The organism is Actinomadura sp. NAK00032 (genome assembly GCF_013364275.1).
Taxonomy (GTDB): domain Bacteria; phylum Actinomycetota; class Actinomycetes; order Streptosporangiales; family Streptosporangiaceae; genus Spirillospora.
This window is the reverse complement of sequence record NZ_CP054932.1, coordinates 5,529,354-5,585,162: the sequence shown is the minus strand read 5'-3', so window position 1 is coordinate 5,585,162 and position 55,809 is coordinate 5,529,354. Positions and strand designations below refer to the sequence as shown.

The window sequence follows — 55,809 nt, the reverse complement described above, 5'->3', positions numbered from 1 at the left end:
CGCGCGGACGGGGTGTGACCGTCCGATGATCGCCGACATCCTGGTCGCCGGGCTCGTCTTCGGCAGCCTGTACGGCCTCGTCGCGATGGGCTTCAACGTGCTGCACCGGCCGACGAACGTGGTGAACTTCGCGCAGGGCGAGCTCATCATGATCGGCGCGATGCTGATGGCCGCCACTCCGATCGGCGGGCTCCCCTGGGGGATCGCCGCGGTCTGCGCGATGGCAGTCGTCGCGGTCGTGGCGCTGGCCGAGGAGCGGGTGGCGGTCACCCCGGTGCTGCGCCGGTCGTCCCACGCCGCCGGCTGGGTGATCACCACGCTGGCGTTCTCGCTGCTGATCGCGGAGGCCGCCGGACGGCTCTGGACGGACCAGCCGAGCACCGTCGCGCCGCCGTGGCCGCTGTCCCTGGACGTCAATCACGTGGCGGGGGTCCGGTTCTCCAGCTACCAGGTCGCGGTGGTGGCGGTCGCCGTCGCCGTGGTGCTGCTGCTCGGCCTGCTGGACCGCTCCCGGCTCGGCACCGCGCTGCGCGCGGTGGCCGCCGACCGCGACGGCGCCCGGCTGCGCGGCATCGACCCGAGGGCGCTGACCCGGCGTTCCTTCCTGCTCGGCGGCGCCCTGGCGGGGCTCACCGGAGTGCTGGCGGCGCCGCTGCTGCTGGCCTCGGTGACGATGGGCCTCGGCCTGCTGATCAAGGGGTTCGCCGCCCTGGCGGTCGGCGGGATCGGCGACAATCGCGGTGTGCTGGTGGCCGGGTGGGTGCTCGGCACCGTCGAGGCCGCCGGCGCCGCCTACGCCTCGCCCGGTTCGCAGTCGGTCGTACTGTTCGCGGCGATGCTGCTCATCCTGCTGGTCCGGCCCAACGGCCTGCGCGGTCTGGCGGTGCAGCGTCATGTCTGAAATCCTCCGGACCCGGTCCGGCACCGTGCGGCGTGCCGCCCCCTGGCTCGTCCTCCTGGCGGCGGCCGCCGTGCTGCCGCTGGTGAGCGGCGACCCCACGATCACCTACCTCGCCACCACGGCCGCGATCTACGTGGTGGTGGGGACGGGGCTGAACATCATGTTCGGCTACACCGGCCAGGTCTCGCTCGGCCAGGGCGCGCTGGTCGCCGTCGGCGCCTACACGACCGGCGCCCTCATGGTCGACCACGGCTGGGCGTTCTGGGCGGCGGCCCCCGCGGCGGTGGTGGTCACCACGGCCGCCGGGACGCTGATGGCGCTTCCCGCGTTCCGGCTGTCGTCCTGGTACATCGCCCTGGTGACGCTCGGCGCGGCGATGGCGGTGCGCAGCCTGCTGGTCGAGTTCGAGGGGCTGACCGGGGGCTGGTCCGGGCTGGTCGGCATACCGCGGCCTGCGATCGGGTCGTGGGAGTTGGGGGAGCGGGACGTCCTCTGGCTGGTCATCGCCGTGAACGTCGTACTGTTCGTCATGGTCCGCAACATCGTCGACTCCCGCCTGGGCCGGGGCATGATGGCCGTCCGGGACGCGCCGGAGATGGCGCGGAGCGTCGGCGTCGGCCCCGCGCGGACGAAGCTGTTCGCGTTCGCCTGCGGCGGCGCCACCGCCGGGATGGGCGGGGCGCTGCTGGCCGTCCACCACGGGCTGGTCACGCCCGACGACTTCACGCTCGACTTCTCGATCCTCTTCCTGCTGGTGGTCATCATCGGCGGCGCGGCGCGCCTGGCGGGCCCGATCATCGGCACCCTGCTGTTCTTCGCGCTCCCGGAGTTGCTGACGGGCCTGGCGGAGTGGCGCGGCCTCATCTACGGCGCGGCGCTGCTCGTGCTGATGGTTTACGCGCCGCAGGGCATCGCGGGGGCGTGGGACAAGTTGCGGGCGCGTTACCGGAGCGGCCGCGTGCCTGCCTCCGGTTACGCCGCCGATGCCGTGGAGGACACCGCCGTCGAGGACGCCGCCGTGGAGGACGCCGCCGTGGAAGACATCGCCGTGGAGGACGCCGCGGAGGTGGGGCCGCCGCGCGGCGAACCGCTCGGCGTCGAACTGTCCGGCGTCCGCAAGTCCTTCGGCGGCGTGCACGCCCTGCGCGGCGTCGACCTCACCATCGAGCCCGGCAAGGTGCACGCGATCGTCGGGCCGAACGGGTCGGGGAAGACGACCCTGCTCAATGTGATCAGCCGCCTGCTGCGGCAGGATGAGGGACGGATCCTCCTCGGCGCCGAGGACGTCAGCGGGGCCACCGCCGAGCGGCTCGCCCGGCGCGGTGTCGCGCGCGTCTTCCAGACGCCGCGGCTGCTCGGGGCGTCGAGCCTGCGCGACAATGTCCTGCTCGGCGCCTACGCGCGCGAACGGGCGGGCGGGCCGGCGACCGTCCTGCGGCTGCCGCGGGCCCGCCGCGAGCGGGCCGCGCTGGTGGCGGAGGCCGACCGGCTCCTGGCCGGCCACGGCCTGGCCCGGCGGGCGGACGAGGAGGCCGCCGCGCTGCCGCACGGCGAGCAGCGGCTGCTGGAGGTGGCGCGGGCCCTGATGGCGCGGCCGCGCCTGCTGCTGATGGACGAGCCGGCGGCCGGGCTCACCCCGCGGGAGCTGGAGGCGCTGGGACGCCTGATCCGCGCGATCCGCGACGCCGGCACCACCGTCGTCCTGGTGGAACACCACATCGAACTCGTCGCGAACGTCGCGGACGTGGTGACGGTCCTGGACCGGGGCGAGCTGGTGACGTCGGGGGCGCCGCAGGAGGCCCTCGGCGACGCGCGGGTCGTCGAACTGTACTTGGGGGCACCCGCATGACGGCGCAGGGCGAGGAACTGATCAGCGTGTCCGGGCTGAGCTCCGGCTACGGGGCGGTGCCGGTCGTCCGCTCGGTGGACCTCACGGTCCGGACGGGCGAGATCTTCGCGGTGGTCGGCGGCAACGGAGCGGGGAAGACCACCCTGCTCAGCACCGTCTCAGGGCTGCTGCGCCCCACGTCCGGGTCGGTGCGGTTCGCCGGCGCCGACATCACCGGGTGGAGCCCCGAGCGGATCGTGGCGCACGGCCTCGTCCACATCCCCGAGGGGAGGCGCCTGTTCACCGGGCTCACGGTGGCCGAGCATCTGCGGCTCGGGCTCTGGAACGTCCCGAACCGGCGCGGGGTGGAGCGGGAGCGGACGGAACGGGTCGTCGACCTGTTCCCGGTGCTGGGCGAGCGGATGGACGCCTACGCGGAGGTGCTCAGCGGCGGGGAGCAGCAGATGCTCGCCATCGGCCAGGCGCTGATGCGCGAACCCCGGCTGCTGCTGCTGGACGAGCCGTCCATCGGCCTGGCGCCCGTGATCATCCAGCGGGTGTTCGCGGTGGTGGACCGGCTCCGCGAGCACGGCCTTACGGTGATCCTGGTCGAGCAGCGCGTCGGCCAGGCGCTGGCGCTCGCCGACCGGGGGCTCGTCATGCGGCACGGCAGGGTCGAGGCGTCCGGGGACGCCGCCGAGCTGGCGGCGGACCCCGCGCTGCGGGCCGCCTACCTGGGCGCGGCGGCGGCCGGCGGGCAGCGGAGCGAGGAGTGACATGAGCGATGAATGGTGGGGCCCGGCGGTGCCCGAGGCCGAGGGCTGCGTGGTCGGGGAGCTCCTCGTCCGCCGTGCCGCGGAGCACCCCGACCGGGTGTACGCGGTCTTCGAGGACGGGCCGCGGTGGACGTACGCCGAGACCCTGGCCGAGGCTGAGCGGGTCGCCGCCGGGCTGTACGCCCTGGGTGCGCGGCCGGGTGACATGGTCGTCTCCTGGCTGCCGAACGGGCCCGACGCGCTGCGCGTCTGGTTCGGCGCGAACCTGCTGGGCTGCACCCTCGTCCCGCTCAACACCGCCTATCGCGGGGGGCTGCTCGAACACGCGATCCGGCTGTCCGGAGCGCGGGCTGCGGTCGTGCACGCCGATCTGGCGAGTCGACTGGACGAGATCGACACCGGCGCGCTGGAACGCGTGGTGGTGCTCGGAGCGCGCGACGCCCGACCGGAGGCGCCGGGGCTGGAAGTGCTCGGCCCGGAGGCGCTGGCGGCGCCGGCCCCGGGATTCCGCCCGGAGGCGCCGTCCCGGCCGTGGGACCCGTACGCGGTGATCCTGACGTCCGGGACGACCGGGCCGTCGAAGGGCGTCCTGTGCTCGTACGTCCAGCTCGCGGCGTGCGCGCGCGCCGCGTTCGGGGGTTTCGGGGCGGCCGACCGCTACATGGTGAACCTGCCGCTCTTCCACGCGGGCGGCACCATCGGGACCTACGCCGCGCTGCTGTTCGGCGGCGGGATCAGCCTGGTGAGCGCGTTCGACACCGAGTCGTTCTGGCCGGCCGTCCGCGCGACGGGGACCACGCACGTCACGCTGCTCGGCGTGATGGCGACGTTCCTCGGCAAGCGCCCGCCGTCACCGGAGGACCGCGCGCACCCGCTCCGGCGCGTCTTCATGATCCCGCTCATCGAGGACAGCGCGGCGTTCGCCGAGCGCTTCGGCGTCGACGTCGTCGCCATGTTCAACATGACGGAGGTCTCGATCCCGATCATCTCCGGGCCCGATCCGGGGGTGCCGGGCACGTCCGGGCGGCTGCGGCCGGGTGTCGAGGCCCGGGTCGTCGACGAGCACGACCGGGCGGTCCCCGACGGGGAGGTCGGTGAGCTGGTGCTGCGCACCGCCCAGCCCTGGGCGATGAACTCCGGCTACCTCGGGATGCCCGAGGCGACGGCGCGGGCCTGGCGCAACGGCTGGTTCCACACCGGGGACGCCTTCCGCACGGTGGACGGCGAGTACTTCTTCGTGGACCGGATGGGCGACACGATCCGGCGCCGCGGCGAGAACATCTCCTCGGCCGAGGTGGAGGCCGAGCTGCTGGCGCATCCGTCGGTCCGGGAGGCCGCGGTGGTCGCGGTGCCGAGCCCGCACGGCGAGGACGACGTGCTCGCGGTCGTCGCGCCCGTGGACGGCGAGGCGGTCGACCCCGCCGAGCTGCTGCGCTTCCTGATCCCGCGCATGGCGCACTTCATGGTGCCGCGCTATGTCCGGGTGGTCGGCGCGCTGCCGCACACGCCGACGAACAAGGTCGAGAAGCACCGGCTGCGCTCGGAGGGAGTCACGGCGGACACGGCCGACCGCGAGTTGCTGGGCGTGGTCGTCCGGCGGGACCGCATCGGCGGGACGTCCGCCACCCGCTGAGCCGGCCCCGGAGCCGCCCCGACCGGAGGACCCGCCGGCCCCGACGCCCGGCGCGTCCTCCGGTCGTCGCGCGTGCGGGGCCGTCCGCCGGGCGTCAGGTCTGCTGCGGGTCGGCGCCGACGAGTTGCAGGGCGAGGAAGGCGTACTGGTCGGCGAGTTCCCGGGCCGACACCGCGCCCTCCGGCCGGAACCACTGCCCGGCGTTGATGCACATGTCGAGGATGGCCTTGGCGACCACGTCCACCTGGGCCGGGCGCGGCGACCGCGGGTCGCTCAGCCGGAAGCGGCCGGCGGCCAGGCCCCGTTCCAGGGTCCGCTCGAAGATCCGGCGGACGCGCCGCTGGGCGTCCAGGACCTCGCGGGCCTGCTCGGGCGGGAGGTGGCGCCATTCGGTCCGGGCGACGAGGCCCTCGACGCGCCGTTCGGTGTGGAAGAGCGTCAGCTCCTGCACCAGCTCGGCCAGTTGCCGGTCGGGCCGGTCGCCGCCGTGCAGGAGGCCCTCCTCCAGGAGCGCCTCGGAGTCCTCGTGCGCCCGCTTGAGGATGGCGTAGAGCACTTCCTCTTTGGACCCGTAGTGGTTGTAGAGCGAGCCCGCGGTGACACCGCACGCAGCGGTGATCTTGCGGACGCTGGTGGCGGGGAACCCGTCCTCGTAGAACAGGCGCGCCGCCTCGTCGAGGATCCGCCGGCTCATCGAGGCCGCGGCCGGTGTACCGCCGGCGGTCGTCCGGGAGCGTGTCGTAGCCACGCTTTGACGCTATCACCACATGAACGTTCATTGACCTGCCTTCGCGAAATCTGGTAAACAAACGTTTGTACACAAGGGAGGCCGTGATGCGTGAACCGGTGATCGACGTCTGCGAGGTCGCCTACGACACCGAATGCTGGACGGCCTATCTGCGTTCGCTGGCCACCGCCGCGCCGCGGTACCTCGTCCTGTTCGCCGGGCGGCTCGCCGCCCTCACCGGACGGACGCACGGCGAGGTCGCGGCGGAGGCGGCGCGCGATCCGGCCGCGGCGGCGGAGCGGCTGGCCGCCGCCCTCGGACGCGGTTTCGACATCGACCGCCATGTCGCCGCGCTCGCCGAGACGGGGGTGGCCCATCAGGTCCTGCACGGTGGGCCATGGCCCGTCAGGGACGGCACCGTCAACGACCGGGTCGCCGCATACGCCGCCCGGCACCCCGACCGGCTCAGCGCGTGGGCGGGCGTCAGCCTCGCCGATCCGCGGGCCGCGCTCGCCGAGGCGCGCCGCGCGCTCGGCGGGCTCGGCGCGACGGGCCTGTCGGTGATCCCGTTCCTCGACGGCGTCGACCCGTCCGGGCCCGAGCACGCGGAGTTCTGGCGGTTCGCCGCCGGCAGCGGCGTCCCGGTGTGGCTGCACTGCGGGCAGCACTTCCGCTCCGACGTCCCGATCGACGTCTCGGCACCGCGCGTGCTGGACCGGATCGCCGGCGCCCACCCCGGCCTCGTCCTGGTCGCCGGCCACGGAGGATGGCCCTGGGTCACCGAGATGCTGGCCGTGGCCCAGCGGCACGCCAACGTCCACCTGGAGTTCTCCTCGCACCGCCCGTCCAGGATGGCGGCCCGGGGATCGGGCTGGGAGGCGCTGCTGACGCTGGGCGCCGGGCCCGTCCGGGACCGGGTCATGTTCGGCTCGACCAGCTGGACCCAGGCCCGCCCGCCCGCCGCGCTCGCCGCCGAGGTCACCCGGCTCGGCCTGCCGGACGACACCGTCCGGGCCTGGCTGCACGGCAACGCCGAGCGGCTGCTGCACCGGGCGCGCTCCGGGGCGGCGGCGTGAAGGGCCGCCGAATCCTGGTCACCGGCGCCGCCGGGGGCATCGGCACGTCGCTGGTCGCCGAACTGCTCACGCACGGCGCGCGGGTGCTGGCGACCGACGTCGACGCGGCCGGGTGCCGCCGCCTGGAACGGCGGTTCGGCGACGAGGTCGTGGAGGGCCGGCTGCACACGATGCCGCTCGACCTGACCGGGGACGGCGCGCCGCGGCGGCTCGTCGCCCGCGCGGCCGAGCGGCTCGGCGGCCTCGACGGCCTGGTCAACAACGCGGGCGTGGAGCACCGCGCGGCGCTGGGCGAGCACCGCACCGCCGACTGGACGCGCGTCCTGGAGATCAATCTGTCGGCGCCGTTCCGGCTGGCCCGCGAGGCGGCCCCCGCCCTCGCCGGGCAGCCGGGCGCCGCCGTCGTCAACGTCTGCTCGATCGCGGTGACCGGGTTCGCCGGGCAGGCCGCCTACGACGCGAGCAAGGGCGGGCTGCTGAGCCTGACCCGGTCGCTCGCCGTCGAACTGGGCCCGCTCGGCGTCCGCGCGAACGCCGTGTGCCCCGGCTTCATCGACACCCCGATGCTCGATGAGAGCGGGCTCCGCGGGCTGGCGGAGAAGGTCGCCGCGCGGCTGCCGCTCGGCCGCTGCGGGTACCCGGAGGAGGTCGCCGCCGCGGTCGTGTGGCTGCTGGGAACGAGCGCCGGTTACGTGACCGGCCAAGCATTGTTCGTCGATGGAGGGATGGTCAGAGCATGACGCACGGGCAGGGGAGCACGGCGTCCGGAACCGGCGGGGTCCTGCTGGTCTCGCGGCCGGCGCCGGGGGTGCTGTGGCTGACCATGAACCGCCCGGCCCGGCGCAACGCGCTCGACCGCGCGCTGGGCGAGGAGCTGCTGCGGGCACTGGAGCGCGCCGAGACCGATCCGCGGGCGCGGGTCGTGGTGCTGACCGGCGCGGGCAGCGCCTTCTGCGGCGGGGACGACCTCGGCGCGGTGGACGAGCACATCGCCGGGGAGCGCGGGCACTCGCCGGTGCTCGGTGACACCGCCGACCCGGTGTACCTGCGGATCGTCGAGGCGATCGTCACGGCACCGCAGCCGGTCATCGCTGCGGTCAACGGCCCCGCGGCCGGGGCCGGCACCGAGCTGGCCTGCGCCGCCGACCTGCGTATCGCCTCGGGCACGGCCCGGATCGGCAGCTGCCTGGTGAACGTGGCGCAGACCGGCACCGCCGTGATGCTGGCCCGTATCGTCGGGGCCGCGAAGGCGACCGAGATCTACCTGTCCGGGGGGCTGCTCGACGCCGCCGACGCCGAGCGCCTCGGCATCTACACCCGGGTCGTCCCCCCGGAGGACCTGCGGGACGCGGTGCTCGCCGAGGCACGGCGCCTCGCGGCCGGCCCGACCCGCGCGATCGGGCTCTACAAGCAGCTGCGCGAACGGGTGTACGGGCAGCCGCTGGAGCAGGCGCTCCGCGTCCAGAACGGCTTCCACATCCGCACCAACAGGGAAGTCCATGACGCGGTCGAAGGTGCGCGCGCCTTCGTGGAGAAGCGCGACCCCGAGTTCACCGGCCGCTGAGGAGGCACACCATGACCAAGACCACGACGGACGGCGACGTCTTCGGCCGACTCGACGGCAGGGTCGTCCTGATCACCGGCGCGGCGAGCGGGATCGGTGCGGCCTCGATGCGGCTCTTCCGGGCCGTGGGCGCCGAGGTCGTCGGCGTGGACCTGACCGCGGGCGAGGGGATCGTCCAGGCGGACGTCTCCGATCCCGCCCAGGTCGCCGAGGTCGTCGAAGGGGTGGTCGCCCGGCACGGCCGGCTGGACGTCGTCCACGGCAACGCAGGCGTCAACGTACCCGGCCGCCCGCACAGCCTCACCGACGCCGACTACCGCAAGGTGATGGGCGTGTGCTGCGACGCCAACTTCTACCTCGTGCGCTCCGCCGTGGGGCACATGCGCGCGGACGGCGGCGTGTTCGTGTTCACGTCCTCGATGTGCGGGGTGGCGGCGACACCACGCTCCCCGGTCTACAACATGGCCAAGCACGCCCTCATCGGCCTTGCGCAGTCGGTCGCCGTCGACTACGGCGCGCAGGGGATCCGCGCGGTGGCCCTGGTCACCGGGCCGACGCACACCGGCATGGTGGACGAGCTGTGGCCGCCCGGCCCGCTCCGCGACTCCCTCGCCGCGACCACCTCCGCCGGACGGCTGGCCGCCCCCGAGGAGCAGGCCCGCGCCGCGGTGTTCGCCGCGCTGCCCGGCAGTTCCTTCCTCACCGGCTGCGCCCTCACCGTGGACGGCGGCGCGACCGCCGGATGGAACGAGATGGCCCGGACGATGCTCACCCTGAAGGCGGTGCGATGACGGAACTGGGACGCATCGAGGGCGGCGTCGAAACCCCGATGCGGGACGGCGTGCTGCTGCGCGGCGACCTGTGGCGGCCCCCGTCTCCGGCCCCGGCCGTGATCTTCCGGACGCCGTACGGGCGGCGGCAGATCAGCTCCGACACGCTGCACCCCCAGCACTGCCTGGCCGGGGGGTTCGCCGCCCTGGTGCAGGACACCCGCGGCCGCTTCGACTCCGGCGGCGAGTGGCAGGCCGTCATGTGGGAGCAGGAGGCCGAGGACACCTACGACACCGTGGAGTGGGCGGCGGCGCAGCCCTGGTGCGACGGCAACGTGTTCCTCGCGGGCACGTCCTACCTCGGCATCGTCGCCTGGCTCGGCGCGGCGGAGCGTCCGCCGCACCTGCGGGGCATCGCCCCGGCCATGACGACCGGCGCGGCGGCGGACGTCCGCGACACCGGCGGCGCGCTGCGGCTCGACCACCTGGTCGGGTGGCTGGCCTACATGGCGGCCGACTGGCTGGGCCGGCAAGGGCCGGACGCCGACCCTGCGCTCGTCGCGAAGGTCGCGTCGCTGATCCACGACCCGGAGCGGGCGATGCGGCGGCTCCCGCTCGCCGACATGCCGGAACTGGACCTGCCCGGATTCCCGATCCGGATCGGCGACCTGCTGGACGGCCGCGTCCGGGCCCTGCCCGACTGGGACCACGCGGCCGTCGAGGTGCCGGTCCTGTCGGTGACCGGCTGGTACGACGTCTACGCCACCGCGACCATCCGCGGCCACCTGGAGATGCGGCGGCTGCGCCCGGACCTGCGGCACGAGCTGATCGTCGGGCCCTGGGCGCACACTGGCGCCCTGACCCATCTGCAGGGCGAGGTGAACTTCGGCGTCGCGGCCTCGGCGGCCGCCGCGCGGCTCCCCGCCCGGCACCTGGACTTCTTCCGCCGCTGCCTGGACGGGCCGGGCGAATCCGCCCCCGTCCTGTACTTCCTGATGGGCGCGGACGAATGGCGCACCGCCGAGCGGTGGCCCCCCGTGGACACTGCCGGCCATGCCCTGTACCTGACCGGTCCCGCGGTCGCGGGCGGACCGCTCGGCAGGCTGACCGCCGTGCCCGACCCGGGCCCGGCAGAACCCGACGGCTACGTCCACGACCCGGCCGACCCGGTCCCGAGCCGCGGCGGCCGCGTCCTGCACCTCGGCCGCCTCGCCCCCGGGCCGCTGGACCTCGGCCGAATCGCCGCGAGACCTGACGTCCTGCTCTATCTCAGTGAGCCGCTCGACGAGGACACCGACGTCACCGGCCGGGTGCGGCTGCGGCTCTCCTTCGCCACCGACGCCGCGGACGCCGACGTGATGGCCCGCCTGGTGGACCGGCTACCGGACGGACGGCTGCTGCCGGTCTGTGAAGGAATGGTCCGGCTGAGCCACCGCGACGGCCCGGGCACCACCGTGCCGCGCGGAGAACCGCTTCATCTGGAGATCGACCTCGGACATACAGCCCAGCGATTCAGCGAGGGCCACTGCATCGGCCTGCTGCTGTCCAGCAGCAACTTCCCGCACTTCGACCGCAATCAGGGCGACGGGGAGCCGATCGCCACGGCCGGACCCGGCGCACCGTCCACCCAGAGCGTCCACTACGGCGCGTCGGTCCTCCTCTTGGGCGACGAGGCAGAGCCTTGATGCTGCGGCACCGGACCGTCCAACGCACCGGCTGCGAGATCCACTACTGGACCGGCGGCCCGGGCGGCGGACCCCCGATCGTCTTCACCCACGGCGCCACCCTCGACCACCGCACGTGGGAACCGCAGATCGAGAGGTTCGCCGCCCGGCACCGGATCCTCCTGTGGGACGTCCGGGGACACGGCCGCTCCATCCCCAACGGGGCCGCGTGGTCCCTGAACGCTGCCATGGAAGACCTGCTCGCGATCCTCGATCGGGAGGACCTCGACCGGACCGTCCTCGTCGGCCAGTCGATGGGAGGCAACCTCTCCCAGGAGATCGTCTACCACCACCCCGACAGGGTTTCGGCTCTGGTCGCGCTGGGCTGCGCCGGGAACACCCTGCCGCTGTCACGCCGGGAGCGGCTCCAGGCCGCGGCGGTCGTCCGCATGCTGCCCTGGTACCCGCGCAAGGCCCTGATCCGCCAGGAGGCCAAGGCGTCCGCCCGGGAGCCCCGCGTCCGCGAGTACGTGCGCGACACCGCGAGCAGGATGTCGCACCCGGACATGGTCGCGGTCATGGCGAGCCTGGTCGGTGCCCTCCGCCCCGAGCCCGCGTACCGGATCGAAGTACCCGAACTGCTGCTGCACGGCGAACACGATCGGCTCGGCAACTTCCGCACCGCCATGCCCGTCTGGGAACGCCGGGACCCGCTGGCGCGGTACCTCGTCGTCCCGGACGCCGCCCACCTGGCCAACCAGGACAACCCCGAATTCTTCAATGACGCCGTGCTGCGCTTCCTCGCCGAGCACGGACTCGACTCACGCAAGGACTGACATGACGATGTGGACCCGGGAGGACGGCGACGGCGTCGCCGTCCTCACCTACCGCAACCCGCCGCGCAACTTCCTCACCTTCGCCGCGCTCGAAGAACTGGACGCGGAACTCGTCCGGCTGGAGACCGACCCGGACATCAGTGTCGTGATGCTCACCAGCGGCGTCCCCGGCTACTTCGTCGCACACGCAGACCTGGACGAACTCGCCGAACTGTCGCGGGGACCGGTGCCGCGGGCCAGGATCTGGTACACCGCGATGCGGCGCATCGAGCGCCTCCCGCAGCCGGTGATCGCCGCGATCGACGGCCAGGCGTGGGGCGGCGGCCTCGAACTGTCCCTGGCCTGTACGCTGCGCTGGGCCTCGGCCGACGCCCACTTCAGCCTTCTGGAGACCGCGCTCGGCATCATTCCCGGGGCAGGCGGCACCCAGCGCCTCGCCAGGCTGATCGGCCCGGGCCGAGCCGCCGATGTCGTCCTGTCCGGTGACGTCCTCACCGCCGAACAGGCCGGGACGGCCGGAATCGTCGAGCGGGTACTCCCCACCCCCGTCTTCCAGGCGGAGGCATCGCGACTGGCCCGCCGCATGGCGTCCCGTCCCGCCGCCGCGCTCGCCGCGGCGAAACGCGCCCTGGTCGAGGGCTCCCGGCTGCCGCTCACCGAAGGTCTCCGCCTTGAGGCCGGGCTCTTCGCGGAGCGGCTCGCCGGCCCCGAGTCCCGGGAACTCCAGCAGGACGCGCGGCGCCGTTACGCCGAGGCGGCCGACGACGACCGCATCACCTTCGGGGACCGCCGATGAAGACCGCCGTCATCACCGGCGCCGGCCGCGGCATCGGCCGCGCGGCCGCGCTCGCGCTCGCGCACGACGGCTACGCCGTGGCGGTCGGCTACCACCGGAACGCCGACTCCGCCGCCGAAGTCGTCGATGAGATCCACCGCAACGGTGGGCACGCCGCCGCCTTCGCGCTGGACGTCGCGGACCGGGACCAATGCGCGGAGTTCGTGCGCACCGCGGGTGAACGCCTCGGCCCCGTGCGAGCCGTCATCTCCAACGCCACAGGCTTCGGCGCGACCTCGCCGGCACTGGGAAAGGCCCTCGACACGCCCTGGCACACCTACGAGCAGATGTTCGCCACCCGCGTCGGCTCCCTCCTCGCCCTGGTGGCGGCGGCACGCCCGCACCTGACCGGCGGGGGCCGCGTCGTGACGACCGTGAGCACCGGGACGAGCAGGCACGTCCCCGGCTACGCCGCGATCGCCGCCGCCATGGCCGCGGCCGAGTCCGTCGTCCGCTACCTCGCGGTGGAACTCGGCCGCGACGGCATCAGCGTCAACCTGGTGAGCGGGGGCGTGGTGGCCACGGACGCGCTGCGCGACATCAGCCCCGACCCGGAGCGCCTCCTGTCCGCCGCCGCCCGCGCCACCCCGCTGGGCCGCGCCGGCACCCCCGAAGACCTCGCCGGTGTCATCTCGTTCCTGTGCGGCGACAAGGCCGCCTGGATCACGGGCCGCTCACTCACCGCCGACGGAGGCAACTCCCTCCGCTGATCCCGTAGCGGGCTACGGGATAGCCCGGGCGGGCCAATGACGTCACCGCGATCGGCATCCTGTCGGCGTCCCCCGGCCTGGCCGACCCCAACCGGCCAGGCGGGCAGGACACTGGCCAGAGGTCCCCGGAGTCACCTCCGGCTCCGGCCGCTTCGCCGCCCGCTGGACCCGCCGCGGGCCTCACCGCGTCGGCGACCACCTCACACGGAGCAGCAGGACGGCCCCGGACGCGCAGTGAACTCTCTCATTCGAGGAGGCAAGCCCTCTCCTTCCGGCCCGGCGCGCAGGCACGGACATCTCGCGGGGATCTGCCCCCTTGGACGTGTCCGGCCTGTTGTGCGGCATTTCACGCGAAATGCCGACCCCGATCCGGACACCTAGGCCCTGTTTAGAAAGTCTGGTTCGGGCGGCATGTCGCGTCTGGAGACGAGTGAGGTCTCCGGTAGATGGATCAACGACCAAGAAGACCATCAACACCGGAGACCTCGTGCCCAGCGTATCGATCGGAGCGCGCAAGGACCTGACCGACCGGCAGTGGCGGAGGCTGGAACCGCTGCTGCCGCGTGGTGGACGACGGGGTAGGCCACCCAAGTGGTCACGCCGGCAGCTGGTGGACGGCATCCGGTGGCGGACTCGTGTGGGTGCGCCGTGGCGTGACGTGCCCGAGCGGTACGGGCACTGGCAGTCGGTCTACCACCTGTTCCGCCGCTTTCAGCGTGCCGGGGTCTGGGCGCTGGTCTGGGCGAAGCTGATGGCTTTCGCCGACGCCGCCGGGCTGATCATCTGGAGTGTTTCGGTGGACTCGACCATCAATCGGGCCCACCAGCACGCCGCGGGCGCCCGCCACGACGTGAGCGGGCAGGTCGAACCACCGGGGACGAGCCGCCCGATCACGGGCTGGGGCGCTCGCGCGGCGGCCGGACCACCAAGATCCATCTGGCGTGTGAGCAGGGCCGCAAGCCGATGTCCGTGCTGATCACCGCCGGGCAGCGCGGGGACAGCCCGCAGTTTGTCCCGGTGCTGGGGCGGGTTCGGGTCGCCCGGTCCGGGCGCGGGCGGCCGCGCACCCGCCCGGACCGGGTGCTGGCCGACAAGGCGTACTCCTCCAGGGCCAACCGCGCCCATCTGCGCCGTCGCGGGATCGCGGCCACCATTCCGGTGAAAGCCGATCAGCAGGCCCACCGCAAGGCCAAGGGTTCGGCCGGAGGGCGCCCGCCGGTGTTCGACCCCGATGCCTACCGGCTCCGCCATGCCGTGGAGTGCGGGATCAACCTGCTGAAACAGCACCGGGCGGTCGCGACCCGCTATGACAAGCTCGCCGTCCGCTACCAGGCCACCATCGAGGTGGCCGTGATCGACATCTGGCTCCGAGCCCTCACCAAGACCACTTCTTAAACACGCCCTAGTGTTCTGCGCCTGAAATCCGTTGTAGATATCGGGCGAGGGAGTCGAGGATCTCTTCGGCGGTCTTGGTCCACACGAACGGTTTGGGGTCGGTGTTCCACCGCTGGATCCAGGCGCGGACGTCGGCTTCGAGGGCTTGGACGCTTTTGTGGACGCCGCGTTGGGTGAGCTGGGTGGTGAGGTAGGCGAACCAGCGTTCGACCTGGTTGAGCCAGGACGACCCGGTCGGGGTGAAGTGCACGTGGAAGCGGGGGTGGCGGGCCAGCCACTCGTGGACGAGCGGTGTCTTGTGGGTGGCCAGGTTGTCGCAGACCAGGTGCACCTCCAACTCGGCGGGCACGGCCTTGTCGATCGCGACCAGGAATTTCTTGAACTCGGTCGCGCGGTGCCGGCGGTGCAGTTCGGTGATGACGGTGCCGTCGGCGATGTTGAACGCGGCGAACAGGCTGGTGGTTCCGTGCCGGGCGTAGTCGTGGGTGCGCCGTTCGGGCATGCCCGGCATCATCGGCAGCACCGGCTGTGACCGGTCCAGGGCCTGCATCTGCGATTTCTCGTCCACGCACAGGACCACGGCCCGCTCGGGCGGATGGTGGTAGAGCCCGACCACGTCCACCACCTTCTCCACGAACAGCGGGTCGGTGGAGATCTTGAAGGTGTCGGCCCGGTGCGGTTTGAGATCGAACCGTCGCCAGATCCGCCCGATCGTCGAACGCGACAGCCCGGTGCGTTCGGCCATCGAAGCCCTCGACCAGTGCGTGGCGCCCGGCGGGGTCTGCTCCAGCGTGAGCGTGACCACTTCCTGGACCTTGTCCAGCAGGATCGAGGGCGGACGCCCGGGGCGGGGCTCATCGGCCAGCCCGGCCGGGCCGTGCTCGATGAACCGGCGACGCCACTTGGCCACCGTCGGCGGTGAGACGCCCAGCTCGGCGGCCACATGCGTGTGGAACGCCCCCGGCTGGGCGCACGCCAGCACGATCCGGCACCGCAACGCATACGCCTGCGTCGAGGTCGCCGCCCGCGCCCCACGCTCCAACTCCGCCCGCTCGGCCGCGGTCACCGAAACGGCGTCTTCGGCCGTCCTGTCCTCGCCATCGGCCCAGCATAGATTTACACAACGGATTTCAGGCGCAGAACACTAGTGGACGCCGGTCCGCACCCCAACCCTGCGAAGGCCGCTGACGGCAAGCGGCTGAAGCGGCTGGAGGCACACCCGGTCCATTCCCTAGTGGTGAAGTGGATCTTCGCGCAGTACATCAAGCAGCAGGGACGCGGGCTGCTGGACATCGCCGAGGAACTTACCCGGCAGGGCATCCCATGCCCCTCCGCCAGCGACCCGGTCCGTAACCCACACCGGAACCAACTCGCCTGGTCCAAATCGGCCGTCAGGACGATCGTCGGCAACCCCCGATACACCGGCCGGGAGATCTGGAACAAGCAACGCAAGGACGAAGTCCTCATCGACGTCGATGACGTCGCCCTCGGCCACACCACCAAGATGCGATGGAACGACCGCTCCGACTGGATCTGGTCGGAGTACAAGGTTCACGACGCACTGATCAGCACCGAGGACTTCGAACGAGCCCAGCAGCTCCGGCAGTCACGAGCGCGCGGTTCCTACTCCAAGAAGGGCAACCCGACCTCGCGTCCCTACGTCTTCCGAGGATGCCTGCACTGCGGCTACTGCACGCGCAAGATGCAGGGGAACTGGAACAACCAGCAGGCCTACTACCGGTGCCGTTTCCCTGCCGAGTACGCCATGGTGAACGAGATCGCCCATCCCAAGGTCGTCTACCTGCGCGAAGCGGAGATCCTCGGCGAGGTCGACGGGTGGCTGGCGACCGCGTTCACACCGGACCGCATCGCGTCGGTTATCGACATGATGGCCGCCAAGATGACCGACCCCGATGCACAGAGAGCAGCGGACCTGCGCAAACAACAGACGCGATGCGATCGCAAGCTCATCCAGTACCGGGCTGCGCTGGACGCCGGAGCCGATCCGGCGGAGGTCACCGGTTGGATCAACGACGTCAAGCAGGAACGCGCCCGCCTGGAACGCGAGGCGAAGGCCACTCCGCGCGGCTCGGGCATCTCCCGGGAGGAGATCGCCGACATGCTCGAGCGAACCGGGGACCTGGCGCAACTGGCCATCAACGCCGACCCCGAAGACAAAGCCGACCTCTATCAGAAGTTGGGCCTGACGATGACCTACTATCCCCAGAAACACGAAGTGGAGGCCCGTGTGATTCCGGAGCCCCCACATGTGCGGTCGGTACGTGTCCGAGGGGCGACACGCCCCGACAGCACATGGCCCGCCCATTCACCGCTCGTCGCGCCCTACCACATTCTGGTTGGCGCATAGCCCGCGGCCAGGCCGTCGAATCTGAAACGAGCCCGCATGCAGATGGGAAATCTATGTGCGGGCTCAACGTTACTGTCACGCACGTGACTGCAGAGGGGCCTTAGGTAAAATTTCTTCTTCGCCTTGCTCCCGCTCGGAACTCGGTATCGGATCCGCCGTAGGTCGACGCTTGTCGGCGTACCCGTGTCGGCTTCTCCGCCGGGAGCGGAGTGCAAGGCTGACAGGATGCACGCACGCATGTCGGAAACCATGGCGTGGACGATGCAATCCATGCTCGAGTCGTGCCGCGTCCGGAGTGTGGGGCCCTGGACAATGACGCACGACCTGCGGATTAGAGATCGGCTGCTCTTGTATCAGAACATCGGGCACCATCACCGTGCCGCCTCATCCCGCTTCGTGTCAGTCTATTCGAAACCGCCGAACAGAGAACGAGCCGATATGGTTCGTCAGCGATCGTGTACAGGCGTCCGTGGGAACGTCCGTCGCGCCTACTGGTCGTCGTACCCTCCCCATGCGCGGGGCTGGCAACGAGCGCAGTTGAGTACATCAAGATGACCAGAACGATGCCCCCCGTGCTTTGGGCCGACGGTCTTCTTCGGTGAGCGGACGGCCTGGCGCGCGAACCATCCCCGCGTGTGCGGGGCCGACGCGGCCGCCGCACGTGACCTTGACGAGGGCAACGAACCACCCCCGCATGCGCGGGGCGACGCGGGCGATGCCGGCGGCCGCCGCGAGTACGAGGAACCATCCCCGCGTGCGCGGGGCCGACCGATGGACTCGATCGGCGACGCCGACGGCCGGGGAACTATCCCCGCGTGCGCGGGGCCGACACCATCGTCCGGTCGCAGATGGCCAAGATGTGCGAACCATCCCCGCGTGCGCGGGGCCGACGATTACTGAGCAGCTCTATAAGAAGCTGCTGCCGAACCATCCCCGCGCGGGGCTGAGCCTAGGTGATAGGTAGGTGTTCGCCCAGCGAACGGACGATCCCCGCGTACGCGGGGCTGAGTCGTAGTGCCGGGAGATCGGGACCTCCCGGACGGGACGATCCCCGCGTGCGCGGGGCTGAGCGTGGACACGTCCCGGACCTCACACCCAAGGATGGACGATCCCCGCGTGCGCGGGGCTGAGCGCGCGTAGGCGTTGAAGGTCACCGCCGTGACAGGACGATCCCCGCGTGCGCGGGGCTGAGACCCGGTCGCGCCCTCAGCCTGGGCGGCGAAGTGGACGATCCCCGCGTGCGCGGGGCTGAGAAGCTGAACGCGCTGCAGGTGTGGGCGAAGGCGGGACGATCCCCGCGTGCGCGGGGCTGAGGGCCATACCCTTTTGCACAGGACCACGCAGCAGGGACGATCCCCGCGTGCGCGGGGCTGAGCCAGGGGTGCGGGGGCTCGCTAAATTAGCCGGGGGACGATCCCCGCGTGCGCACGCGGGGATCGTCCGGCTCATCATCGCTCCGTAGTGGCGTAGAGGCGCTCAGCCCCGCGCACGCGGGGATCGTCCGCGACCCTGCTGAGCGTTGCGGCAACGCGTCGCCTCAGCCCCGCGCACGCGGGGATCGTCCGCGCGTTCCACGCCTCGACCATGCCGGGCGCGTCTCAGCCCCGCGCACGCGGGGATCGTCCTTGCGAGGATGATTCCCGCGAGCGTTACGGGAACTCAGCCCCGCGCACGCGGGGATCGTCCGTTGAGGTGCGCGGTCTCGGCGCCGCGCTTGAGCTCAGCCCCGTGCACGCGGGGATCGTCCCCCGAGCCCCGGGGCGCGGAACCGCTCTTTCCACTCAGCCCCGTGCACGCGGGGATCGTCCCTGGGCACGCGACGGCTGCATCGACCGCATCACCTCAGCCCCGCGCACGCGGGGATCGTCCGACGCGCTGTTCGAGCTCCATCGTGAGCGCCTGCTCAGCCCCGCGCACGCGAAGATCGTCCCGCGCCCGCCAGGTCCCGCACGCCGCGCAGCAGCTCAGCCCCGCGCACGCGGGGATCGTCCACGGCCCCGTCCCCCACGACACTGGGGAGACGGCTCAGCCCCGCGCACGCGGGGATCGTCCCGCCGACCTGAACCACCTCGCCACCCACCGCCCCTCAGCCCCGCACACGCGGGGATCGTCCGAGGCGACCGTGGCTAGGTCATCCGGCACTCGGCTCAGCCGCGCACGCGGGGATCGCCCGACGTGCTTCACCGCTGCCCGGCCACCACATGCTCAGCCCCGCGCAGGCGGGGATCGTCCCAGCGCGAGCGCGTGCGCCAGTACGGCAACGCCTCAGCCCCGCGCACGCGGCGGCCGTCCGCCGAGATGGCAACTGGGTGTTGGTCCGCGATGGGCACTCGGACAACAGCGCCGCCCACCGCCACGCCGGGTTCGGCGTCCACGATTCCAACTGGTACTTCGTTCCCCGCGCGTGCGTTGAGGACCGCGCCGGTCGGCTGCACTGACCACCTATCGACAAAGTTCCTTCGCTCTCGGCCCCCCGGGGGCCGAGAGCGAAGGAACTCATGGTTCACACCGGGGGCGTACCGAGGGGATATCAGTGTCGTGTGGGCGGAGAGGGGCCGCATACCAGGCCCTGGATGCGACCCTCGTGCATGCCGTGCCGGAGGCGGCTGCCGAAGGCAGCACGATCGCGCGGGTCGCCGAGCAGGCCGGGACCTCGCGCAACACGGTGTCCAAATGACGGTCCCGGTTCCTGGCCGATCGGCTGGAGGGCCTGACCGATGAGCCGAGCCTCGGCCGGCCGCGCATGATCAGCGATGCCTTGGGCACGGCGGCGTCGGTGAGCTTGAGGAACCGCAGGAACTCGCGGTGGCGATTGCCACCGGCAGTGCTGGGTGATCACCGACCTCAACGCCAGGTCCAAGGCGCCGAACAGGCTGGTGTGGTGCCGTGCTGGACGTAGTCGTGGGTCATCCGCGCCGGGATGGTGGGCATGATCGGGGCGACGCGGTCAATCGCCTGCATCTGGCTCTTCTCGTCCACCGCGAACACGAGCGCGTTCGCGGCGGGTCCAGGTACAGCCCGACCATGTCGCGGACCTTGTCGACGAACTGCGGGGTCGTTCGACAACTTCCAGTTCTGCACGGTGTGCGGCTTGAGGCCGAACGCCCGTCAGATCCGCGAGACCGCCGACTGCGACATCTCGGTCGCCGCCGATATCGACCGCGTCGACCAGTGGGTGTCGGCGCACGGCCTCTCCTTCAGCGTCTTGGTCACCACCTGCTCGACTTGCTCCCTTGATCTGCACCTGGTGCTGGACAACTACGCCACCCACAAAACCGAGGCCGTCAAGAAGTGGCTGCTCCGCCACCCCGCTTCCACCTGCACTTCACCCCGACCAGTTCGTCTTGGCTCAACCTGGTCGAACGCTGGTTCGCCGAGCTCGCGGCAAAGGATGACGATGACGCGCTGCCAGATGGCGTTCATCCGTGGCGTCCATGGCAGGATCCTGACGATCCGGTCGATCGGCTTCGGACGCCTCGTCGAAGGCGCCGGTGAAGATGGGGCCGCGGTCGTGGATGAGGAAAACTTTCGAACCGTTCCTCGGTGGTTCCGCCTTGGAGCGATTCATTGATCGTTCTGGGCTTTCCTGGGGCTCCTCCGTTGCTTCAGCGCCTTTATTGTCACAGGTGGCCTCATAGCGCACGGTGAACTACCGTGGTCGCAAGGCATCTAGTGAACTACAGCAAACCCCACAAATCACCCAACGCATCCAAGCTGCATCATGGAGTATGCATGGACGTGCGATTTTCGATCAGGGGAAGCGACCAAGCACCGGAACTTGAATCGCTCGCCGACTGGCTCAAGGGTGAACCAGACCTGGCGGGACGGGTCCGACTGGACGCGCCCCTTCCTCGCCCCGGCGAGATGGGATCGGCGGCTGACACCCTGATGGTGGCACTCGGTTCGGGCGGTGTCGTGTCCGTCCTCGCGGCCTCACTCAAGGCGTGGTTGGCCCAGCCGCGCCGATCCGACATCCGGCTGCTCGTCCAGGGCGAGCAGGGAGAGAAGATTGAGATCGAGGCGAAGCGCGTCGGCCGCGAAGACATCGAGGGTCTCCTGCGGGAAGCGCTCCACGCGGGGCGGCCGGAGTAGTTGATGCGGCTGCCCGATGCCGACCGGTCACGTGTCGTCCTGATAGGCACCACGCGCTACGCGGATGAGCATCTGCCGGATCTGCCCACCGTCGGACAATCGCTGGCGGATCTGGCCCGCGTACTCACCGATCCTGAGGACGGGATCGTCCCTGCGGGAAACTGCACCACGATCATGGACGAGGGCGACATCCGTCGACTCGGCCGCACCCTCAAAGTGTCGATGTCGCGGGCCGAGGATCTGCTTCTCGTCTACTACGCCGGGCACGGCCTGGTCGGCGGGAAGCGCCACGAGCTGTACCTCGCGCTGCCCGACAGCGAGTGGGGCTCGCCCGAGTTCAGCGCCCTGGAGTACGAGAAGCTTCGCGGTGCGATCCTCGACAGCCCAGCGTCCAGCAAAGTCGTCATCCTGGATTGCTGCTTCTCCGGTCGGGTGCTGGCCGAGCTGATGTCCGATCCGGTCACGTCGGTGCTCGGGCAGATCGACGTCCACGGAACGTACGTGCTCACCTCCGCCCAGCGTGACCAGGTCGCCCTCGCCCTGCCCGGTGAGAAGCACACCGCCTTCACTGGACGGCTCCTCACTTTGCTTGAAACCGGGATCCCGGACGGACCCGAACTCCTCACGATCGAGTCTCTCTACCAACGTCTCCGCGCCGTCATGAAGGCCGAGGGCCTCCCCACTCCCGAGAAGCGCGCGACCCGGACCGCTGAACTCATTACGCTCACACGGAACCGCAACAGATCAGCGGCTGGTACGCCGCTGGCTCCCCCATCAGGAGTGGTGGAGTCGAAGCAGACGAAGACGGCCTGGGATCCGTTCCGCCAGGATCGTGGCAATTCCGAGAACGAGTACACGTCCTTCGAGACCCGCCGCCGACTCTACTGGATCATCACGGTGATGTTGGGCGTTCTCGGAGTCGGCCTGATCGGCGGATCGCTTCTCCCGGCCACCGCGGTCGGCTGGAGGGCCGCGCTCGGCGCGGCCGGCGCTTTCGTAGTCCTGCTCTGCGCTGGCTTCTTCGGCATGGCCCGAAGGCCGCTACGGCTGGAGATCGGGCGGCAGGGCATTCAAGTCTTCGCGCGGAGCGGCACATCCTGGCTGCCCTGGACAGTTCTCGACAAGGTGACGATCGAGCGCATCGGCGGAGTCCATCACGTTGTCGCCCTCCTGGAGGAGGCCGAGATTTTTCCCGATTTCGACGCCTTCGGTGGCGGTCCGCGGTTTCTGGAGCGAACTGGGAAGCTCGACATATGCGCGATCAGTATCCTTCGTGCCGGTCGCCACGACATTGCTCGCGCACTGGTCACTTACGGCGGCGGCCTTCTCAGTGCCGAAGCCCTGCCCCGTCCGCCGATCGACATGTCCGGCGAACGCTGGGGCGACGCCCTGGCGACGGCGAGAGTGGTCGAGCAGGATCGGCACCAGCGCCCCGTCGACCGGCGCTTCAGCGCCCCCGAGCAGGCGGCCGTGGCGAGAGACGCCTTGATGCGCGAGTTAGCGGTCCCCCGCCAAGGAGAAGCAACACCGCATGTCCGCCCCTGGGTCTGGACCCCACGCTCCGGCGGGGCACCACTCACTGAACATGGACGACAGACTGGTGTTGAGCTGCGCTTGTCGTACTATACGAACATTCAGATTTCGCAAATGTCCAGCGTTGCCTATTCCCCAATGCAGGAACTGCCTCCCGTGGCCCGAACCCGCCAAGGCCAAGAGCGGTTGGTCTGGAGGATTGTCGCCAGTGTTTGCTTCCTCTTCTCCGGGATCATGGAGTTCGGGGCGATTGGCGCGGCCGTTACAGGCGGCTTCCCGGATACGGTGAGCGCGATCATCGGAAACGTCATGTTCGGGGCCCTCTTTCTCACGTTCGCGCTGGTGCTCGCCCGAGAGGCCCTGATCGGCAAGCGCAAGTGGAGTCAGCGACTTCCAAGGCCCTAGAAGCTGTCCCGTAATGGTGGAGGCGTGGTTCCGGGCGTGCCGCGGTGAGGTGGCGCGCCCGAGGGCCGGATCAGCTGTCCATCGCCAGATTGTGCATGAGGGCGATGCCGCGGGTGGCGTGGTGGACGCCGTCGCGTTTGCGGCGGCAGTTGCGCAGGATGTTCCACCACTTCATGCGCGCGAAGACGTGCTCGACGCGGGCGCACCCGTTTGTGGACGGTGTTGAGTTCGTGCTGCCAGGCGGGCAGTTCGCCGCCGTCGCGAGGCCGCCGGTAGGGCATGATGACCTGCCGGTTTCCCTGGTAGCCGCCATCGGTCATCACGTGCGTACCCCTGCATGCCCGGTCCGCGCCCGAGTCGCGGAAGGCGGTGCAGTCGTTGTGATTGCCCGGTACCGGACGTCCGACCTCGACCACCAGCCGGGTGTTGGCGTCGATGACGACCTGCATGTTCACCGAGTACCGGTAGTTCTTGGACGAGGCGGTGACCATCCGGTCGTGGACGGGGACGAGTGTGCCGTCCACGATCAGCACCGTGTCCGGGCTGTGTCGGCGGGTGACCGGGGCCAGTGCGAGCAGCGGCGCCAGGTGGTCCACGACGCGGTGCGCGGCGGACTTGGACACCCCGAACAGCAACGCGACCTGCCGCAGCGTCAGGTTGGTGCGGTAGTACACCGCGATCAGCAGCACCCGGTCGGCCAGCGGCAGCCCCCAGCGCCACCCGGTTCCGGTCCGCTCACCACCCCGACCTGCAACGATCCGCCCCAGGCGGCGGAACTGCCGCACCGACAGGCCGGTGAACACCGGCACCCACTCGTCCCGATCAGCCTTGATCACCCACTCCACATCGAGATCAACGATCTTGAACGCGCGGCGTTACGGGACAGCCTTTAGGGACCTTTTTTGCATGCGCTTCTTGGAACGTGCGTGCTTTACCTCCCGTCACTTGCTGAACCACAAGAAGCGATTCAAGTTCAGCAGCTACTCCAGTGCATCGTGTATCGGTGAGGTGGTCCAGGCCAGGCTGGGGGATATATCAGGCTCATCTCGAGTTCTGCGTTATCGGGTTAGAAGTCACCTACCAGCATTGCAAGCTTGTCATTCTGGGTATCGAACGCTGTCGCTCTATCCCATTATGTATGGCTACCGGCGGTCCTCAGTGCCACTCTGCATCGCCTGCTATCAGCGCGTTCCGCGACATACGAGCAAGCAACGAGCGAACACGGCTCAGTGCCATGACCTCACGGGAGGCGGACGCGGCGTCGGGGAGTGATTGGCGGCGAACATTTGTGAAATCTAGATGATCGCGTGGTACGACAAGCGCAACTTAACACCAGTCTGCTGTCCGTGCTCGCTGAGCGGCGCCCCGCCGGAACGCCTGGTCCATACCCAGGGGCGGACATGGAGGCGGGTTCGCCGGAGTCGTTGTGGAAGGCGTGCAGACCGCCCACCGGCACGTACGCGTAGTCGCCTGAGGTGGAGTTGATCCAGCGCCGGCCGTCGAACAGCCGCATGGTGCCGGAGAGGATGAAGAACGACTCCGACATCGACTTGTGGAAGTGGGTGCTCGGCCGGCTGGCCTCCGGGCCCATGTCCACCCGGTACAGGACGAACTCCTCTCCGGTCGAGGTGGTGGTGGGCAGGTAGTGGTAGGCGGCGCCCTGGGCGCCAGCGGGACCGGCGGGGGCTTGGCGACGAAGTCGGGCGCCGCACTCGGTCTAGGACTACTCAGTCCCGGAGGTCGCTGCGGTACCCGTTCGGTCCTGAGCCGGAGCGGATACGCCTGTGCCGAAGACCAGGGCCAACTTGTATTACCCGCTGATTGATGGCGACGCTGCGGTGAAGATGGCCGTGGCGTCGTCACAGCCGGTCGGTGACGGGGGTCGAGCAGGCCGGCGAGACGGCATGGTGTACCCGCTGGTTGTCGTACCAGCCGAACGCCTTTACCGGTCGCGCTGGACCGGGTAGGCGTCAAGACGCCGGAGGGCGGGTCGCCGAGAACGTCTCGGGACACGATCGGGTGCGGGTGGTACCGGATGATCGTCGTGAATGGGTGAACAGGTCCGCGATCAGTCACCTCTGCGCGCATACCAGAGCGGACTCCACACGTTGCAGTTCGGGCTGGAGTGGGGGACCAACGCGCCGCGGAGGCCGGGGTGACCTTAGTCCCAAAAGGATATGGACATTACTCCCTACAGTGCGGCGGTCGTGGCGATGACGGTTGGAGTAGGTGGTGCCTGACCGTCATCGTGCGGCTGGGACGCCCGATTGAAGGAGGCCGACGTGGACGGTCAACAGGTGCCGGTCAGGGTGGACGGCCGGTTGGACGAGCCGCTGTCACGGTGGCTTTGGCTGCTGAAGTGGCTGTTGCTGATTCCGCACTACATGGTGCTGTTCTTCCTCGGAATCGCGTTCGCGGTGCTCACGGTGGTCGCGTTCTTCGCGATTCTGTTAAGGGCCGCTATCCACGGTCGATCTTCGAGTTCAACGTCGGGGTGCTGCGCTGGGCGTGGCGGGTGGCCTTCTACGGCTACGGCGCGCTCGCCACGGACGAGTACCCGCCGTTCACGCTGCAGGACGTGCCCGATTATCCTGCCCGGCTGCGTATCGACTACCCGGAGCAGTTGTCGCGGGGGCTGGTTCTGGTGAAGTGGTGGTTGCTGGCGATCCCGCACTACCTGGTGGTCGCCCTGTTCACCGGTGGGGGCATCGGTGGCGATGGCGCGGGATGGAGCACGGTCGGCCTGGTCGGGGTGTTGGTCCTCATTGCCGCCATCGTGTTGCTGGTCAGTACTCGTTATCTGCGCGGCATCTTCGATCTGGTCATGGGCATGAACCGGTGGACGCTGCGTGTGGCCGGCTACATCTTCCTGATGACCGACCGGTATCCGCCGTTCCGGCTCGACATGGGCGGTGCGGAGCCGGCCTCTGAACCGGTGAGCGCCGGGATGCGCGGGCAGGGACGTTAGCGCCCGCGTACGAGGACGGTAGGCATCACCGGCGTCGCTCCACCGGATCTGACTTTGGAACTTCAGCCGTATCGATGAAGGAGGCATTCCATGAAGGCGATGGTGTACCACGGCCCTGGCGACAAGGCGTGGGAAGAGGTGCCCGAGCCGCAGATCGTCGAGGACGGTGACGCGGTCGTCCGGGTCGACGCGGTGACGATTTGCGGGACGGACCTGCACATCCTCAAGGGAGACGTGCCGGCGGTGACCGATGGGCGGGTCCTCGGGCACGAGGCGGTCGGAACGGTCGAGGCGGTGGGCCCGGCAGTGCGGACGGTCAAGCCCGGTGACCAGGTGCTGGTGTCGTGCATCACCGCGTGCGGGACCTGTCGGTTCTGCCGTGAGGGCCGGTACGGGCAGTGCCTGGGTGGCGGCGGGTGGATCCTGGGCCACAAGATCGACGGGACGCAGGCCGAGTACGTGCGGGTGCCGTTCGCCGACACCTCCGTGCACCGGGTGCCTGAGGGGGTGCCGGTACAGGACGTGCTCATGCTGGCCGACATCCTGCCGACGGGCTATGAGGTCGGCGTGCTCAACGGTGCCGTCCGTCCCGGCGACACGGTCGCGGTCGTGGGCGCCGGGCCGATCGGGCTGGCTGCGATCATGGGGGCGCGGCTGTTCAGCCCGAGCCGCGTCATCGCCATCGACCTCGCGGACAGCCGCCTGGAGGCGGCCGAGCGGTTCGGCGCCGACATCACCGTCAACAACTCCCGGCAGGATCCGCTCGCGGCCGTCCGGGACCTCACCGGCGGGCTCGGCGCGGACGTGGCCATCGAGGCGGTCGGCGTCCCCGACACCTTCGAGTTGGCGGTGACTCTGGCCCGGCCGGGCGGACACATCGCCAACATCGGCGTGCACGGCGCACCGGCCGCGCTGCACTTGGAAGAGCAGTGGATCCGGGACATCACCATCACCACGGGCCTGGTCGACACCTCCTCCACACCGACCCTGCTCCGGCTGGTCGCCGGGCGCCAGATCGACGCCGCGCGATTCATCACCCACCACTTCACCCTGGACGAGTTCCCCAAGGCCTACGACGTTTTCGCCGATGCCGCCGCAACCGGGGCGCTCAAGGTCGTCCTGACCCGCTGAACCAGCGAGGGGACCTGCGGCCCCGGTGGCGGCGGCAGGTCCCCGTCTTCGTCTTGGCGTCAGAAATGAATGTGAACGATGACTCAGGAGGTATGACCGATGCCGGCTCCGATCGTCGTGGGAATCGATGGTTCTGCGCATGCGTGGCGCGCGCTGGACTGGGCGGCGGACTATGCCGACCGCCGTCAGCGACCGCTCCTCCTGGTGCACGGCTCGCGCGCACTGCTGGACGAGGGGACGATCCCGCCGGACGCCCTGCGCCGCCTGATCGCCGAACGCGAGGACCTGCTCGGCGAGGCCCGCCGATACGCGCTGAAATTCCGCCCGGACATCGGCGTTGAGACGCGGCTGGTGCCGGCCGACCCGGGCCGGACGCTGGTGGAGCAGAGCGAGCACGCGGACCTGGTGACGGTGGGATCGCGCGGCCAGGGCGGCTTCGAGGGCCTGCTGTTCGGGTCCGTCGGCCTGCACGTCGCCGCGCACGCCCGCTGCCCGGTGCTGGTGGTGTCGCGTTCGGCCCCGTACCCGTCCGACGCGCCGGCGGACATCGTGATCGGGATCGAGGGGCTGCACGGCGAACGCGCCTCCATCGAGTGGGCGTTCGAGGAGGCCGCCTCCCGCGGCTCCAGGATCCTCGCCCTGCACGCGGTGGGCGGCGAGTTCTCCCCGCGCCGCCGGGTCATCGAGGACCTGGAGCTGGCGGAGTCCCTGGCCGGCCACCGGGAGCGCCACCCCGGCGTCGCCGTCGACCAGATGCTCTCCGATCGGACTCCCGCCCGGGCGCTGGTGGAGGCGTCCGAGAACGCGGTGCTGGTCGTGGTCGGTGCGCGGCGCAGGCGCGGTCCCCTGGCCGGGATGGCGCTGGGGCGGGTCAACCACACGGTCCTGCACCACGCCCGTTGCCCTGTCGTCGTCGTCCCTGACGGCGGCTGAGGTTGTCACAGATCTTGTCAGACGGTCCTTGGGGACTGAGGAAGAGGAGCTGACCATGTCCGATCCGATCACCGTCGGCGCCGACGGCTCGGTGCCGTCCGAGCGCGCCGTGGCTTGGGCAGCCGACGAGGCGGCCCGACACGAGCGTGACCTGAGAATCGTGCACGCCATCGAGAAATGGCCTTTCGACATACCGCTGACCACCGCACCCGGAGAGGTGGGTTCGCTGTCGCGCGCCGGCGGTGAGGTGCTCGCCGGCGCCGAGCGCGTCGCGAACGCGCGCCGCCCCGAGGTGCCGGTGAGCGTCGAGCTGGCGTCCGGACGCGCCGTGCGGGTGCTGGCCGAGTGGTCCAGGGAGTCGTTCGAGCTGGTGGTGGGGCATCGCGGCCTCGGCGGCTTCGCCGGCCTCCTGCTGGGGTCGGTCGGGCTCGGAGTCGTCCGGAACACCGCGTCCCCGGTGGTGCTGGTCCGCGGCGAGCGCAAGGCCGAGCGGGCCGAGATCGCCGTCGGCGTCGGTCTGGAGGACGATTCCGCGGCCCTGCAGTACGCGTTCCGGGCCGCCGTGACACGTAACGCGAGGCTGCGGGTGGTGCACGCCTGGCCGTTCCCGGAGGCGCTGGACGAGCCGGGGGCCGGGGGCGACCTGCGGCGCATCGAGGAGCGGGCGCGATGGCGCGTCATCGAGGCGCACGCGCCGATGCGTGAACGCTTCCCAGGCGTGGACGTGGTCGAGGACATCGTCCAGGACAACCCCGCCGCCGCCCTCGTCACCGCGTCGCGGGACGTCGATCTGGTGGTCGCGGGCACGCGTCCGCGCACGGGACTGACGGCGCCGCGAAGTCACGCCGTGACGCACGCGCTCATCCACCACGCGCACTGTCCGGTCGCGGTCGTCCCCCACGCCACCGGTGCCTGAAGCCGACGCGTGGACGGCCACGGTCTCCGTCACCCCCACCGGTGCGCGCGAGACGGCCTTTCGCCGGGGCCGGTCTTGGCCGGTGCTGGCGCGATGAGAACGACCGGGCACGGCGCATGGCGCAGGCAGGCGCCCCGGACTGGTCCGATGACGTCAGCCATGGGAGAGTCAAAGCGGCGGTCGCCCAGGACGGCAGCGGCCCAGCGATGCCTCCAGGGGCGCCGCCGATCCATCCACTCCGACCAGGATCCGGCGAGAGCCGGAGGAGTACGTCATCGTCCTCATCTCACGTGTGGGTGAACGAGAACAGAGGGCATCGAACCGAGTACTCGATGCGATGCCCTCCGCCGGCCGGATCCGCACCCGGATGCTCCACGCTCCTCGTCGGCGGGTGCACCTTCATGGCTTCGCCGGAAGCGGATCGCCCCCGCGGCCATGAGTCATACGTGGCCGGGACCAAGGTCACGTAGGACCGGGCCTCGCGGGAGTCAGCGGTCCTCTGCCGAGGTGGAGCGGGCTTTCCCAGCACGCGCCGGGTTGGATCGCGACGTCCTCGTCCCCATAGCGGATGCGGATGGGGGAGGCGGCGCCGGGCCGGAGCGCCACGCGGATGAGGTCCTGCCGGCAGGTCAGGTCGATGCCCCAGTGGCCCCGGTAGCGGAGTCCGAGGCGGAGTTCGCCGATCGCCGTGGGCAGCCGCGGCTCCAGGTGCAGGGCTCCGCCGCGGGTGGTGATCCCGGCGTGGCAGCGTTGGACGAGGTCGACGGTGCCCGCCATCGCGCCGAGGTGGATGCCTTCGGGGGTCGTGCCGTGCTGGGCGTCGGTGATGTCGCTGAACAGTGAGTCCAGGAAGGTGCGCCAGGCCGTGTCCCCGTCGGTGTGGGCGAGGATCCAGGCGTGGACCAGCGAGCTGAGGGTGGAGCCGTCGCAGGTGCGCGGCAGGTAGTAGCCGATGGTTCTGGCGGTCAGGGCCGGGCCGTGGTCGTAGCCGAGCTCCCGCAGGATGTCGTCGAGTTCGCCGGGGGCCAGGACGTAGTAGAGCATCAGCACGTCGGCCTGCTTGGAGGCCTTGTAGTGGTTGGTGGAGTCGCCTTCGGCTTCGAGGATGCGGTCCAGCCTGCGGATGTCGCCGTACCGCTCCCGGTAGCCGGCCCAGTCGAGTTCGACCAGGTCGGCGTAGCCGTCGAACTGGCTGATCACGCCATCGTGGAACGGGACGTACATCTTGTGCGCGACATCCTCGAAGCGGGTGATCTCCTCGCGGGTCAGGGCGAGCCGTTCCCGCAGTTCCGCCCGCCGGTCCTCGGGCAGCGCGGCGAGCGCGTCCAGTGCCCGGCGCAGCACCCAGGAGGTGAGGACGTTGGTGTAGGCGTTGTCGTCCAGTCCAGGTTCGTCCCGTCCGGGGTGGGCGTCGTGGTATTCGTCGGGGCCCATGACGCCGTGGATCCCGTACCGGTCGGTGGAGCGGTCGTAGACGGCGAGGCCGGCGAAGAAGCGGGCGATTTCCAGCATGATCTCGGTGCCGTGCTCGGCGAGGAACCCGGTGTCGCCGGTCGCCTCGTAGTACCGCCAGACGTTATGGGCGATGGCCAGCCCGACATGGCGCTGCAGGTGCGAGTGGTCGGGCAGCCACCGGCCGGACCGTGGGTTGAGGTGGACGCGCTGGGTCTCCTCGCGGCCGTCGGCCGCGCTCTGCCACGGGTACATCGCGCCGCGGTGCCCGGCATCGGACGCCGCGCGGCGCGCCGCGGGCAGGCGCCGCCACCGGTACATCAGCAACGCTCGGGCGATCTCGGGGAACCGCATGGTCAGGAACGGCAGGATGAACAGTTCGTCCCAGAAGACGTGGCCGCGGTAGGCCTCCCCGTGCAGGCCGCGGGCGGGGACGCCGACGTCCAGGTCGACGCTGTGCTCGGAGACCGTCTGCAGCAGGTGGAAGATGTGGAGGTTCAGGACGCGCTGCACGTCGACGTGGTCGACGCTGAGCTGGCAGCGCCGCCAGAGCCGGGACCACGCCAGTGTGTGCCTTTCCAGGAGGGCGTCGAAGCCGCCGGCGCATGCGGCGGCCGCCAGCGCCGCCTGGGCGGGCTCTTCAATGGCGCGGTCGCGCGAGGTGAACACGGCGGCGATCTTCTCGATCGTGACCGGTTCGCCTTCACGGATGTCCGTGGTCAGATTCTGGCCCGTCCAGCCGTCCTCGATGCGGTGGGTGCGCTCGGCGGGGAGGGAGACCCGGGTGCGCGCCGCCACCGCGACGCCGATACGGGAGGACACCGTCGACGACCGCAGCAGAAGCAGTTCCGGGGCGCTCGGACGCGGGCTCTTCTCGTGGCCCAGGTGTTTCTGGGGCAGGTTCCGGTACCGCTCCACGCCGGCGTTGACGACGCGGCCGTCCAGCGCCGACACGATCTCGATCGGGCCGCTCCAGTCCTCGGCCACGATGGTGGTCTCCAGCGCGGCCAGGTGGGGGTCGTCCATGGACACGATCCGGCGCTGCGCCACCCGCGACGTGCGTCCCCGCGCGTCGCGCACGCGCACCAGCCGGGTCAGGACGCCGCGCCGCAGGTCGAGCTCCTGCCTGTACGACAGCAGCCGGCCCTCGCGCTCGGCGTGGTCCGGGTTGAACCAGTCGCCGCCGGACGGTCGGAAGGCCAGGGGCAGCCAGTTCGGCATGTTGACCAGATCGGCGTTGTCGGTCTCCAGCCCGTCCATCTCCACCGGCAGCCGGTCGTAGCAGCCCGCGATGTACGTCCCTGGATAGTGGACGCCGTCGGCGGACGACTCGGGGACGGCTCCCCGGGTGGCGAAGTAGCCATTGCCCAGCGTGCACAGTGCTTCCCGCAGCCCTTCGGCGTCGGGGTCGTAGCCGTCGTAGGCCAGAGTCCACCGGTCCATGGTGTCTGCTCCCGCCGTCGTCCGGGATCGTCCGGAGGGCATTCCCGGCCCTGACACGTTCTCACCGTCCGGCTGGGGCGGGCAGTGCCGGATGGCCGCCCGTACCTGGGACCTTCGGCCCCTGCGAGGTGTTTGCGATCCGCCGAACCTGAAATTGAGTCCATAGCGGGGGCGAAGGGGGAGGACCGATGGTCGCACTGCCACGGGTCCAGCGGCCGAACATCCTGTTCGGCTATGACGGGACCGAGGAGAACGAGCCGGCGTTGCGCTGGGCGGTCGAGGAGTCCCGGCTGCGGGAACTCGACCTGGTCATGTGCCATTGCTGGCATTGGCCCTATCCGCCGGGGCATGTGGACGCCGCCGTCGAGGCGATCGTCCAGCGGGCCGGGGAGAACCTGCTGCGCGAGGGCGCCCGCAAGGCCATGGAGCTGGGCGCGGGCGGGAAGGTCTCCACGCTGCTCAGGCGCGAGCCCGTCACCGAGACGCTCGTTGAGGAGTCCGACGACGCGGAGCTGATCGTCGTGGGCTCCCACGAGCGCTACCGGCTGCTCAACGGGTCGACGGCGGTGCAGTTGCCCGCGCGCACGCGCCGCCCGGTGATCGCCGTCCGCGGCACCGGAGGGCCGCGCGGCCTCATCGTCGCCGGCGTCGACGGGTCGGCGGGCGGAGACGCGGCGCTCGGCTTCGCGATCGAGGAGGCCGCCTTCCGCGGCTTCGGCCTGCGCGTGGTCTACGGGGCCTGGGAGCCCGGCGCCGTCCCCGAGCACGAACTGCCCCTGTTCACCGACAAGAACCGGCTGTTCGAGGCCCGGACCGCCATGCTGGACGAGGCCGTCCGGCCGTGGAGGCGGCGCTATCCGCAGGTCGGCGTGCAGGTGTCGCTGCTGCTGGAGCGTCCCCGCGAGGCGCTGCTGGCGGCGGCCGCGGACGCCGATCTGCTGGTGGTGGGGGACCGTGGCGCAGGGGGTCTGGATCCGCTGCTGCTGGGCGCGACGAGTTCGGCGATGCTGCACCACGCCCCTTGCGCGGTGGCGATCGTCCCGCAGCACCGGCCCGCCGCCTGACACCACGGGTGCGGCGGGGGCGGCTCAGCCGGGCGGGATGCTGCTGGAGCCGGGGTGGGCCGGGGGAGTGCTCGGCAGCACCGGTTCGATCCGGTAGAGGGAGGGCATGCCGCCGCTGCGCGGGGCGATGTCGCGCTCGGTGCCGGCGAGCGCGCCGATCAGGTCGCGCGCGGTGATCAGGCCGGCCAGTGCGCCGTGGTCGTCGGTCACCGGGATGAAGTCGTTGCCGGATTCGAGCATGGCGCGTGCCGCCTCGCGGATGGTGGCCCAGGGCCCGACGGTGGCGGGCGGCCCGGTCGGGAGGAGGTCGGTCACGGGACGGCGGGCCTGCCGCGGGGCGGCGGCGTTCCATGTGGAGGTGAGGGTCTGCGCGTCTACGACGCCCAGGAAGGCGCCCTCGTCATCGGCGACGGGCAGATGGTGCACTTGCGCCTTGCACATCAGCTCCCAGGCCATCAGCACCGACTCGCTCGCGGCGATGGTCAGCAAGTTCCGGGTCATCAGTTCGGCGGCGGGGCGCTGTTCCAGCGGCGGTTGCTCGGTCATGGTCCCTCCTGGCGGTTCACCCTGTCGGGGCTTGCATGTCCGGCGCCTGCCCGACGCGGCACCGGTCAAGCGTGGACGTTGCGTCCATCGAGGTTGGCCAGCCGTTCGTCGTACTCCTCGGTACTGATCTCTCCGCGGGCGTAACGCTCGGCCAGAATCTCGCGTGCGCGCTCCAGCCCGGGCCTCCCGGAGCCAGGCGTGCGGGCGCGGCTCGATGTCGCGGCACGGGCGGCCAGCCAGGCCGCCGCGCCGATCACGGCGACCCAGAACAGGACCATCACCGTCCCCCACAGCCACATCCAGCCGGACCAGCCGCCGTTTCCCATGTGCCCCCAGCCGCCGCCGGGAGCGCCGATCACGAAGGCGTACCCGATGTTCATGACCGCACCTCCTTCTACTGCCAGCCTGCGCCGCCCATGCGTGCACACCCAGGGCCGAAGGTCCTCCGCAGGGACGGACAAACGCCTCTGAACAACGCGCCCCTCGATCGGCGAGGCTCAGAATCCAGGAGGTGACCGCGATGGACGGGCGAGCCGTCCGGGTGGGGTTCGAACCTCGCCTGAGCCGCTTGCGAAGGCACAAGGCGCCGAGCCCGGTCGCGGTCGTCTGTGAACGCGACGTGAACTTCGAGGAGCCGTCATGATCCGAGTGCTGGTGGCGTACGCCTCCGAGCGCGGAGGGACCGCCGAGATCGCCGGCTGGGTCGGCGCGGCGCTGCGCCAGGCGGGCACGGAAGCCGATGTGCGTCCCGCCGGCGAGGTTGCGAGCCTGGACGATTACGACGCCGTCGTGGTCGGCGGTGCGTTGTACGAGGGGCGGTGGCATTGGGAGGCGCGCCGCTTCGCCCGGCGCCACGCCGGCGAGCTCGAGCACCGGCCGGTGTGGCTGTTCAGCAGCGGCCCCTTGGACCACACTGCCCGGGAAGGCGTCATCGAGCCCGTTCCCGGCGTCTCCAAGTTCGCCGCCCGGCTGCACGCCCGCGACCACGCCACCTTCGGCGGATGCCTGTCCCCGGACGCGAAGGGCTTCCTGGCGTCCAAGATCGCCAAGCGGATGAGCGGCGACTACCGCGACCGCGACCAGGTCGCCGAGTGGGCCGCCGGCATCGCCCGCGAACTGCGGAAGGTCGCCGTATGAACAAGATCGTCGTGGGTGCGGACGGCTCGGAGCCGAGCCTGCACGCGATCGACTGGGCCGCGACCGAGGCCGCCCGCAGAGAGGCGCCGCTGCACGTGGTCCACGTCGTTACCCCATGGTTGTTCGACGTTCCGGACGACCCGGGGGCGGCGCAGGTCCGCGAGCAGATGCTGCACGACGGTCACCGCGTCGTCGACATCGGTGCGGCTCGCGCCCGCGAGCGGCTGCCGGGTCTGGAGGTGTCGGGGGAGCAGACCGGTGTCCCGCCAAGGTGCTCATCGACCGGGCCCGGGAAGCACTGATGCGGGCTGCGCTGGGATCGGTCAGTCATGCGATGCTGCTGCGCGCGCACCGCCCGGTGGTCATCGTCCGCGGACGTGCTTGAGCGTCCTACTCGTGCCGTTTTCTGGAGTCGGCCTTGAGTTGGGCGGCGAGCGCGGCGGCCTGGGTGCGGCGGCTCATGCCGAGCTTGGCGAAGATGCTGGAGATGTGATTCTTGACGGTCTTCTCCGCGAGGAAGAGCCGCTCGCCGATCTGCCGGTTGGTGAGGCCCTCGCCGATCAGGTCGAAGATGTGGCGCTCCTGGTCGGTCAGGGCCCTGAGCGGGTCCTGCTTCTCCTGCCGGTCGCGCAGCCGCTGGAGCATGCGGGCGGTGGAGCGGGGGTCCAGGAGGGACTGGCCGGTGGCGACGGTGCGGACGGCGCCGACGAGGTCGGAGCCGTGGATCTGCTTGAGGACGTACCCGGCGGCGCCCGCCATGACGGCCTCGAACAGGGCGTCCTCGTCGTCGAACGAGGTCAGCATGAGGCAGGCCAGATCGGGCAACTGGGAACGGATCTCGCGGCAGACGGTGACGCCGTCGCCGTCGGGGAGCCGCACGTCCAAGACGGCGACGTCGGGACGGGCGGCGGGGATGCGGGCGAGCGCGTGGTCGGCGGTGCCGGCCTCGCCGACGATCTCGATGTCGTCCTCGGCCGACAGCAGCGCCGCGACCCCGCGGCGGACGACCTCGTGGTCGTCCAGCAGGAACACCCGGATCGTCCCGGCGGCCTCGCGGTGCGGGCTTGTCATCGCATCATCCCCTGCTTTGGCGGTGATGTACGAACGTTACCCGGTGGGCAAGGATTCCTATCGGGAGTACGGGATCGGTCGGTGCGGAGGTCCCGGCGGCGTCGGACGTTCGTCCCTGCAGGTCATCCGGATTCCGGGGCATGAATAGAGATAGCGGATTCCGAAGGGAGTGACCATGCAGTACAGCAATGCGGTACGTCCGTCTGAGCAGGTGTCGGCCGATGCCCGCAAGGCCATCGAGGACGCGGTGTGGGCTCCCTCGGTGCACAACACTCAGCCGTGGCGGTTCGCCTTGCGGGGGACACGGATCAGCCTGAGCGCGGACAGCGACCGCCGCCTGGGCGTGGCGGATCCCGACGGCCGGGAGATGCTGATCAGCTGCGGCGCGGCGCTCTACAACCTGAAGACCTCGCTGCGTGCGCTCGGCTACGAGCCGAAGGTGCGGATGCTGCCCGACCCTGATCGCCCGCACCTTCTGGCCGACATCGACCTGGAGCCTGGGGAGCGTCCCAGCCAGGAGGTTCTGCGGGAGCACGCGCAGATCCGGCGGCGCCGTACCCATCGGGGCGGGTTCCGTGCGGAGCCGGTGCCCGCGGGGGTGCTGGCGGCGATGCGGCAGGACGCCGAGCGTGAGGGCGCGCGGCTGGTCGAGGCGGTGGACGCGCACGTCACGGGAGCGTTGGCGGCGCTGACCGAGGCGGCCGAGCACGTCCAGCGGCGGTCGCCGGCGTACGCGGCGGAGATCGCCAGGTGGGCGCCCTCGCCGCGGACGGCGCGGTCGGACGGCGTCCAGGAGCAGGCCTACCCGCAGCGGGCCCCGCAGACCGCGCCGCACTTCCCGGCCCGCGACTTCGCGCGCGGCCACGGGTGGGGCGCACAGGGCGCACAGGACGGGGGAACGGCCCTTGTCGGGTTGACGTTGCTCCTGGTCTTCGACGGCGATGCGCCCGCCGATTGGCTGCGGGCGGGGCAGGCGCTGCAACGTGTGCTTCTGAGGGCCGCGGAACGCGATCTGGCAGCGGCCTTCCACACCCAGGCCCTTGAAGTTCCCGAGCTGCGCACCTTCATCAAGGCCCGCTTCTGCGCCGGTGCCCAGCCGCAGATGCTGTTGCGCATGGGCTTCCCCGAAGGGGAGGAGTTGGGAACGGTGCGCCGCCCGACCGAAGAAGTGATCGAGGAGACATGATCGGGTGCCCGAGAAGGTTCCAGAGCTGACATTCCCGCTCACGGCGGGAATACTGGACGCATGGCCGACGATCTCGGGGCCGGTGACGATCGGGCCAGGCTCGTTCTCCCGCACCTGCAACTCGACGACCTGCTGGCCGAGCTCCAAGCGCGGCTGGAGGCCGCGCGGGCGACCCGTGACCGGGTGCACGCGCTGCTGGAGGCCGTGGTCTCGATCGGCAGCGAACTGGATCTGGAATCGGTCCTGCGGCGGATCATCGAGGCGGCGACCACCCTGGTGGACGCGCGATACGGAGCCCTCGGCGTCATCGACGAGGAAGGGGAACGGCTCGTCCAGTTCATCACCGTGGGGGTCGGTGAAGACGAGATCGAGGCGATCGGGCACTGGCCGCAAGGGCACGGCATTCTGGGGTTGTTGATCCGCGAACCGCGGGCGATCCGGCTACCGGATCTGGCCGGGCACCCCGACTCCGCCGGTTTCCCGGAGAACCATCCGCCGATGCGAGCGTTCCTGGGCGTGCCCGTCCTGGTGCGCGACGAGGTGTTCGGCAACCTGTACCTGACCGAGAAGGCCGACGGCGGCGAGTTCGATCCCGAGGACGAGGTCGTGGTGACGGCGCTGGCCACGGCGGCGGGCGTGGCGATCGAGAACGCGCGGCTGTACCAGGAGACGCGGCGCCGGGAACGCTGGTTGCAGGCGTCCACGGAGATCTCCACAGCGCTGCTGTCGGGCACCGACCCGCATGAGGTGACGGTGCTGGTGGCGCAGCGCGCCCGCGAGATCACCGACGCCGGCCTGGCGACGGTGGCGCTGGCCGATGAAGACCGGCGGGCATTCCAGGTGGAGGCATCAGACGGCGATGGCGGCGAGCGGCTGGAGGGCCTGCGCGTTCCGCTGGACCACTCGGTGATCGGGCCGGTGTTCACCGGGGGCGTCTCGCTGCGACTGGCCGACGGCGGTGAGGCGGCGCGCGAGGCGAAGGTGCCGACGCAGGTGCCGGTGGGTCCGCTGCTGGCGGTTCCGCTGGGGGTGGGGGACGCGGCGCGCGGCGTGATCTCGGTGGTCAACCCGCCGGGCGGGCCGGTCTTCTCGGAGGGGACGCAGCGGCTGCTGGAGGCGTTCGCCGGGCAGGCCGCGGTGGCGTTGGAGCTGGCCGACCGGCGCCGCGACACCGAGCGGCTGGCGCTGCTGGAGGACCGCGACCGGATCGCCAAGGACCTGCACGACACCGTCATCCAGCGGCTGTTCGCGACCGCGATGACGCTGATGGCGGCGATCAAGATCACGCAGAAGCGGGAGGTGGCGGTCCGGATCCAGCGGGCGGTGGACGACCTGGACGACACCATGCGCCAGATCCGTTCCACGATCTTCGCGCTGCAGGCGCCGGTTGACACCGGATCGCTGCGCAGCCGGGTGCACACGCTGGTGGACGCCGCCGCCGAGCAGCTGGGCTTCGCGCCCTCGGTGCGGCTGGACGGGCTGCTGGACACCGCCGTCGACGACGACACGGGCGAGCACTTGCAGGCCGTCGTCCGGGAGGCGTTGTCCAACGTGGCCCGGCACGCCCACGCCTCGCGGGTCAGCGTGGCGATCGACGTCGGCGACGAACTGTGCCTGCGGGTCGAGGACGACGGCGTCGGCATCCCCGAGGGAGGCCGCCGCAGCGGCCTGCGCAACATGGGCGAGCGGGCCGGGAAACTGGGCGGCTCGTTCATCGCCGAGCCCGGCCCGGACGCCGGAACCGTCCTTACCTGGATGGTGCCGCTCAAGGACGCCTGACCCGAAGCAACGTCCCTGCCACGACTATCGAGCCCATGACAGGGACGCCGATCACATCAGCGCTGCCCGGGTGGCGGCGGTGCCGGGCCTGTCTTCGCCAGCAGCGGCATTCTCGTGGCAAGCGCGACGCTGGCCGCAGGGACCGAAGCCCCGTGACCGATGGGTCTTTAGGTCCTCCGTACAGCGGGACGCGGGGCCCTTGGTCCCGTCAAGCGTGCGCCGAAGGGACCTACGGCGCGGGCCGCGACGGGGGTTGAGTCAGAGGTGGTGGAACCGGCGATGTGATGGAAGGTGAGAGGCGATGGCACTCTCCGAGCACAAGACCCGTGCGGGTCGGAGCACCCTGATCCGGGTGGTGGCCCCGAGGCCGCTGACCGAGTCGCCCGCGGCCCGTTACGTCTGGGCCGTGGCCCGGCTGGCGCTGGGCTGGGTGTTCGTGTGGGCGTTCCTGGACAAGCTGATCGGCCTCGGCCACGCGACCCCGGCCGGGAAGGGCTGGCTGGACGGCGCCAGCCCGACCGAGGGGTTCCTCGCGCACGCCCCCAAGGGCCCGTTCGCCGGGTTCTACAACGACCTCGCCGGCGCCGCGTGGGCGGACTGGCTGTTCATGATCGGCCTCGCCGGGGTCGGTGCCGCGCTGATGCTGGGCATCGGGATGCGGATCGCCGCGGTGGGCGGCGCGGCGCTGCTGGTCATGATGTGGACGGCCGTGCTGCCTCCGGAGAACAACGTCTTCATGGACGACCACCTGATCTACGCGGTGCTGGTCATCGGACTGGCCCTGGTCAGCGCCGGCGACACCCTGGGCCTGGGCCGCTGGTGGGCCGGCACCGCCCTGGCCAAGCGCTTCCCGGTCCTCAAGTAGCCGACGGCAATCCTCAAGGACGCCCGCCCACCTGGCGGGCGTCCTGCCGTTGCGTCAACACCGACGGGCACCGCTGGGCCTCACCGACACTGAATGCCGACGGTCGGTGCAGCGGATCCCTTTGCCTACAGCTGTGCATTCCCTTGTTCGCTCACTCACGGAGAGGAACGAGCAGTGTCCTAGTGGAGATCGGGGGCGTGCGGCTGGAGGGTGCTCAGGGCTTGTTCGACGGCGTCGGCCAGTGCTCCGCTGGTGTCGATCGAGGTGGACTCCGGCCAGGGCGCGGCGTGGGCGTGCATGGCGGCGGCGATGGCGGGGTCGGCGTCGGAGGCGCCCGGTGCCCGGTCGCGGATCCGTTCGGCGGTGAGGGCTCGCGGGGCCTCGCAGCGCAGGGGCGACAGGTGCGCGTGCTCGCGTTCGGCGACAAGGGCGGGCAGGTCGCGCTGCTGTTCGGACGTCCAGGAGGCGTCCAGGATGACCGTTTCGCCGAGGCGGAGCAGTGCGGCGGCGCGGTCGGCGAGCTCCCGGTAGGTGCGGTGGTTCCATTCCGGGCTGTAGAGGCCGGTGCCGTAGGGGGCGGCGGCGGAGTCGAGCGGAGCCAGCCCCGCCAGCTCCTTGCGGGTGCGGTCGCTGCTGAGCACGGTGCAGCCGAGCCGGTCGGCCAGCGCGCCTGCCAGCGAGGATTTGCCGGTACCGGGCAGGCCGCCGACCAGGACCAGGCGGACCCGCCCGGCGCGCAGGTGGCGCAGCGCGACGTCGGCGTAGGCGCGTGCTTCGGCCGCGGCGTCCGGGTCGCCCTGGGCGTGGCGCAGGCAGGCGACCTTGGCGCGGACGACGGCCCGGTAGGCGATGTAGTGGTGCCGCAGCGAGGACGGCGCCGGGTCGGCGGCGAACTCGGCGTAGGCGGCCAGGAAGTACTCGCTCAGTTCGGCGGCGCCGAGGCGTTCGAGGTCCATGGCCAGGAACGCGGCGTCGTCGAGGCCGTCCAGGCTGCGCAGCGCCTGGTCGAACTCCAGGCAGTCCAGGATGCGGGGGCCGTCGTCCAAGCAGAAGATGTCGCCGGCCAGCAGGTCGCCGTGGCCGTCCAGGACGCGGCCGTCGGCGATCCGCGCGTCGAACAGGGCCCTGCGGCCGTCCAGGAACTCGTCGGTGAGCGTTTCGATCTCGGCCGCGACCGCGGCGTCGATCACCTTCCCGCGGAAGGGCCGCACCTGGGCGAAGCTGTCGTGCCAGCGGGCCTGAACGGCGTCGCGGGTGCCGTGCACCGAGATCTCCGGGGCGCGCGGGGCGCGGGCGTGCCAGGCGGCCAGGATCCGCGCGGTGTCGCGCAGCGCGTCCCGGACCGGCGCACCGGCCGCGACGAGGGTGGCCAGGCGCCTGCCGGCGGGCATCCGCCGCATCACGACCAGATGCTCGCACAGGTCGCCGTCGGGGTCGTGGACGTCGGCGACGCCGAGGTAGACGTCCGGGGCGAACCGGCGGTTGAGCCGGACCTCCTCGTGGCAGGCCCGCTCGCGCCGCTCGCGGGTGCTGAAGTCCAGGAACCCCAGGCTCACCGGCTTCTTGACCTTGAAGGCGCGGTCTCCGGCGAAGAAGACCACCCCGATATGGGTCTCACTGACCGCGGCGTTGTCCACAGGCATCAGGCTCTCGGATACGTGGTGTGACGAGTGTCGTCGTGGCCGTACCCGAGCGTGTGCACGACATCCACGACGCCTTCGGTCGCGGCCGTCAAACGGACGACGATCGGGATGAGGCTCTTCTGCTCCACACGCCCGGTCAGGTGGACGACGCCTTCCTGGACGCGGACGTGCAGTTCGGCGGGATCCTGCCAGAGCTTGTGGATCAGGACGTCCTGGATGACCTCGTCGCGGATGTCGGCGTCGGACCGCTGGAAGACGCGCAGGAGGTCGCGGCGGGCCACGATCCCGGCGAGCCGGCCGTCCCCGTCGATGACGGGCATCGCCCTGAACCCGTGGGCGTTCAGCAGCCGCGCCGCCTGGGCGATCGAGGTGTGCGGGGTGACGGAGACGGCGGGCGTGCTCATCAGCCCACGGGCGTCGACGGCGGCGGCCTTGGCCTCCGCCTCGGCGTGGCGCGGCGCCCTGGAACGCGGCGCCCTGGAACGCGGCGCCCTGGAACGCAGCGCCCTGGAACGCAGCGCCCTGGAACGCAGCGGCCTGTGATCGGCGTCGTCGTCCTTGTACTCCTGCTTGCGGAGCAGGTCGGCCTCGGTGACGATGCAGGTCACGCGGCCCATGACGTCCAGGACGGGCACCGCGCTGATGCGGTGCTCGGCCATGGCGTCGGCGATCTCGGCGAACGGGGTCTCCTCGGTGATCGTGACGACCCTCTTGGTCATGACGTCCTGGACGGTGCGGCGTTGCATGATCTTCGTCTCCTGCGGCATTCAGGCGGCCTCGGACGGGGTGGTGTGGTCGGCGCAGATCACGAGCGGGCAGCGTGCGCGCTCGCGGACGACCGGAACGGTGTCCCCGCCGAGCGGGTCGCCGTGCTCGGAGTGGACGCGGGCGCCCACGACCAGCAGTTCGGCATGCCCGGCCGCCCGGGCGAGCGCTTCGCCGGGGGCGCCATGCGCGATGCGGAGCCGGGTGTTGAGGTGCTGGGCACGCGGGATCGCGTGCGCGACCAGGCGGCGCAGCCGCAGCCACTCGCGCGCGGCGCGCAACGGGCGGGGCGCGGTGATGCCGTCGGTCTCGATGACGCGGACGACGTCCAGCCGCGCGTGCCGTTCCAGGGCCTCGCGGGCGGCGCGGCGCAGCGCGGCCATGGAGTTGGGCGAACCGTCCACCCCGACGACGACGGTGCGGTGCTCGGGCATGACCCACATCGGCGACCTCCCTGAGTCCCCTCCACCCTCCCGCGCCCGGGCGCCCGCCGGTCAGAGCCGTCCGTCCTCGCGGGCAGGGGACCTTCGGCCTCATCAGGTCCTCGCTGATGCCGAGCGGTCGAAGCCCTTCGACGCTGCGGCGGAGGTCCTGGTGAGCGAGGGTCCTTCGGCCCTGTGAAGGGGGCCGGCCGGGCGATGGGATGGAGATGAGGGAACGAGGAGGACGTCATGAGCCATGTGGTCGTGGGTTACGACGGAACCAGCGAAAGCGAGAGGGCCGTGCGGTGGGCGGTGGGGGAGGCCCGGCTGCGGCGGCTGCCGCTGACGGTATGCCACGCCTGGCGCTGGCCCTACCCGATCAGCTACGTCGACTATGAGGGCGAGGCCACCATCCGCCGGATGGGAGAGCACCTCCTTGACCACGGTGTGGCGCTCGCGCGGGAGCTGGCGCCGGGATTGAAGGTGCGCAAGCGGCTGAAGGACGGCAGCGCGGCCCCGGCGCTGCTGAACGAGGCCGGGGACGCCGAACTGATCGTGGTCGGCTCGCACGAACCGGACCGGATGCCCGTGGCCTCGACGGCGCTGCGGGTGCCTGCCAAGGCCGACCGTCCGGTGCTGGTCGTCCGGTCGGCCGCGCCGCGCGACGGGCTGGTGGTCGTCGGCGTGGACGGCTCGGCGGGCGCGGACCTGGCCCTGGCCTTCGGGTTCGAGGAGGCGGCGCTGCGCGGCTGGCGGCTGCGCGCGGTGTACGGATGCTGGGAACCGGGCGCGGCGCCCGGCGGGGACCTCTCGCTGTTCGGCGACGAGGACGGGCTGCGCCGTGTGGCCGGCGCCGTGCTCGAACGCGCCGTGGCGCCCTGGCGGGTGAAGTACCCGCAGGTGCAGGCCGTGACGTCGCTGGTGCTGCGGTCGCCGCGCGAGGCGCTGTTCCAGGCGGCCGAGGACGCGACGCTGATGGTCGTGGGCGCACGGGGAGCCGGGGTCGTGGAGCCGCTGGCCCTGGGGGCGACGAGCGATGCGCTCCTCAAGCACGCCCCGTGCACCGTCGCCGTCGTCCCGGACCGCACCCTATGACGGTGGCGGCGGTCTGAGAAGGAACGTACGAGGGGGTGAGTCGGATGCGCGCTGTGACAGGCGCGGATCTCGCGCGTGAACCGTTCCTGAACGGCATGAGGGGCGCTGACCTGCGCAGATTGGCTATGGCGGCCCGGTTCACCGAGTTCTCGTCGGGGAGACGCATCTTCAGCGAATCCGAGCCGGCGGAACGGTTCTGGCTCATCCAGGACGGGACCGTGATGGTCGACATGCAGGCGCCTCGGCGCGGCACCGTCATCGTCGAAACCTTCGGTCCGGGCTCGGTACTGGGCTGGTCCTGGCTCTTTCGTCCGCACCAGTGGCATTTCGGCGGTGTGGCCACCGCCCCGGTACGGGCCATCGAGTTCGACGGCCGCCTCGTCCGGACGCTCTGCGCCGTCGACCCCTCCATGGGCTACGAGTTGACGCGCCGCTTCGCTGAACTCGTCGTGGCGCGTCTGGAAACGACACAGGCACGGCTGACGGATGTCTCCGAGACCGTCACCGGTGGCGTGGCGGCGTTCTGGCCCGAGAGGCGTTAGGCCCGTCTCCGGCCGCTCGTCGACCGGGGCGTGACGATCTTTTCGGCGGGGCTGCCGATGCGGCGGCCGGTGATAAGTTCGGGGTGGACGCGGATGAAGGTGTCGCGTTCCTTCGGTGCCCAGGTGCGCAGCGGCAGGGCTTCCAGCGTGGTGATCTCGGAAGCGTCGGTGACGCGCCGGGCACGGCCGACGGCGACCACTGACCAGCCCGTCTCGGCCTCGATGTCGTAGTCGTCGATCTCGAACGCCACGACGGTGTCGGCGGCGGCCGTCGCGAGCCTGGACGTCCGCGACACCTTGATCACGATGTCCTCGCGGCTGACGGTGAAGTTGACCGGCTGGACGGCCGGGAGCGCGCGGTGGGTGAAGACGATTCGTCCTACCGCCGCGCATGCGAGGAGAGCGCGGCACTCGGCCTCGTCAATGATCTGCAGGCCGCTCGCATCGAGCTGCATGCCTACAGAGTGCCCCGGCGGCGGCCGCCGCTGTCAGGGACGAAGGTCCTCGACCCTCGCTTCCCAGCCGCCGTGTCGTGTCACGCGGGGTCGTCCGTAGTGTCGATGTGTTCTGTCGTGACTCCTCCTGCGTGCAGGGGGATGCGCCGCCCGCTGACCTTGCGGGGAGTCAGCCGTACGAAGGAGCCCTCGGGGGAGCGGACCCACGGGGTGAGCGGCAGTACCCGCAGGCGTTCGGTCTCGTCCGGGTCGGTGACGATCTCGGCCCGGCCGACGACGAGGACGCTCCAGGCGGTCCTGAGCGCGGGCTCCAGGTCGTCGGCCTGGAAGGTGAGCGGGCGTCCGCCGCGGACGGCGTCGAGTTTGGCGCCCGGGGCGGTGGTGAAGACGAGCGTCTCGCCGTCCACGACGAAGTTGACCGGCAGGACCGTGACGGTCCCGTCGTCCTCGGCCCACGCGATCCGGCCGACGGTCACCCGCTGGAGCAGCGCCAGGCAGACGGCCGGATCGATGCGCTGCAGCTCGTCGCTCATGGCCTCTCCTTTCACGGTCGATGTTCCCCTTCTGGCGCTCGTTCTCGGATCTCCCGGGAGGAAGCGCAGAGTCATCACACGAGGTCTTCCCCGCAGGAGCCGGCTCGGTCAGGAGCGGGCTTGCTCGTTCTCGACTCGAGTGCCCGCGGTGCCGGTCAGGAGCGCGGGGATGTCGGTGAGCGCGCCGATGACCGCGACGGCCCCGTGGCGGTGCTCGGCGAAACGGCAGGCGGCCTCGGCCTTGGGGCCCATGGACCCGGCCGGCAGATCGATCCCCCGCAATGCCTGAGGGGTGATCTGACCGATGGGACGGGCATCCGCCGTCCCGTAGTCGCGCATGACGGCCGGGGCGTCGGTGAGGAGCAGCAGCACGTCGGCCTTGAGATGTTCGGCAAGAAGCGCCGCCGTCAGGTCCTTGTCGACCACGGCCTCGACTCCCCGATGGTGCGGGTCCACCGGGACACCGCCCCCGCCGGCGGCGATGACCAGGCAGCCGTCGTCGACAAGCCGGGCGATCGTGGGAAGTTCCACGATGGCGCGGGGCTCGGGGGAGGGGACGACCCGGCGCCAGGCGTCGCCGTCCTGGCGGACGGCCCAGCCGTGCTCGGCCCGTAGCCTGTGCGCCTCGTGAGCCGCGTAGGTGCGGCCGACGAACTTCGTCGGGTGGGTGAACGCAGGGTCGTCCGGGGCGACGACGGTCTCGGTGAGCACGGCGACGATTTCGCGGCCGGGCAGGGCGCGGCGCAGCTCGCGGACCAGCCAGTAGCCGATCATGCCCTGGGTCTCGGCGCCGAGCACGTCGAGCGGGTAGGGCGCGGCGAGCGCCGGGTCGGTGGCGCTCTCCACGGCCAGCAGCCCGACTTGCGGCCCGTTGCCGTGCGTGATGATCAGTTCGCTTCCGGACGCTGCGGCGGCCAGGCCGCGTACCGCCTCACGGATGTGCGCGACCTGCACGGACGCGTCGAGCGGCTCGCCCCGGTGGAGCAGCGCGTTGCCGCCGAGGGCGGCGACGATCCTCACGGCCGTCCGTCCAGGCGTTCGGTGAGCAGCGCGAACAGCACGGCCTGCGCGGCGGGGAGCCGGTTGGCGGCCTGCTGGAAGACCAGCGAGCGCGCGCCGTCGATGACGCCGGCGGTGACCTCCTGGCCGCGGTGGGCGGGCAGGCAGTGCATGAAGACGGCGTCGTCGCCTGCGAGTGCCATGAGGTTCTCGTCCACTCGGTAAGGCGTGAGTGCCTTCCTGCGGCGTTCCTGGTTCTCTTCGGGGTCGCCCATGGACAGCCAGACGTCGGTGTAGACGACGGAGGCGCCCTTGACCGCCTCGGCGGGGTCGGTGGTGAGGACGAAGCCGCCGCCGTTCCGGTCGGCCTCGGCGGCGGTGAAGGCGACGGCCTCGTCCGGGGGCGCGTAGCCGGGCGGGGTGGCGATGGCGACGTCCATCCCCGCGAGGGCCGCCGCCTCCATCAGGCTGCGGGCGACGTTGCCGCCGTCCCCGGAGTAGGCGATGCGGTGCCCGCGCAGGCGGCCGAAGTGCTGCTGGACGGTGAGCAGGTCGGCGACGGCCTGCAGGGGGTGGTGGCCGTCGGTCAGCGCGTTGACGATTGGTACCGGCGTCGCTGAGGCCAGCTCCCTTACGTCGGCGTCGGCGAACGTGCGGATCACGATGGCGGCGGAGTAGGCGCCCATCACCCGGGCGGTGTCGCCGATGGTCTCGCCGCGCCGCAGTTGAAGCTCGTCGGGGCCGACGGCGATGGGCGTCCCGCCGAGCCGGGTCACCGCGGCGGCGGTCGACAGCCGGGTCCGGGTGGACGGCTTGGCGAAGTACATCGGCACCATGCGGTGGGTGAGCAGGTGACCCCCCGATCCGGGGTCGTCCTGGAATCCGGTGGCAAGCTCAAGCAGCATGGTCAGGTCGTCGGCGCTTAGGTCGGTTATGTGCAGTAGATCCTTCATGGGGTCACCTCGTTGCGTTGCAGGGGGCAGCTCATGCAGCGGGGCCCGCCGCGCCCGCGGCCGAGTTCGCCGCCGGGGATGGTGATGACCTCGATGCCGTTGTGGCGGAGCATCGTGTTGGTGGTGACGTTGCGCTCGTAGGCGACGACGACCCCCGGTTCGAGGGCGAGCACGTTGTCGCCGTCGTCCCACTGCTCGCGCTCGGCGGCCCGCACGTCCTGCTCGGCGGACAGGACGCGGACGCCGGGTAGGCCGAGGGCGCGGGCGATCGCGGGGAACAGCCCGTCGTTCTCGTTCACGGTGACCGCGCCGCCGGCGCCGGGTGTGAGGCTGTAGGACCGCAGCACCGGCAGTTCCGGGTAGACGGTGAAGGCGTCCCGGTCGACCATCGTCATGACGGTGTCCAGGTGCATGTACGCGCGCTGCTTGGGCAGCTGCGCGGCGATGACCTGGCGGGCGGCGCCGGCGGTGAACAGCCGCTGGGCGAGCAGCTCGATGGCCTGCGGTGTGGTCCGCTCGCTCATTCCGATCAGCACGACGCCGTCGCCGAGGACGTGGATGTCGCCGCCCTCCACGGACGGCAGGCCGAAGTCGGTGCCCGGGTACCAGACCGGCATGTCGGCGCCGGTGAACATCGGGTGGTACCGGTAGACGGCGTTCAGGTGGACGGTCTCGCGGCGCCGGGCGGGCTTGGCCATCGGGTGCAGCGTCACGCCGCCGTGGATCCAGGCGGACGGGTCGCGGGTGAACAGGTGGTTGGGCAGCGGCGGCAGGACGAAGTCGCCGTCGTCCAGGGAGGCCAGCAGCAGGCTGTGGGCGGCCAGGTCCAGCTCGCCCTTGGTGAGCCCGCCGATGAGGTGGCGGGTGAGGGTCTCGGGGTCCATGTCCTCCAGCACGGCGCGCAGCGGTCCGGCGAGCGTGGCGCCCAGCGCCGCCTCGGACACGGTGTGGTCGAGGACGTGGCCGCGGGCCTGGTCGATCTTGAGGGTCTCGGCGAGCAGGTCGGCGAGGTAGTGGACCTGGACGCCGCGCTCGCGGAGCGTGTCGGCGAAGACGTCGTGCTCCTGGCGGGCGCGCTTGGCCCAGAGCACCTCGTCGAACAGCAGGTCGTCCTTGTTGGCCGGGGTGAGGCGGAGCAGTTCCAGGTCGGGGCGGTGCAGCAGCACCTGCCGCAGCCGGCCGACCTCGGAGGAGACGGTGAACACGGGTTGCCTTTCCCCTATGCGGCATTCACGGGCGGTTCGGGGTCGCCGGCTTCGACGGCGTGGACGCTGGTGCGGTGCTCGCGGTACTTCAGCCAGGCGTAGACCGGCATGCCGGCGAAGATGAGCAGCGTGCCCTTGTAGACGACCTCGTAGCCCGCGCCGGCGATGGCCCAGACGGTGTAGCCGAAGGCCAGCAGGGCGATGACGGCGTCGCGGGCCAGGCGCCGGCCGGAGAACGCGACGCGGTCGGTGGCCAGCAGCACCAGCTCGGCCAGCGAGGCGTGGGCGTAGGGGATGACGGTGGTGAGGGTGGCCAGCAGGATGATGAAGGTGAACTGGTCGACCAGGCCGGCGTTGTAGTTCATGAGCATCAGCCCGGTCACCAGGAGGCTGGAGATGACCAGCCCGATGACGGGGGTGCCGCCGCGTCCGGTGCGGGCGAACACGCGCGGGAACAGGCCGTCGCGGGCGGCGGCGAACGGGATCTGGCCCTGCAGCAGGATCCAGCCGTTGAGGGCGCCGAACGCGCTGATCGCCGCGCCCGCCGCGACCACGTCGGCGGCCCAGCCGCCGAACGCGGCGTCGGCGGCGTCGGCGAACGGCGCGGTCGAGGTCGCCAGCGCGGCGGCCGGGACCAGCCCGAGGACGGCGACGGTCCCGAGGATGTAGATCAGCGCGGTGACGGCGGTCCCGGCGACGGTGGCGCGGGGGATGTTCTTCTCCGGCTCGTCGACGTCCTCGGCCGGGACGGTGGCCGACTCCAGCCCGATGAAGGACCACAGGGTGAGCGCCGCAGCGGCGGTGACCGCGCCGAACGCGCTGTCGCCGCTGGCGTTGAACTTCCCGAAGTTGCCGGACTCGACGAAGAACAGCCCGCCGACCGCGATCATCAGCAGCGGCACCAGCTTGATGACGGTGGTGAGCACCTGGATGGCGCCGCCCTCCCGCACGCCGTAGGCGTTGACCGCCGTCAGCAGCCAGATCGTCGCGACCCCGACGGCCGCGGCCAGCACCTTGTCCTCGCCCAGCGACGGCCAGAAGTGGGCCAGGTAGCCGACGAACGCGACCGCGATCGCCGCGTTGCCCGCCCACACCGCGATCCAGTAGCCCCAGGCGGTCTGGAACCCGACGAAGTCGCCGAACGCGCGCCGCGCGTAGGCGTAGGGGCCGCCCGTCTTCGGGTAGGCCCGGGACAGGCGGGCGAACACCAGCGCCAGCAGGATCGCTCCCGCCGCGGTGAAGCCCCACGCGATCAGGCTGATCGGCCCGTACTCGGCCAGCGAGCTGGGCAGCAGGAACACGCCCGACCCGATCATGTTGCCCACCACCAGGGCCGTGGCCATCCACAGCCCCAACCTCCGGCGGGCCGGTCTCGCACTCATGAGTACCTCCTCTCATCGGCGACGTGATCGCAGCCATCTCAGCCGATCACCGCGCCGGCCGGCCGGGCGCCGGGCGTCCGTCCCCGAGACAGCGGACCAAAGTCCTGTCCGGCATGGCCCGCCGGACCTGATTCGGGCATGCGGCACCCGGCGCACTGGACATAGACCGGTCACTCGTAGGGGCGGACGACGGCGACGGGGCAGCGGGCGTGGTGGATCAGGCCATGGCTCACCGAGCCGAGCGGGAACGACCGTCCTCGAGAGCCGACGACGACAAGACCGGCACCGGCCGAAGTCTGGCCGAGCATCTCGACCGGGTGGCCGACGACGACCTCCTCGACGACCTCGACGTTCGGGTGCCGGCTCCGCCAGGGCGCCAGGGCGGTGGCCAGGCGTTCCCGTAGGCCGTCGGCGGTGATCTGAAGATCCACGCCCACTTCGACGGCGAGCGGTGCGGGTCGCCAGGCGTGCAGCGCACGCAGCCGCGCCTCGCGTGCGGCCGCTGCGGCGAACGCGTGGTCGAGGGCGGACCCGGGATCGTCGACCAGGTCCAGCCCGACCACGATCTCGCCGGAGGCGGGCCTGTCCTGGTCGCGGACCACGATCACCGGGCCGGGGTAGTGTCCGGCAAGATGCAGGGCGGTGGAGCCGAGTAGCAGCCCGCCGAAACCGCCACGCCCGCGATGCCCGACGACGACCTCGGCGGCGTCGCCGGCGTACTGCCGGAGCCCGGCGGGCACGTTCCGCTCATGGACGAGCATGGTCTCCACGGTGAGTTCCGGCTGCCGCCGCAGCGCCTGAGCGCGCCCTTCCTCCAGGATCCGGGTCGCCGCCCGGACGAGTTCCTCCGAGATTCCGTCGGTCGTGCGCCCCGGCAGGTCCAGCGTCGCCGTCTCCACGACATGGACCAGATTCAGGGACTTCCCGAGCCGTGCGGCCTCGGCCGCGGCCCAGGCGATGGCGTGGTCGGAGGCGGGCGAGCCGTCGACACCGACGAGGACCGTCGTTCGTAGCGTGGACATCTGCGTCTCCTTGGGGCGGGTGCCCGTCAATGCGGGTCGGCCGGTGCCAGCGGCGGCAGCAGGAGCAACGTGTGCGCTTGCCGTGCCGCCGGCTCGCCGTCGGGGGAGTCGAGAGGAGTGCCCTCCAGGGCGGAGGCCAGGAGGCGGGCGGCTACTGTCAGGGTGGCGATCTGCCGTTCCAGCACAGCCACACGTTGCTCCAGGGCCAGGGCGGAGGGACTGGGGCCGATCTGCTTCGCCATCGTGCGGCGCCCTTACATCGGTGCGCCGCTCATTGGCGGACGCGGGTGGACGATTTCGGCGTCAGTGCGAAGTTCATCGCGGAGCCGGGCTGGGGCCGGGGCCATTGCGGTTCGGCGGGTCTCCCAGTGCCTGGCCACATGCTCCATCCGGGCACGCAGGCGAGTGGCGGCCAGCGTGACGGCCTCGGACATCGAGGCCGCCGAGGCGTGCGCGCTCACGGGGACCCCGTTGAGGCCGATCCGGAGAGAAACCAGGTTCGGCCGTGCCACGGCGGGATCTGGCAGAACGTTGAGCGTGGCCTTGGCGTACAGGACCGGACGCGGGGCGTGCGCCAGTACCCGGAGGACCACTTCGCGGGTGCGGAGCACATCGGCCTTCGCCACGTCCCGGATGGTCGTGACCTGGACATCGATCTGATTGGCGACTGTGTCGGACAACGTCGGCCTCCTCCTGCGCATGGACCAGCCCCTTCAGGGTCGTTCTGAGGGGATGTCCGCTCCAGGGACCTTTGTCATCGCGTCCGCAGCCGTTCGGCCTGTGCCGGCGTCCGCGTTCGGCGAGGCTGTGCGTTCAAGCTCTGGAGGGTGGGGATGTAGGGATCCGATGGGTAGGCGCAAGGTGAGGGGGATGGCATGAGCACAGGGGCGATCACCGGTGTCGTCGCCGGTTACGACGGTTCGCAGAACTGCCTCCGCGCCTTGGACTGGGCTGCCAATGAGGCCCGGGCACGCGGCCTGCCGCTGACGGTGATCCACGCATGGGAGCCCTACGGCGGAGGCTCGATGGCCATGCCGATGGTGGACCTGGCGCCTCTGGCGCAGGAGACCCTGGACGGTGGAATCGAGCACGTCCGGAAGCAGGCGCCCGATGTGCCGGTGCGGGGGGTGCTCGAATGCGGCCGGCCGGCCGCGAAGTTGATCGAGGCGGGCAAGAGCGCCGACCTGGTCGTGCTCGGGCCGCGGGGCCTCGGCGGGTTCCCCGGCCTGATACTCGGGTCGGTCAGTGCTCAGGTGGCCGCGCACGCCTCGTGCCCCGTGGTCATCGCCCGGGATGAGCCGGACCGGCACTCGGGGGCGGAGCCGGACCGTGCCGTGGTCGGTGTGGACGGTTCACCGGCATCCGAGGCCGCGCTGGCGATGGCGTTCACCGAGGCCGAACTGCATGGACTGTCCCTGCGCGCGGTGGCGGCCTGGGAGCCGGTACCGGTGAAGGATCCTCCGCCGCTGGTCGACGATGCCGGCATGCGGGAGGCGGCCAAGGCGCGGCTGGAGCAGTTGACGGCGCCCTTGCGAGACCTTCACCCGGGAGTGGAAGCACAGGCCGAGGTCATCGTCGGCCGTCCGCGTGAAGTCCTGCTGGATGCCGCGCAGGGTGCGCGACTGCTCGTCGTCGGCTCACGAGGACTGGGCGGCTTCCGCGGCCTCTTGATCGGATCGGTCAGCCACGCCCTGCTGCAACACGCGCCCTGCCCGGTCGCGGTCGTCCATGCTCCCCGGGACCAGCGGGCGATCGGCTGACGGGCGGGGTGCTGTGTCAGGAGCCAATGCGGCGGCGGTCAAAGCCGGCCCAAGCGCCGTCCCACATTCGATAGCGACGCTTGTCGCAGCGGCGGCGCAGCAGCAGGTAGACGCCTGCCGAGGGGCGGAGCGACGATGATGAAGGACACCAGGAGGATCAGGCATCAGCGATGATCGCGGTGCCGCCGATGCGGGCGTACGCCGTCGTCCTCGTCGTAGTCGAGCTTGTTGATCACCCGGATGACGCCGTCGACGGAGGCTGTCAGGCGTTCGGCGATTGGGACGAGGCTCGCCAGCGGCACGCGGCCTCGCAGGGTGACCACGCCGTCGCGCACGCTGACCTCCACTTCGGCGGGGTCGAGCCAGAGACTCTGGACGACGATCTCGTGGGTCACCTCGTTGCGGATCTGCGCGTCCGTCTGCAAGAAGACGCGCAGCACGTCGGCGCGGCTGACAATGCCCACCGGCCGGCCGTCGCGGTCCACGACCGGGAGCCGCTTGAAACCGAGGCGGCACAAGGATCGAGCCGCCTCGGCGATCGAGGTGTCCTCGGTCGTGGTGACCGCGGGCGAACTCATGGCCTCTCCGGCGGTGGTGGCCTTGGGCGGTTCCCTCATGAGGCGCGATTTCCGGTACGGCTTGCCGCTCCGGCCGGGCGCCGCCTTGCGGAGTAGATCCGCTTCGGTCACCACGCCGATGACACGGCCCTCCCCGTCCACGACGGGCGCCCCGCTGATCTCGCGATCGGCGAGGACGCTGATCACGTCTTTGAAGGAGGCGTCGGGCGATACCGTCACGACATCAGAGGTCATGACCGCCCCCACTGTCGGTCGCTTCATTTTGAACGGTCTCCCTTCCAGGATGTCCCTTCGTAATCGAGGCTGGTCGGCCGCCACGGGTGGGACCAGTGGACAAAGGTCCCCGAACCTGGGACATACGCTCTGCCGGGCGCGGCACGCCGGGTGCGGGCCTGCGGGTGAGCGGCACGCGGCGGGGTTGAAGATCAGCGGGCCGGAACGACCGCTACCGGACACTGCGCGTGATGCAGGACTCCGTGCCCTACGGAACCGAGTTGGGGCGAGCTCCAATGCCAGTCGTGGGCACCGACCACGAGCAGGCGGGCCTCGCGCGAGGCCTTGGCCAGCGCGGTCACCGGATGCTCCAAAACAATGTCTTCGACGACATTGACTCCCGGGTACCGGCCGTGCAGCGGTCGGTAAGCATCAAGGACCTCCTTCCTCAACTCCGCTTCGACGTGCTCGGCGTCGGAGTAACCCGCCTCCAGGAAGGTCGAAAGCGTCTGCCACGCGTGGACGATGCGGAGCCGGACACGATGGAGCACGGCTGAGTCGAACGCGTAGTCGAGGACCGCGCCGAGATCCCGTACCGGGTCGACGCCGACGAGGATTTCGCCACCACCGGCCGCGTTCCCGCGCACGACCACCACCGGGACGGTGGACAGCTCGGCCATGCGCAGGCTTGTGGAACCCAGTCGCAGGTCGGCGAAACCGCCCTGGCCACGACTTCCCACCACCAGCTCGAACGCCTTCTCCGACTGGGCGCCTACAGCCTGCCACGTCTCCCCACTCACCAAAGCGGTCGTCGTCGTAAGGCTCGGCCACTGCTCTTTGACGCGTTCACGGGCGGCCGCCAGGAGCATCCTCCCGGCGCGGGCAACGAGGTCGGCGGTCTCAGCCTGCGCGAAGTGCGCCGTCGTGTACGGCCAGCTCTCGACCGCGTGGACGATGCGCAGCGGACGTTCGCGCAAGGCCGCCTCGGCGGCCGCCCAATCGAGTGCGCGCGTCGACTCGCCCGAACCATCGGTACCGATGGTGATCGGTGCGGACATGGCACTCTCCTCATTCCGATCGCCGTAGCGGACCGCCCGGTGCCCTCGGCTGCCGTGCCGTTCTCCGGCCCAGCCCCGCGTGAAGACCTCGGTTGCGCCCCTATCTCGCTCTTCTGGAACCCCTCCTCGCTATTCGGCCTGCTGTGCCGGGACAACCGCGACTGGACAAGGGGCCTGCTGCAGCGCGGCCTGGGTGACCGGACCCAGTAGCATCTGGGGCACCGAGCCGATTCCGCGGTCGCCCACTACCAGCAGGGCAGCGCCTTGGGCGGCGTTGACGAGGGCTTGACGCGGCGGGTCGACGACGAACTCGGTGTCCAGTGGCACGTTGGGGTGTTCGCGTTGCCATGGCGCGACGGCCTGGTCGAACCGTGCCATGGCCTCGCTCCTGATCACCTGTGGATCCGTGAAGGGGACGCGGTCCGGGCCGGGGAGCACTGCCGGGTCCCACCAACTGCATACGGCCGTCACCGACGCCCTACGCAGTGCGGCCTCCTCGAAGGCGAAGCCGAGGGCCGCCTCGCTGGCCGGTGAGCCGTCCACGCCGACCACGAGCCGCCCACCGTGGCCCCCGACCTGTGGTTGGCCTGACCGTACGACGATGACCGGCCGGGCACCGCGGGCACAGACCTGCACAGCGGTGAAACCGACCGACAGGCCCCCGAACCCGCCGTGGCCCCGCGCCCCGAGCACGACCAAGCCGGCATCCACGGCGGCCTCCTGCAGTACTGTGCCTGACTGGCCGCGCTCCAGCCGCCAGTGGACGTCCATGTCCTCGGCCTGGGCATGGGCCTTGCGCACGCCCTCGTCCGCCACGATCGCGGCCGCCGCACGGAAGATCTCCAGGGTGTCGTCGTCCGGCGGGCTCGACGGGTAGGGCCAGTGCCAGGCATGGCAGACGGTGAGGGGAACACGGCGGAGGTCAGCCTCTTCGACCGCCCAATGCAGGGCCTGATCGCCAGCGGGTGAGCCATCGTAGCCGACGAGGACGGCGCCCCCGTGATCATCGTTCATTCGTCGCCTCCTCCTTCCGGGGAATGTGTCCAGCCTCGCCTGACGGAAACGGGGTGGTGGGCAGTAGACCACCGTCCCCGATGTCGCGAGGGACTCCTCGCCTCGGCTTCCTCCGGCAGTGGAGTGTCACCGGCCCTACAGCCGTGGCGGTGGCACGCGTCGCGGCGGTGGGGCGGTCGGCGGATGTCCTGGCGGCGGCAAAGCGGGGGCACAAGGAATCCGTGAGCGTGCCGCTCACTCGACGAGCGACACTGGCGGAGCCCTTTCTGACCTGCTTGAGACGCGGCGGGCGGCCGTTACGTCTCGCAGCTCGTGTCGATCTGGGCCGGGTGCCATGCCGTCCTGGTCCAGAGCGTGAAATCGCCGGTGTGCACGCCAGAACCGGGATGGCCGGGCCACTGGCAGCATGCCGCCGGACCCGACGGCGCGGTGCACCCGGATCAACGAGGTGGCCGAAGGCGCGGACCCGCCTGTGTTCTGGCCGGCTCGCGACCGGCCAGGGCACAAGATCATCTCCTGGACCGCAACCGGGCTCGTCGTCGGCGCCCACCAGCACCGTTGCCGCT

53 protein-coding genes and 3 pseudogenes (2 of these 56 running past the window's edge) are annotated in these 55,809 nt (G+C 71.0%); 32 read left to right on the top strand and 24 right to left on the bottom strand.

Translation table 11 applies throughout. The features are described 5' to 3' along the window. The 5 genes in view from HUT06_RS26105 to HUT06_RS26085 are tightly spaced (at most 7 nt apart) and all read left to right on the top strand, a layout consistent with a single transcriptional unit that may run on beyond the window. On the top strand, positions 1–18 hold the 3' end of the coding sequence (locus tag HUT06_RS26105; RefSeq protein ID WP_176198131.1) for an ABC transporter substrate-binding protein. The gene continues 1,221 nt to the left of window position 1, outside the view; 18 of the gene's 1,239 nt are visible here — the last part of the coding sequence; the start codon falls outside the window, past its left edge; it ends in the stop codon at positions 16–18. Between the two features lie 7 nt (positions 19–25). After that, positions 26–901 carry a branched-chain amino acid ABC transporter permease gene (locus HUT06_RS26100; protein WP_176198130.1) on the top strand — a complete coding sequence of 292 codons (876 nt, stop codon included), beginning with the start codon at positions 26–28 and terminating at the stop codon, positions 899–901. After that, positions 894–2,750 (top strand): ATP-binding cassette domain-containing protein, encoded by a 1,857-nt coding sequence (locus HUT06_RS26095; RefSeq protein ID WP_176198129.1) that lies wholly within the window; start codon positions 894–896, stop codon positions 2,748–2,750. Before HUT06_RS26100 ends, HUT06_RS26095 begins: the two co-directional genes overlap by 8 nt. Continuing rightward, the gene (locus tag HUT06_RS26090) at positions 2,747–3,505 is read left to right on the top strand and encodes an ABC transporter ATP-binding protein (protein WP_176198128.1); all 759 of its coding nucleotides are present in this window, start codon (positions 2,747–2,749) and stop codon (positions 3,503–3,505) included. The genes HUT06_RS26095 and HUT06_RS26090 overlap by 4 nt, the downstream gene beginning before the upstream one ends. Position 3,506: 1 nt before the next feature. Beyond that, positions 3,507–5,138 (top strand): AMP-binding protein, encoded by a 1,632-nt coding sequence (locus tag HUT06_RS26085; protein ID WP_176198127.1) that lies wholly within the window; start codon positions 3,507–3,509, stop codon positions 5,136–5,138. Between the two features lie 94 nt (positions 5,139–5,232). Here the strand turns inward: HUT06_RS26085 and HUT06_RS26080 are convergent, their stop codons facing one another. Further along, positions 5,233–5,886, bottom strand: coding sequence for a TetR/AcrR family transcriptional regulator (locus HUT06_RS26080; protein ID WP_176198126.1), 654 nt, complete (start codon positions 5,884–5,886; stop codon positions 5,233–5,235). Positions 5,887–5,972: 86 nt separating this feature from the next. Here HUT06_RS26080 and HUT06_RS26075 point away from each other — a divergent pair, with 86 nt between their 5' ends. The 9 genes and pseudogenes from HUT06_RS26075 to HUT06_RS26035 all read left to right on the top strand — a co-directional run bounded on the left by HUT06_RS26075 (position 5,973) and on the right by HUT06_RS26035 (position 14,715). After that, the gene (locus HUT06_RS26075) at positions 5,973–6,941 is read left to right on the top strand and encodes an amidohydrolase family protein (protein WP_176198125.1); all 969 of its coding nucleotides are present in this window, start codon (positions 5,973–5,975) and stop codon (positions 6,939–6,941) included. Then, entirely contained in the window at positions 6,938–7,681 is a 744-nt protein-coding gene (locus tag HUT06_RS26070) for an SDR family NAD(P)-dependent oxidoreductase (protein ID WP_176198124.1), read from the top strand. The genes HUT06_RS26075 and HUT06_RS26070 overlap by 4 nt, the downstream gene beginning before the upstream one ends. Continuing rightward, the gene (locus HUT06_RS26065; protein ID WP_176198123.1) at positions 7,678–8,505 is read left to right on the top strand and encodes an enoyl-CoA hydratase-related protein; all 828 of its coding nucleotides are present in this window, start codon (positions 7,678–7,680) and stop codon (positions 8,503–8,505) included. Before HUT06_RS26070 ends, HUT06_RS26065 begins: the two co-directional genes overlap by 4 nt. A gap of 11 nt (positions 8,506–8,516) precedes the next feature. Beyond that, entirely contained in the window at positions 8,517–9,296 is a 780-nt protein-coding gene (locus HUT06_RS26060) for an SDR family NAD(P)-dependent oxidoreductase (RefSeq protein WP_176198122.1), read from the top strand. Further along, positions 9,293–10,960 (top strand): CocE/NonD family hydrolase, encoded by a 1,668-nt coding sequence (locus HUT06_RS26055; RefSeq protein WP_176198121.1) that lies wholly within the window; start codon positions 9,293–9,295, stop codon positions 10,958–10,960. Before HUT06_RS26060 ends, HUT06_RS26055 begins: the two co-directional genes overlap by 4 nt. Beyond that, on the top strand, positions 10,960–11,775 hold the full coding sequence (locus HUT06_RS26050) for an alpha/beta fold hydrolase (RefSeq protein WP_176198120.1): 816 nt from the start codon (positions 10,960–10,962) through the stop codon (positions 11,773–11,775). Before HUT06_RS26055 ends, HUT06_RS26050 begins: the two co-directional genes overlap by 1 nt. Position 11,776: 1 nt before the next feature. Beyond that, complete coding sequence (locus HUT06_RS26045; RefSeq protein ID WP_176198119.1) at positions 11,777–12,571, top strand: enoyl-CoA hydratase/isomerase family protein; 795 nt, start codon at positions 11,777–11,779, stop codon at positions 12,569–12,571. Then, positions 12,568–13,320 (top strand): SDR family oxidoreductase, encoded by a 753-nt coding sequence (locus tag HUT06_RS26040; RefSeq protein WP_176198118.1) that lies wholly within the window; start codon positions 12,568–12,570, stop codon positions 13,318–13,320. Before HUT06_RS26045 ends, HUT06_RS26040 begins: the two co-directional genes overlap by 4 nt. 502 nt (positions 13,321–13,822) lie before the next feature. Continuing rightward, positions 13,823–14,715: pseudogene (locus tag HUT06_RS26035) on the top strand (IS5 family transposase). Between the two features lie 7 nt (positions 14,716–14,722). Here HUT06_RS26035 and HUT06_RS26030 read toward each other — a convergent pair. Then, positions 14,723–15,844, bottom strand: a complete 1,122-nt coding sequence (locus tag HUT06_RS26030) for an IS630 family transposase (RefSeq protein WP_176201625.1) — start codon at positions 15,842–15,844, stop codon at positions 14,723–14,725. Positions 15,845–15,862: 18 nt separating this feature from the next. Here HUT06_RS26030 and HUT06_RS26025 point away from each other — a divergent pair, with 18 nt between their 5' ends. Next, the gene (locus HUT06_RS26025; RefSeq protein WP_176198117.1) at positions 15,863–17,083 is read left to right on the top strand and encodes a recombinase family protein; all 1,221 of its coding nucleotides are present in this window, start codon (positions 15,863–15,865) and stop codon (positions 17,081–17,083) included. A 2,844-nt stretch (positions 17,084–19,927) separates the two neighbouring features. Here HUT06_RS26025 and HUT06_RS45310 read toward each other — a convergent pair. Beyond that, positions 19,928–20,062, bottom strand: a complete 135-nt coding sequence (locus tag HUT06_RS45310; protein WP_302931834.1) for a hypothetical protein — start codon at positions 20,060–20,062, stop codon at positions 19,928–19,930. A gap of 253 nt (positions 20,063–20,315) precedes the next feature. On the opposite strand from HUT06_RS45310, the pseudogene HUT06_RS26020 reads away from it, so the two are divergent. The 3 genes and pseudogenes from HUT06_RS26020 to HUT06_RS26010 form a co-directional block, all read left to right on the top strand. Then, a pseudogene (locus HUT06_RS26020) lies at positions 20,316–20,464 on the top strand (transposase); the annotation flags it as partial. 351 nt (positions 20,465–20,815) lie between these two features. After that, positions 20,816–21,175, top strand: coding sequence for a hypothetical protein (locus HUT06_RS26015; RefSeq protein WP_176198116.1), 360 nt, complete (start codon positions 20,816–20,818; stop codon positions 21,173–21,175). A gap of 3 nt (positions 21,176–21,178) precedes the next feature. Beyond that, positions 21,179–23,113, top strand: a complete 1,935-nt coding sequence (locus tag HUT06_RS26010) for a caspase family protein (RefSeq protein WP_176198115.1) — start codon at positions 21,179–21,181, stop codon at positions 23,111–23,113. Positions 23,114–23,183: 70 nt separating this feature from the next. Here the strand turns inward: HUT06_RS26010 and HUT06_RS26005 are convergent. Both HUT06_RS26005 and HUT06_RS26000 read right to left on the bottom strand, forming a co-directional pair. Further along, a pseudogene (locus tag HUT06_RS26005) lies at positions 23,184–23,958 on the bottom strand (transposase). Between the two features lie 395 nt (positions 23,959–24,353). Further along, complete coding sequence (locus HUT06_RS26000) at positions 24,354–24,659, bottom strand: cupin domain-containing protein (RefSeq protein ID WP_254715799.1); 306 nt, start codon at positions 24,657–24,659, stop codon at positions 24,354–24,356. 948 nt (positions 24,660–25,607) lie between these two features. Between HUT06_RS26000 and HUT06_RS25995 the strand changes: the two genes are divergently transcribed. From HUT06_RS25995 to HUT06_RS25980, 4 genes are all read left to right on the top strand, one after another. Continuing rightward, on the top strand, positions 25,608–26,081 hold the full coding sequence (locus HUT06_RS25995; RefSeq protein ID WP_368406990.1) for a DUF4389 domain-containing protein: 474 nt from the start codon (positions 25,608–25,610) through the stop codon (positions 26,079–26,081). Between the two features lie 90 nt (positions 26,082–26,171). Next, on the top strand, positions 26,172–27,212 hold the full coding sequence (locus HUT06_RS25990) for a zinc-dependent alcohol dehydrogenase family protein (protein WP_176198113.1): 1,041 nt from the start codon (positions 26,172–26,174) through the stop codon (positions 27,210–27,212). A 99-nt stretch (positions 27,213–27,311) separates the two neighbouring features. Continuing rightward, entirely contained in the window at positions 27,312–28,145 is an 834-nt protein-coding gene (locus HUT06_RS25985) for a universal stress protein (protein ID WP_176198112.1), read from the top strand. A gap of 55 nt (positions 28,146–28,200) precedes the next feature. Next, positions 28,201–29,061 (top strand): universal stress protein, encoded by an 861-nt coding sequence (locus tag HUT06_RS25980; RefSeq protein WP_176198111.1) that lies wholly within the window; start codon positions 28,201–28,203, stop codon positions 29,059–29,061. A 462-nt stretch (positions 29,062–29,523) separates the two neighbouring features. Here HUT06_RS25980 and HUT06_RS25975 read toward each other — a convergent pair whose 3' ends face one another. Next, entirely contained in the window at positions 29,524–31,956 is a 2,433-nt protein-coding gene (locus HUT06_RS25975; RefSeq protein WP_176198110.1) for a glycoside hydrolase family 65 protein, read from the bottom strand. Between the two features lie 188 nt (positions 31,957–32,144). Here HUT06_RS25975 and HUT06_RS25970 point away from each other — a divergent pair, with 188 nt between their 5' ends. Further along, positions 32,145–33,020, top strand: a complete 876-nt coding sequence (locus HUT06_RS25970) for a universal stress protein (RefSeq protein ID WP_176198109.1) — start codon at positions 32,145–32,147, stop codon at positions 33,018–33,020. A 24-nt stretch (positions 33,021–33,044) separates the two neighbouring features. On the opposite strand, the gene HUT06_RS25965 is transcribed toward HUT06_RS25970, so the two are convergent. Together HUT06_RS25965 and HUT06_RS25960 are read right to left on the bottom strand one after the other, a co-directional pair. Then, positions 33,045–33,566: an HPP family protein gene (locus HUT06_RS25965; protein WP_176198108.1), complete on the bottom strand. Its 522-nt coding sequence runs from the start codon at positions 33,564–33,566 to the stop codon at positions 33,045–33,047. 65 nt (positions 33,567–33,631) lie between these two features. After that, positions 33,632–33,946, bottom strand: coding sequence for an SHOCT domain-containing protein (locus HUT06_RS25960; protein WP_176198107.1), 315 nt, complete (start codon positions 33,944–33,946; stop codon positions 33,632–33,634). Between the two features lie 259 nt (positions 33,947–34,205). Here HUT06_RS25960 and HUT06_RS25955 point away from each other — a divergent pair, with 259 nt between their 5' ends. Both HUT06_RS25955 and HUT06_RS25950 read left to right on the top strand, forming a co-directional pair. Next, on the top strand, positions 34,206–34,703 hold the full coding sequence (locus HUT06_RS25955; RefSeq protein ID WP_176198106.1) for a flavodoxin domain-containing protein: 498 nt from the start codon (positions 34,206–34,208) through the stop codon (positions 34,701–34,703). Then, positions 34,700–35,005 carry a universal stress protein gene (locus HUT06_RS25950; protein WP_176198105.1) on the top strand — a complete coding sequence of 102 codons (306 nt, stop codon included), beginning with the start codon at positions 34,700–34,702 and terminating at the stop codon, positions 35,003–35,005. The genes HUT06_RS25955 and HUT06_RS25950 overlap by 4 nt, the downstream gene beginning before the upstream one ends. An 88-nt stretch (positions 35,006–35,093) precedes the next feature. On the opposite strand, the gene HUT06_RS25945 is transcribed toward HUT06_RS25950, so the two are convergent. After that, positions 35,094–35,774 carry a response regulator transcription factor gene (locus HUT06_RS25945; RefSeq protein WP_176198104.1) on the bottom strand — a complete coding sequence of 227 codons (681 nt, stop codon included), beginning with the start codon at positions 35,772–35,774 and terminating at the stop codon, positions 35,094–35,096. A 175-nt stretch (positions 35,775–35,949) separates the two neighbouring features. Here HUT06_RS25945 and HUT06_RS25940 point away from each other — a divergent pair, with 175 nt between their 5' ends. From HUT06_RS25940 to HUT06_RS25930, 3 genes are all read left to right on the top strand, one after another. Beyond that, complete coding sequence (locus HUT06_RS25940) at positions 35,950–36,960, top strand: hypothetical protein (protein WP_176201624.1); 1,011 nt, start codon at positions 35,950–35,952, stop codon at positions 36,958–36,960. Positions 36,961–37,020: 60 nt separating this feature from the next. Further along, positions 37,021–38,739 (top strand): GAF domain-containing sensor histidine kinase, encoded by a 1,719-nt coding sequence (locus HUT06_RS25935; RefSeq protein ID WP_176198103.1) that lies wholly within the window; start codon positions 37,021–37,023, stop codon positions 38,737–38,739. Positions 38,740–39,040: 301 nt separating this feature from the next. Next, the gene (locus tag HUT06_RS25930) at positions 39,041–39,604 is read left to right on the top strand and encodes a DoxX family membrane protein (RefSeq protein ID WP_176197926.1); all 564 of its coding nucleotides are present in this window, start codon (positions 39,041–39,043) and stop codon (positions 39,602–39,604) included. 179 nt (positions 39,605–39,783) lie between these two features. On the opposite strand, the gene HUT06_RS25925 is transcribed toward HUT06_RS25930, so the two are convergent. Genes HUT06_RS25925 through HUT06_RS25915 form a run of 3 tightly spaced genes read right to left on the bottom strand, consistent with a single transcriptional unit; the run spans position 39,784 to position 42,455 of the window. Then, entirely contained in the window at positions 39,784–41,247 is a 1,464-nt protein-coding gene (locus HUT06_RS25925) for an AAA family ATPase (protein WP_176198102.1), read from the bottom strand. Further along, entirely contained in the window at positions 41,247–42,014 is a 768-nt protein-coding gene (locus HUT06_RS25920) for a CBS domain-containing protein (protein ID WP_176198101.1), read from the bottom strand. The genes HUT06_RS25925 and HUT06_RS25920 overlap by 1 nt, the downstream gene beginning before the upstream one ends. Then, positions 42,015–42,455, bottom strand: a complete 441-nt coding sequence (locus HUT06_RS25915; RefSeq protein WP_176198100.1) for a universal stress protein — start codon at positions 42,453–42,455, stop codon at positions 42,015–42,017. A 228-nt stretch (positions 42,456–42,683) separates the two neighbouring features. On the opposite strand from HUT06_RS25915, the gene HUT06_RS25910 reads away from it, so the two are divergent. Beyond that, on the top strand, positions 42,684–43,529 hold the full coding sequence (locus HUT06_RS25910; protein WP_176198099.1) for a universal stress protein: 846 nt from the start codon (positions 42,684–42,686) through the stop codon (positions 43,527–43,529). Between the two features lie 44 nt (positions 43,530–43,573). After that, positions 43,574–44,071, top strand: a complete 498-nt coding sequence (locus HUT06_RS25905; protein ID WP_217711460.1) for a cyclic nucleotide-binding domain-containing protein — start codon at positions 43,574–43,576, stop codon at positions 44,069–44,071. Here the strand turns inward: HUT06_RS25905 and HUT06_RS25900 are convergent. From HUT06_RS25900 to HUT06_RS25860, 9 genes are all read right to left on the bottom strand, one after another. Next, complete coding sequence (locus HUT06_RS25900; RefSeq protein ID WP_176198098.1) at positions 44,068–44,526, bottom strand: pyridoxamine 5'-phosphate oxidase family protein; 459 nt, start codon at positions 44,524–44,526, stop codon at positions 44,068–44,070. The genes HUT06_RS25905 and HUT06_RS25900 overlap by 4 nt on opposite strands. Before the next feature lie 80 nt (positions 44,527–44,606). Beyond that, complete coding sequence (locus tag HUT06_RS25895; protein ID WP_176198097.1) at positions 44,607–45,059, bottom strand: pyridoxamine 5'-phosphate oxidase family protein; 453 nt, start codon at positions 45,057–45,059, stop codon at positions 44,607–44,609. Between the two features lie 108 nt (positions 45,060–45,167). Then, positions 45,168–46,079, bottom strand: coding sequence for a carbamate kinase (locus HUT06_RS25890; RefSeq protein ID WP_176198096.1), 912 nt, complete (start codon positions 46,077–46,079; stop codon positions 45,168–45,170). Continuing rightward, on the bottom strand, positions 46,076–47,011 hold the full coding sequence (gene argF / locus HUT06_RS25885; RefSeq protein WP_176198095.1) for an ornithine carbamoyltransferase: 936 nt from the start codon (positions 47,009–47,011) through the stop codon (positions 46,076–46,078). Before argF ends, HUT06_RS25890 begins: the two co-directional genes overlap by 4 nt. After that, a complete protein-coding gene (locus tag HUT06_RS25880; RefSeq protein WP_176198094.1) occupies positions 47,008–48,216 on the bottom strand; it encodes an arginine deiminase in 1,209 nt (402 codons plus the stop codon). The genes argF and HUT06_RS25880 overlap by 4 nt, the downstream gene beginning before the upstream one ends. 14 nt (positions 48,217–48,230) lie before the next feature. Then, on the bottom strand, positions 48,231–49,598 hold the full coding sequence (locus HUT06_RS25875; protein ID WP_176198093.1) for an amino acid permease: 1,368 nt from the start codon (positions 49,596–49,598) through the stop codon (positions 48,231–48,233). A gap of 170 nt (positions 49,599–49,768) precedes the next feature. Next, complete coding sequence (locus HUT06_RS25870) at positions 49,769–50,620, bottom strand: universal stress protein (protein ID WP_176198092.1); 852 nt, start codon at positions 50,618–50,620, stop codon at positions 49,769–49,771. Positions 50,621–50,646: 26 nt separating this feature from the next. Beyond that, a complete protein-coding gene (locus tag HUT06_RS25865) occupies positions 50,647–50,862 on the bottom strand; it encodes a hypothetical protein (protein WP_176198091.1) in 216 nt (71 codons plus the stop codon). A gap of 12 nt (positions 50,863–50,874) precedes the next feature. Further along, complete coding sequence (locus HUT06_RS25860; protein WP_176198090.1) at positions 50,875–51,300, bottom strand: hypothetical protein; 426 nt, start codon at positions 51,298–51,300, stop codon at positions 50,875–50,877. A gap of 195 nt (positions 51,301–51,495) precedes the next feature. Between HUT06_RS25860 and HUT06_RS25855 the strand changes: the two genes are divergently transcribed. Further along, a complete protein-coding gene (locus tag HUT06_RS25855) occupies positions 51,496–52,380 on the top strand; it encodes a universal stress protein (RefSeq protein ID WP_176198089.1) in 885 nt (294 codons plus the stop codon). Between the two features lie 164 nt (positions 52,381–52,544). On the opposite strand, the gene HUT06_RS25850 is transcribed toward HUT06_RS25855, so the two are convergent. The 3 genes from HUT06_RS25850 to HUT06_RS25840 all read right to left on the bottom strand — a co-directional run bounded on the left by HUT06_RS25850 (position 52,545) and on the right by HUT06_RS25840 (position 55,243). Further along, positions 52,545–53,192, bottom strand: coding sequence for a CBS domain-containing protein (locus HUT06_RS25850; RefSeq protein WP_217711459.1), 648 nt, complete (start codon positions 53,190–53,192; stop codon positions 52,545–52,547). Positions 53,193–53,383: 191 nt separating this feature from the next. Continuing rightward, positions 53,384–54,229 (bottom strand): universal stress protein, encoded by an 846-nt coding sequence (locus HUT06_RS25845; protein ID WP_176198087.1) that lies wholly within the window; start codon positions 54,227–54,229, stop codon positions 53,384–53,386. Between the two features lie 129 nt (positions 54,230–54,358). After that, the gene (locus HUT06_RS25840) at positions 54,359–55,243 is read right to left on the bottom strand and encodes a universal stress protein (RefSeq protein WP_176198086.1); all 885 of its coding nucleotides are present in this window, start codon (positions 55,241–55,243) and stop codon (positions 54,359–54,361) included. Between the two features lie 406 nt (positions 55,244–55,649). Here HUT06_RS25840 and HUT06_RS44780 point away from each other — a divergent pair, with 406 nt between their 5' ends. Beyond that, positions 55,650–55,809 carry the 5' portion of an OsmC family protein gene (locus HUT06_RS44780; protein WP_254715386.1) on the top strand. 764 nt of this gene lie beyond the right edge of the window, so the window shows 160 of its 924 coding nt (coding positions 1–160); the start codon lies at positions 55,650–55,652; its stop codon lies beyond the right edge, outside the window.

Coding starts and splice junctions, on each gene's coding strand:
- HUT06_RS26100 (WP_176198130.1), top strand. CDS start 26: ATGATCGCCGACATCCTGGTCGCCGGGCTCGTCTTCGGCAGCCTGTAC.
- HUT06_RS26095 (WP_176198129.1), top strand. CDS start 894: ATGTCTGAAATCCTCCGGACCCGGTCCGGCACCGTGCGGCGTGCCGCC.
- HUT06_RS26090 (WP_176198128.1), top strand. CDS start 2,747: ATGACGGCGCAGGGCGAGGAACTGATCAGCGTGTCCGGGCTGAGCTCC.
- HUT06_RS26085 (WP_176198127.1), top strand. CDS start 3,507: ATGAGCGATGAATGGTGGGGCCCGGCGGTGCCCGAGGCCGAGGGCTGC.
- HUT06_RS26075 (WP_176198125.1), top strand. CDS start 5,973: ATGCGTGAACCGGTGATCGACGTCTGCGAGGTCGCCTACGACACCGAA.
- HUT06_RS26065 (WP_176198123.1), top strand. CDS start 7,678: ATGACGCACGGGCAGGGGAGCACGGCGTCCGGAACCGGCGGGGTCCTG.
- HUT06_RS26060 (WP_176198122.1), top strand. CDS start 8,517: ATGACCAAGACCACGACGGACGGCGACGTCTTCGGCCGACTCGACGGC.
- HUT06_RS26055 (WP_176198121.1), top strand. CDS start 9,293: ATGACGGAACTGGGACGCATCGAGGGCGGCGTCGAAACCCCGATGCGG.
- HUT06_RS26050 (WP_176198120.1), top strand. CDS start 10,960: ATGCTGCGGCACCGGACCGTCCAACGCACCGGCTGCGAGATCCACTAC.
- HUT06_RS26045 (WP_176198119.1), top strand. CDS start 11,777: ATGACGATGTGGACCCGGGAGGACGGCGACGGCGTCGCCGTCCTCACC.
- HUT06_RS26040 (WP_176198118.1), top strand. CDS start 12,568: ATGAAGACCGCCGTCATCACCGGCGCCGGCCGCGGCATCGGCCGCGCG.
- HUT06_RS26015 (WP_176198116.1), top strand. CDS start 20,816: ATGGACGTGCGATTTTCGATCAGGGGAAGCGACCAAGCACCGGAACTT.
- HUT06_RS26010 (WP_176198115.1), top strand. CDS start 21,179: ATGCGGCTGCCCGATGCCGACCGGTCACGTGTCGTCCTGATAGGCACC.
- HUT06_RS26000 (WP_254715799.1), bottom strand. CDS start 24,659: ATGTCGGAGTCGTTCTTCATCCTCTCCGGCACCATGCGGCTGTTCGAC.
- HUT06_RS25990 (WP_176198113.1), top strand. CDS start 26,172: ATGAAGGCGATGGTGTACCACGGCCCTGGCGACAAGGCGTGGGAAGAG.
- HUT06_RS25985 (WP_176198112.1), top strand. CDS start 27,312: ATGCCGGCTCCGATCGTCGTGGGAATCGATGGTTCTGCGCATGCGTGG.
- HUT06_RS25980 (WP_176198111.1), top strand. CDS start 28,201: ATGTCCGATCCGATCACCGTCGGCGCCGACGGCTCGGTGCCGTCCGAG.
- HUT06_RS25975 (WP_176198110.1), bottom strand. CDS start 31,956: ATGGACCGGTGGACTCTGGCCTACGACGGCTACGACCCCGACGCCGAA.
- HUT06_RS25970 (WP_176198109.1), top strand. CDS start 32,145: ATGGTCGCACTGCCACGGGTCCAGCGGCCGAACATCCTGTTCGGCTAT.
- HUT06_RS25965 (WP_176198108.1), bottom strand. CDS start 33,566: ATGACCGAGCAACCGCCGCTGGAACAGCGCCCCGCCGCCGAACTGATG.
- HUT06_RS25960 (WP_176198107.1), bottom strand. CDS start 33,946: ATGAACATCGGGTACGCCTTCGTGATCGGCGCTCCCGGCGGCGGCTGG.
- HUT06_RS25955 (WP_176198106.1), top strand. CDS start 34,206: ATGATCCGAGTGCTGGTGGCGTACGCCTCCGAGCGCGGAGGGACCGCC.
- HUT06_RS25950 (WP_176198105.1), top strand. CDS start 34,700: ATGAACAAGATCGTCGTGGGTGCGGACGGCTCGGAGCCGAGCCTGCAC.
- HUT06_RS25945 (WP_176198104.1), bottom strand. CDS start 35,774: ATGACAAGCCCGCACCGCGAGGCCGCCGGGACGATCCGGGTGTTCCTG.
- HUT06_RS25940 (WP_176201624.1), top strand. CDS start 35,950: ATGCAGTACAGCAATGCGGTACGTCCGTCTGAGCAGGTGTCGGCCGAT.
- HUT06_RS25935 (WP_176198103.1), top strand. CDS start 37,021: ATGGCCGACGATCTCGGGGCCGGTGACGATCGGGCCAGGCTCGTTCTC.
- HUT06_RS25930 (WP_176197926.1), top strand. CDS start 39,041: ATGGCACTCTCCGAGCACAAGACCCGTGCGGGTCGGAGCACCCTGATC.
- HUT06_RS25925 (WP_176198102.1), bottom strand. CDS start 41,247: ATGCCTGTGGACAACGCCGCGGTCAGTGAGACCCATATCGGGGTGGTC.
- HUT06_RS25920 (WP_176198101.1), bottom strand. CDS start 42,014: ATGCCGCAGGAGACGAAGATCATGCAACGCCGCACCGTCCAGGACGTC.
- HUT06_RS25915 (WP_176198100.1), bottom strand. CDS start 42,455: ATGTGGGTCATGCCCGAGCACCGCACCGTCGTCGTCGGGGTGGACGGT.
- HUT06_RS25910 (WP_176198099.1), top strand. CDS start 42,684: ATGAGCCATGTGGTCGTGGGTTACGACGGAACCAGCGAAAGCGAGAGG.
- HUT06_RS25905 (WP_217711460.1), top strand. CDS start 43,574: ATGCGCGCTGTGACAGGCGCGGATCTCGCGCGTGAACCGTTCCTGAAC.
- HUT06_RS25900 (WP_176198098.1), bottom strand. CDS start 44,526: ATGCAGCTCGATGCGAGCGGCCTGCAGATCATTGACGAGGCCGAGTGC.
- HUT06_RS25895 (WP_176198097.1), bottom strand. CDS start 45,059: ATGAGCGACGAGCTGCAGCGCATCGATCCGGCCGTCTGCCTGGCGCTG.
- argF (WP_176198095.1), bottom strand. CDS start 47,011: ATGAAGGATCTACTGCACATAACCGACCTAAGCGCCGACGACCTGACC.
- HUT06_RS25875 (WP_176198093.1), bottom strand. CDS start 49,598: ATGAGTGCGAGACCGGCCCGCCGGAGGTTGGGGCTGTGGATGGCCACG.
- HUT06_RS25870 (WP_176198092.1), bottom strand. CDS start 50,620: ATGTCCACGCTACGAACGACGGTCCTCGTCGGTGTCGACGGCTCGCCC.
- HUT06_RS25865 (WP_176198091.1), bottom strand. CDS start 50,862: ATGGCGAAGCAGATCGGCCCCAGTCCCTCCGCCCTGGCCCTGGAGCAA.
- HUT06_RS25855 (WP_176198089.1), top strand. CDS start 51,496: ATGAGCACAGGGGCGATCACCGGTGTCGTCGCCGGTTACGACGGTTCG.
- HUT06_RS25850 (WP_217711459.1), bottom strand. CDS start 53,192: ATGACCTCTGATGTCGTGACGGTATCGCCCGACGCCTCCTTCAAAGAC.
- HUT06_RS25845 (WP_176198087.1), bottom strand. CDS start 54,229: ATGTCCGCACCGATCACCATCGGTACCGATGGTTCGGGCGAGTCGACG.
- HUT06_RS25840 (WP_176198086.1), bottom strand. CDS start 55,243: ATGAACGATGATCACGGGGGCGCCGTCCTCGTCGGCTACGATGGCTCA.